The 55,491-nt window shown below is 70.6% G+C and carries 58 protein-coding genes and 1 pseudogene (2 of these 59 running past the window's edge); 27 read left to right on the top strand and 32 right to left on the bottom strand.

Annotation, left to right across the window (positions count from 1 at the left end):
* Together IE246_RS13550 and IE246_RS13545 are read left to right on the top strand one after the other, a co-directional pair.
* Positions 1-23 carry the 3' portion of an asparaginase domain-containing protein gene (locus IE246_RS13550; protein ID WP_189990417.1) on the top strand. 1,039 nt of this gene lie to the left of the window's left edge, so only the last 23 of its 1,062 coding nucleotides appear in the window; the start codon falls outside the window, past its left edge; it ends in the stop codon at positions 21-23.
* Positions 24-74: 51 nt separating this feature from the next.
* Complete coding sequence (locus tag IE246_RS13545) at positions 75-425, top strand: RidA family protein (RefSeq protein WP_189990414.1); 351 nt, start codon at positions 75-77, stop codon at positions 423-425.
* A gap of 16 nt (positions 426-441) precedes the next feature.
* Here the strand turns inward: IE246_RS13545 and IE246_RS13540 are convergent, their stop codons facing one another.
* Positions 442-1,419, bottom strand: coding sequence for a glutathione S-transferase family protein (locus IE246_RS13540; protein ID WP_189990412.1), 978 nt, complete (start codon positions 1,417-1,419; stop codon positions 442-444).
* Between the two features lie 181 nt (positions 1,420-1,600).
* Here IE246_RS13540 and IE246_RS13535 point away from each other — a divergent pair, with 181 nt between their 5' ends.
* Positions 1,601-2,803 carry an MFS transporter gene (locus IE246_RS13535; protein ID WP_189990411.1) on the top strand — a complete coding sequence of 401 codons (1,203 nt, stop codon included), beginning with the start codon at positions 1,601-1,603 and terminating at the stop codon, positions 2,801-2,803.
* A 46-nt stretch (positions 2,804-2,849) separates the two neighbouring features.
* Positions 2,850-3,281, top strand: coding sequence for a CBS domain-containing protein (locus IE246_RS13530; protein WP_189990408.1), 432 nt, complete (start codon positions 2,850-2,852; stop codon positions 3,279-3,281).
* Positions 3,282-3,533: 252 nt separating this feature from the next.
* Here IE246_RS13530 and kynA read toward each other — a convergent pair whose 3' ends face one another.
* Positions 3,534-4,370, bottom strand: a complete 837-nt coding sequence (kynA, locus tag IE246_RS13525; RefSeq protein WP_229837083.1) for a tryptophan 2,3-dioxygenase — start codon at positions 4,368-4,370, stop codon at positions 3,534-3,536.
* On the bottom strand, positions 4,367-5,560 hold the full coding sequence (kynU, locus tag IE246_RS13520) for a kynureninase (RefSeq protein WP_189990406.1): 1,194 nt from the start codon (positions 5,558-5,560) through the stop codon (positions 4,367-4,369). The genes kynA and kynU overlap by 4 nt, the downstream gene beginning before the upstream one ends.
* A 114-nt stretch (positions 5,561-5,674) precedes the next feature.
* Between kynU and IE246_RS13515 the strand changes: the two genes are divergently transcribed.
* Positions 5,675-6,499 carry a hormone-sensitive lipase gene (locus IE246_RS13515; RefSeq protein WP_189990404.1) on the top strand — a complete coding sequence of 275 codons (825 nt, stop codon included), beginning with the start codon at positions 5,675-5,677 and terminating at the stop codon, positions 6,497-6,499.
* A gap of 78 nt (positions 6,500-6,577) precedes the next feature.
* On the opposite strand, the gene ureG is transcribed toward IE246_RS13515, so the two are convergent.
* From ureG to IE246_RS13475, 8 genes are all read right to left on the bottom strand, one after another.
* A complete protein-coding gene (ureG, locus tag IE246_RS13510; protein ID WP_229837069.1) occupies positions 6,578-7,207 on the bottom strand; it encodes an urease accessory protein UreG in 630 nt (209 codons plus the stop codon).
* A 14-nt stretch (positions 7,208-7,221) separates the two neighbouring features.
* Positions 7,222-7,923, bottom strand: a complete 702-nt coding sequence (locus IE246_RS13505) for an urease accessory protein UreF (RefSeq protein WP_229837067.1) — start codon at positions 7,921-7,923, stop codon at positions 7,222-7,224.
* On the bottom strand, positions 7,907-8,440 hold the full coding sequence (gene ureE / locus IE246_RS13500; RefSeq protein WP_189990401.1) for an urease accessory protein UreE: 534 nt from the start codon (positions 8,438-8,440) through the stop codon (positions 7,907-7,909). The genes IE246_RS13505 and ureE overlap by 17 nt, the downstream gene beginning before the upstream one ends.
* A gap of 192 nt (positions 8,441-8,632) precedes the next feature.
* A complete protein-coding gene (gene ureC / locus IE246_RS13495) occupies positions 8,633-10,678 on the bottom strand; it encodes an urease subunit alpha (RefSeq protein ID WP_189990399.1) in 2,046 nt (681 codons plus the stop codon).
* Positions 10,679-10,691: 13 nt separating this feature from the next.
* Positions 10,692-10,994 carry an urease subunit gamma gene (locus IE246_RS13490; RefSeq protein WP_189990397.1) on the bottom strand — a complete coding sequence of 101 codons (303 nt, stop codon included), beginning with the start codon at positions 10,992-10,994 and terminating at the stop codon, positions 10,692-10,694.
* An 87-nt stretch (positions 10,995-11,081) separates the two neighbouring features.
* On the bottom strand, positions 11,082-11,948 hold the full coding sequence (locus IE246_RS13485; RefSeq protein WP_189990395.1) for an urease accessory protein UreD: 867 nt from the start codon (positions 11,946-11,948) through the stop codon (positions 11,082-11,084).
* 2 nt (positions 11,949-11,950) lie between these two features.
* Positions 11,951-12,337 carry a type II toxin-antitoxin system VapC family toxin gene (locus IE246_RS13480; RefSeq protein ID WP_189990393.1) on the bottom strand — a complete coding sequence of 129 codons (387 nt, stop codon included), beginning with the start codon at positions 12,335-12,337 and terminating at the stop codon, positions 11,951-11,953.
* Positions 12,334-12,579, bottom strand: a complete 246-nt coding sequence (locus tag IE246_RS13475; RefSeq protein ID WP_189990390.1) for a type II toxin-antitoxin system Phd/YefM family antitoxin — start codon at positions 12,577-12,579, stop codon at positions 12,334-12,336. Before IE246_RS13475 ends, IE246_RS13480 begins: the two co-directional genes overlap by 4 nt.
* Positions 12,580-12,726: 147 nt before the next feature.
* Between IE246_RS13475 and IE246_RS13470 the strand changes: the two genes are divergently transcribed.
* The 3 genes from IE246_RS13470 (at position 12,727) to IE246_RS13460 (ending at position 15,465) form a co-directional block, all read left to right on the top strand.
* On the top strand, positions 12,727-13,203 hold the full coding sequence (locus tag IE246_RS13470; protein ID WP_189990388.1) for a DUF302 domain-containing protein: 477 nt from the start codon (positions 12,727-12,729) through the stop codon (positions 13,201-13,203).
* Positions 13,200-14,387 (top strand): YeeE/YedE family protein, encoded by a 1,188-nt coding sequence (locus IE246_RS13465; RefSeq protein ID WP_189990386.1) that lies wholly within the window; start codon positions 13,200-13,202, stop codon positions 14,385-14,387. The genes IE246_RS13470 and IE246_RS13465 overlap by 4 nt, the downstream gene beginning before the upstream one ends.
* Before the next feature lie 88 nt (positions 14,388-14,475).
* Positions 14,476-15,465: an MBL fold metallo-hydrolase gene (locus IE246_RS13460; protein ID WP_189990384.1), complete on the top strand. Its 990-nt coding sequence runs from the start codon at positions 14,476-14,478 to the stop codon at positions 15,463-15,465.
* A gap of 52 nt (positions 15,466-15,517) precedes the next feature.
* On the opposite strand, the gene IE246_RS13455 is transcribed toward IE246_RS13460, so the two are convergent.
* The 7 genes and pseudogenes from IE246_RS13455 to IE246_RS13425 all read right to left on the bottom strand — a co-directional run bounded on the left by IE246_RS13455 (position 15,518) and on the right by IE246_RS13425 (position 21,274).
* Positions 15,518-15,808 carry a DUF1330 domain-containing protein gene (locus IE246_RS13455; protein WP_189990382.1) on the bottom strand — a complete coding sequence of 97 codons (291 nt, stop codon included), beginning with the start codon at positions 15,806-15,808 and terminating at the stop codon, positions 15,518-15,520.
* Between the two features lie 254 nt (positions 15,809-16,062).
* Positions 16,063-16,321: pseudogene (locus tag IE246_RS13450) on the bottom strand (methyl-accepting chemotaxis protein); the annotation flags it as partial.
* Positions 16,322-16,415: 94 nt separating this feature from the next.
* Positions 16,416-17,120, bottom strand: a complete 705-nt coding sequence (locus IE246_RS13445; RefSeq protein WP_189990378.1) for a DUF1028 domain-containing protein — start codon at positions 17,118-17,120, stop codon at positions 16,416-16,418.
* 25 nt (positions 17,121-17,145) lie between these two features.
* Positions 17,146-18,021 carry an ABC transporter permease gene (locus IE246_RS13440; protein ID WP_189990376.1) on the bottom strand — a complete coding sequence of 292 codons (876 nt, stop codon included), beginning with the start codon at positions 18,019-18,021 and terminating at the stop codon, positions 17,146-17,148.
* A 4-nt stretch (positions 18,022-18,025) separates the two neighbouring features.
* On the bottom strand, positions 18,026-18,967 hold the full coding sequence (locus tag IE246_RS13435; protein ID WP_189990374.1) for an ABC transporter permease: 942 nt from the start codon (positions 18,965-18,967) through the stop codon (positions 18,026-18,028).
* Between the two features lie 69 nt (positions 18,968-19,036).
* The gene (locus IE246_RS13430; protein ID WP_189990372.1) at positions 19,037-20,545 is read right to left on the bottom strand and encodes an ABC transporter substrate-binding protein; all 1,509 of its coding nucleotides are present in this window, start codon (positions 20,543-20,545) and stop codon (positions 19,037-19,039) included.
* Between the two features lie 42 nt (positions 20,546-20,587).
* Positions 20,588-21,274, bottom strand: coding sequence for a GntR family transcriptional regulator (locus tag IE246_RS13425; RefSeq protein WP_189990370.1), 687 nt, complete (start codon positions 21,272-21,274; stop codon positions 20,588-20,590).
* A 194-nt stretch (positions 21,275-21,468) separates the two neighbouring features.
* On the opposite strand from IE246_RS13425, the gene IE246_RS13420 reads away from it, so the two are divergent.
* The 6 genes from IE246_RS13420 (at position 21,469) to IE246_RS13395 (ending at position 29,263) form a co-directional block, all read left to right on the top strand.
* Positions 21,469-23,139 carry a long-chain-fatty-acid--CoA ligase gene (locus IE246_RS13420; protein ID WP_189990369.1) on the top strand — a complete coding sequence of 557 codons (1,671 nt, stop codon included), beginning with the start codon at positions 21,469-21,471 and terminating at the stop codon, positions 23,137-23,139.
* A 9-nt stretch (positions 23,140-23,148) separates the two neighbouring features.
* Positions 23,149-24,015 (top strand): IclR family transcriptional regulator, encoded by an 867-nt coding sequence (locus IE246_RS13415; protein ID WP_189990366.1) that lies wholly within the window; start codon positions 23,149-23,151, stop codon positions 24,013-24,015.
* Between the two features lie 269 nt (positions 24,016-24,284).
* Positions 24,285-26,393, top strand: coding sequence for a 3-hydroxyacyl-CoA dehydrogenase NAD-binding domain-containing protein (locus tag IE246_RS13410; protein ID WP_189990364.1), 2,109 nt, complete (start codon positions 24,285-24,287; stop codon positions 26,391-26,393).
* A 16-nt stretch (positions 26,394-26,409) separates the two neighbouring features.
* Complete coding sequence (locus IE246_RS13405; RefSeq protein ID WP_189990362.1) at positions 26,410-27,609, top strand: acyl-CoA dehydrogenase family protein; 1,200 nt, start codon at positions 26,410-26,412, stop codon at positions 27,607-27,609.
* A gap of 215 nt (positions 27,610-27,824) precedes the next feature.
* Positions 27,825-28,961: an acyl-CoA dehydrogenase family protein gene (locus IE246_RS13400; protein ID WP_189990359.1), complete on the top strand. Its 1,137-nt coding sequence runs from the start codon at positions 27,825-27,827 to the stop codon at positions 28,959-28,961.
* A complete protein-coding gene (locus IE246_RS13395; RefSeq protein WP_189990357.1) occupies positions 28,958-29,263 on the top strand; it encodes a TehB family protein in 306 nt (101 codons plus the stop codon). The genes IE246_RS13400 and IE246_RS13395 overlap by 4 nt, the downstream gene beginning before the upstream one ends.
* A 113-nt stretch (positions 29,264-29,376) precedes the next feature.
* Here IE246_RS13395 and IE246_RS13390 read toward each other — a convergent pair whose 3' ends face one another.
* Positions 29,377-30,225 carry a LysR substrate-binding domain-containing protein gene (locus tag IE246_RS13390; protein ID WP_189990355.1) on the bottom strand — a complete coding sequence of 283 codons (849 nt, stop codon included), beginning with the start codon at positions 30,223-30,225 and terminating at the stop codon, positions 29,377-29,379.
* 134 nt (positions 30,226-30,359) lie between these two features.
* Between IE246_RS13390 and IE246_RS13385 the strand changes: the two genes are divergently transcribed.
* On the top strand, positions 30,360-30,944 hold the full coding sequence (locus IE246_RS13385) for a DUF4865 family protein (RefSeq protein WP_189990352.1): 585 nt from the start codon (positions 30,360-30,362) through the stop codon (positions 30,942-30,944).
* A gap of 20 nt (positions 30,945-30,964) precedes the next feature.
* On the opposite strand, the gene IE246_RS13380 is transcribed toward IE246_RS13385, so the two are convergent.
* The 5 genes from IE246_RS13380 to IE246_RS13360 form a co-directional block, all read right to left on the bottom strand.
* On the bottom strand, positions 30,965-32,440 hold the full coding sequence (locus IE246_RS13380) for a mannitol dehydrogenase family protein (protein WP_189990350.1): 1,476 nt from the start codon (positions 32,438-32,440) through the stop codon (positions 30,965-30,967).
* A complete protein-coding gene (gene uxaC / locus IE246_RS13375) occupies positions 32,437-33,849 on the bottom strand; it encodes a glucuronate isomerase (protein WP_189990348.1) in 1,413 nt (470 codons plus the stop codon). The genes IE246_RS13380 and uxaC overlap by 4 nt, the downstream gene beginning before the upstream one ends.
* Before the next feature lie 12 nt (positions 33,850-33,861).
* Positions 33,862-35,136 carry a TRAP transporter large permease gene (locus IE246_RS13370; protein ID WP_189990346.1) on the bottom strand — a complete coding sequence of 425 codons (1,275 nt, stop codon included), beginning with the start codon at positions 35,134-35,136 and terminating at the stop codon, positions 33,862-33,864.
* Complete coding sequence (locus IE246_RS13365; protein WP_189990344.1) at positions 35,133-35,648, bottom strand: TRAP transporter small permease; 516 nt, start codon at positions 35,646-35,648, stop codon at positions 35,133-35,135. Before IE246_RS13365 ends, IE246_RS13370 begins: the two co-directional genes overlap by 4 nt.
* 224 nt (positions 35,649-35,872) lie before the next feature.
* Positions 35,873-36,895: a C4-dicarboxylate TRAP transporter substrate-binding protein gene (locus IE246_RS13360; protein ID WP_189990341.1), complete on the bottom strand. Its 1,023-nt coding sequence runs from the start codon at positions 36,893-36,895 to the stop codon at positions 35,873-35,875.
* Positions 36,896-37,078: 183 nt separating this feature from the next.
* On the opposite strand from IE246_RS13360, the gene IE246_RS13355 reads away from it, so the two are divergent.
* Positions 37,079-37,792 carry a GntR family transcriptional regulator gene (locus IE246_RS13355; protein WP_189990339.1) on the top strand — a complete coding sequence of 238 codons (714 nt, stop codon included), beginning with the start codon at positions 37,079-37,081 and terminating at the stop codon, positions 37,790-37,792.
* 211 nt (positions 37,793-38,003) lie between these two features.
* Positions 38,004-39,212 (top strand): D-mannonate dehydratase ManD, encoded by a 1,209-nt coding sequence (gene manD / locus IE246_RS13350; RefSeq protein ID WP_189990338.1) that lies wholly within the window; start codon positions 38,004-38,006, stop codon positions 39,210-39,212.
* A 138-nt stretch (positions 39,213-39,350) separates the two neighbouring features.
* Here manD and IE246_RS13345 read toward each other — a convergent pair whose 3' ends face one another.
* The 4 genes from IE246_RS13345 to IE246_RS13330 form a co-directional block, all read right to left on the bottom strand.
* Entirely contained in the window at positions 39,351-40,523 is a 1,173-nt protein-coding gene (locus IE246_RS13345; protein WP_189990335.1) for a M20 aminoacylase family protein, read from the bottom strand.
* A 150-nt stretch (positions 40,524-40,673) separates the two neighbouring features.
* The gene (locus IE246_RS13340) at positions 40,674-41,888 is read right to left on the bottom strand and encodes an NnrS family protein (RefSeq protein ID WP_189990333.1); all 1,215 of its coding nucleotides are present in this window, start codon (positions 41,886-41,888) and stop codon (positions 40,674-40,676) included.
* A complete protein-coding gene (locus tag IE246_RS13335) occupies positions 41,885-42,157 on the bottom strand; it encodes a DUF1858 domain-containing protein (protein ID WP_229837065.1) in 273 nt (90 codons plus the stop codon). The genes IE246_RS13340 and IE246_RS13335 overlap by 4 nt, the downstream gene beginning before the upstream one ends.
* Positions 42,158-42,215: 58 nt before the next feature.
* On the bottom strand, positions 42,216-42,914 hold the full coding sequence (locus tag IE246_RS13330; RefSeq protein ID WP_229837058.1) for a Crp/Fnr family transcriptional regulator: 699 nt from the start codon (positions 42,912-42,914) through the stop codon (positions 42,216-42,218).
* A gap of 168 nt (positions 42,915-43,082) precedes the next feature.
* On the opposite strand from IE246_RS13330, the gene IE246_RS13325 reads away from it, so the two are divergent.
* Entirely contained in the window at positions 43,083-44,054 is a 972-nt protein-coding gene (locus IE246_RS13325; RefSeq protein WP_189990329.1) for a phosphoribosylaminoimidazolesuccinocarboxamide synthase, read from the top strand.
* 180 nt (positions 44,055-44,234) lie between these two features.
* Here IE246_RS13325 and IE246_RS13320 read toward each other — a convergent pair whose 3' ends face one another.
* The 4 genes from IE246_RS13320 to IE246_RS13305 all read right to left on the bottom strand — a co-directional run bounded on the left by IE246_RS13320 (position 44,235) and on the right by IE246_RS13305 (position 48,092).
* Entirely contained in the window at positions 44,235-45,728 is a 1,494-nt protein-coding gene (locus IE246_RS13320) for a tripartite tricarboxylate transporter permease (RefSeq protein WP_189990327.1), read from the bottom strand.
* 21 nt (positions 45,729-45,749) lie between these two features.
* A complete protein-coding gene (locus IE246_RS13315; RefSeq protein WP_189990325.1) occupies positions 45,750-46,211 on the bottom strand; it encodes a tripartite tricarboxylate transporter TctB family protein in 462 nt (153 codons plus the stop codon).
* A gap of 43 nt (positions 46,212-46,254) precedes the next feature.
* On the bottom strand, positions 46,255-47,253 hold the full coding sequence (locus IE246_RS13310) for a Bug family tripartite tricarboxylate transporter substrate binding protein (protein ID WP_189990323.1): 999 nt from the start codon (positions 47,251-47,253) through the stop codon (positions 46,255-46,257).
* Positions 47,254-47,378: 125 nt separating this feature from the next.
* Positions 47,379-48,092 (bottom strand): GntR family transcriptional regulator, encoded by a 714-nt coding sequence (locus IE246_RS13305; protein ID WP_189990321.1) that lies wholly within the window; start codon positions 48,090-48,092, stop codon positions 47,379-47,381.
* A gap of 142 nt (positions 48,093-48,234) precedes the next feature.
* On the opposite strand from IE246_RS13305, the gene IE246_RS13300 reads away from it, so the two are divergent.
* From IE246_RS13300 to IE246_RS13260, 9 genes are all read left to right on the top strand, one after another.
* On the top strand, positions 48,235-49,425 hold the full coding sequence (locus IE246_RS13300; RefSeq protein ID WP_189990319.1) for a CaiB/BaiF CoA transferase family protein: 1,191 nt from the start codon (positions 48,235-48,237) through the stop codon (positions 49,423-49,425).
* 253 nt (positions 49,426-49,678) lie between these two features.
* Complete coding sequence (locus IE246_RS13295; RefSeq protein ID WP_189990317.1) at positions 49,679-50,464, top strand: enoyl-CoA hydratase; 786 nt, start codon at positions 49,679-49,681, stop codon at positions 50,462-50,464.
* Positions 50,465-50,469: 5 nt separating this feature from the next.
* Complete coding sequence (locus IE246_RS13290; RefSeq protein ID WP_189990315.1) at positions 50,470-50,991, top strand: gamma carbonic anhydrase family protein; 522 nt, start codon at positions 50,470-50,472, stop codon at positions 50,989-50,991.
* A 130-nt stretch (positions 50,992-51,121) separates the two neighbouring features.
* Positions 51,122-52,099, top strand: a complete 978-nt coding sequence (locus IE246_RS13285; protein WP_189990313.1) for a TRAP transporter substrate-binding protein — start codon at positions 51,122-51,124, stop codon at positions 52,097-52,099.
* A 93-nt stretch (positions 52,100-52,192) separates the two neighbouring features.
* Positions 52,193-52,708, top strand: coding sequence for a TRAP transporter small permease (locus IE246_RS13280; protein ID WP_189990311.1), 516 nt, complete (start codon positions 52,193-52,195; stop codon positions 52,706-52,708).
* 3 nt (positions 52,709-52,711) lie between these two features.
* Entirely contained in the window at positions 52,712-53,995 is a 1,284-nt protein-coding gene (locus IE246_RS13275) for a TRAP transporter large permease (protein WP_189990309.1), read from the top strand.
* 163 nt (positions 53,996-54,158) lie between these two features.
* Positions 54,159-54,821: a LysE family translocator gene (locus IE246_RS13270; protein WP_189990307.1), complete on the top strand. Its 663-nt coding sequence runs from the start codon at positions 54,159-54,161 to the stop codon at positions 54,819-54,821.
* 163 nt (positions 54,822-54,984) lie between these two features.
* Complete coding sequence (locus IE246_RS13265) at positions 54,985-55,377, top strand: DUF427 domain-containing protein (RefSeq protein ID WP_189990305.1); 393 nt, start codon at positions 54,985-54,987, stop codon at positions 55,375-55,377.
* 43 nt (positions 55,378-55,420) lie between these two features.
* On the top strand, positions 55,421-55,491 hold the 5' portion of the coding sequence (locus tag IE246_RS13260) for a ligase-associated DNA damage response DEXH box helicase (RefSeq protein WP_189990303.1). Its footprint extends 2,386 nt past the window's final position; only the first 71 of its 2,457 coding nucleotides appear in the window; the start codon lies at positions 55,421-55,423; the stop codon falls past the right edge of the window.

Here is a 55,491-nt window from a genome sequence, read left to right as displayed (position 1 = left end):
CGGTGTGGGACGCGCTGAACTGACCCACCCCGGGGCCGTCCGCCCCGACTCATCCCCCCGATCGGAGACCGACCATGATCAAGCGCAGCGCCCCCTATGCCGACATCCTCCACGAGGTGGTCGAGAAGGACGGCATCCTCTACCTCGCCGGCGTCACCGGCGAGGACACGACCGCCGACATGGCCGGCCAGACCCGGTCGATCACCGAGCAGATCGACGCCCTTCTGGCGGCCAACGGCTCCGACAAGAGCCACCTGCTGTCGGTCACGATCTACATCACCGACATGAAGCTGAAGCCGGCGATGAACGCGGTCTGGAAGGAATGGCTCAGCCCCGCCCAGGTGCCGGCGCGCGCGACCATCGGCGTCTCCGATCTGGACGGCTGCCTGATCGAGGTGGTCGCGATCGCCGCCAAGGCAGGCTGAGTCCGGCCATTCTTGCCTAAAGCCCGTCCCGCCCGTGCGGGGCGGCGTAGTCGATGTCCGGCCCGGCCGGGACGATCCCGGTCGGGTTGATGCTGCGGTGGCTGCCGTAGTAGTGCCGCTTGATGTGGTCGAGGTCGACGGTCCCGGCGACGCCCGGGGTCTGGTAGACGTCGCGGGTGTAGGCCGACAGCGCCGGATAGTCGGCCAGCCGGCGGATGTTGCACTTGAAGTGCCCGACATAGACCGGGTCGAACCGGACCAGGGTGGTGAACAGCCGGATGTCGGCCTCGGTCATGGTGCCGCCGACCAGCCAGCGCCGGCCGGACAGCCGCTCCTCAAGCCAGTCCAGGCTGTCGAACAGCGGGCCGACCGCCTCCTCGTAGGCCGTCTGCGAGGTCGCGAACCCGGCCTTGTAGACCCCGTTGTTGACGGTGTCGTAGACCCTTGTGTTGACCCGGTCGATCTCGTCGCGGTGCGCCGCCGGGTAGAAGTCGCCGGGGGCGGCGCCGACGCCGTCGAACGCCGTATTCAGCATCCGGATGATCTCGGACGACTCGTTCGAGACGATGGTTGCGGTCTCGCGGTCCCACAGCACCGGAACGGTGACCCGGCCGGTGTAGCGCGGGTCGGCCGCCAGGTAGACCTCGCGCAGCAGGTCGGCCCGGTGGATCGGGTCGGGCACCACGCCCGGCCCCTCGGCGAAGTTCCAGCCGTCCTCGCCCATGTGCCAGTGCACGACCGACACCGAGACCGCGTCCTCCAGCCGCTTCAGCGCCCGCACGATCAGCGTGCGGTGCGCCCACGGGCAGGCCAGCGAGACGTAAAGGTGATAGCGCCCGGGCTCGGCCTTGAACCCGCCCTCGCCGGTCGGGCCCGGCGCCCCGTCGGCGGTGACCCAGTTGCGGAACGCCGACTCCCGGCGCTCGAACCGGCCGCCCTTCGACTTGGTATCGTATCCGCGGGCGTGCCAGACGCCGTCGATCAGCAGTCCCATTCGTCATCTCCGGTTCAGTCTTGCGGTCCTGCCCCGAACAGGTGGCCGCGGCCGCCGGGATTGCCAGGGGCCCCCGGGGCAACGGGCCGTTTCCGTCCGGTGGACGATCTTCCGCGCGATTCCCTCGGAGCCCCGCAGACGGTACCATGGCAGTCGGTCGGGAACCGGGGAGGTTCCGTGCATGCGACTGTCGCGCGACGCCACGCCGCCCGTGCTGATCGCGACCGCCGTGCAGATGGCGGTGGCGCTGACCATGGCGTCGATCCAGGTGGCCGCGCCGAGCATCGCCCGCAGCCTGGGCGTCGAAGTCGGCTGGCTCGGCCCGTTCGTGGCGTTGTGCTACGCGGTCGCGATGCTGGTGTCGCTGCGCGCCGGGACGCTGGTGCTGCGTCACGGTGCGATTCGCGGCGCCCAGGCCTGCCTGCTGGCCGCCGGGTCGGCGGCACTGCTGTTCGCGACCGGCTGGCCGCCGGCGATGCTGCTGTCGGCCCTCGGCTACGGCGTCGCCCTCGGCCTGTCGGTGCCGGCCGGCAGCCAGCTGATCGCCCGCCACGCCCACAGCCGCGAGTTGTCGCTCGCCATGTCGCTGGGCCAGTCCGGCATGACCATCGGCCGGCTCGCGACCGGGCTTGTGGTGCCCGGCCTGGTGCTGCTCGGCGACTGGACCGGTACGCTGATCGCCTGGGCGGTTCTGGCCGCCGGGCTCGCCCTGGCCCTGGAGCGCTGGCGTCCCGTGCTGGATCCCGGCTCGACGAAGTTCCACAAGCCGGGCCGGCGCGGGCTGGTCGAGCCGCTGGCGATGATCCGCGACAACCCGGAACTGCGACGCCTGAGCTTCGCGGCCATCGTGTTCGCCAGCGCTCAGCTCTCGCTGGTCGTCTACCTGGTGGCCTACATGCACGAGGTCGCGGGGCTGACCCTGGTGGTCGCCGGCCTGGCGTTCGCGGCGGCGCAGACCGCCGGTCTCGCCAACCGCTTCCTGCTCGGCGGCCTCGCGATGGCGAGCGGACGGCCGCGGCTGGTGCTGAGCCTGCTGGGGTTCGCCATGGCGGCCGCGCTGGCCGGCGCCGCCACCCTGTCGCCCGGCTGGCCGACCGCCATGGTGCTGCTGGGCGCGGCGATCCTCGGCAGCGTCGCGATGAGCTGGAACGGCCTGCTGTTCGCCGAGGTCGTGCGGGCCGCCGGCATCCGCAACGCCGCGACCGCCACCGGGGCGGTGTCGTTCGTCACCTTCATCGGCCTGGCCACGGGCCCCGGCAGCTTCGGCCTGCTGCTGGCGCTCGGTCACGGCTACGCCACCGGCTTCCTGGTGTTCGCCGCCCTGGTGGCGGTCGCCGGCGCGGTCGTGCTGCCCGCCCCCCGGGTCGCCCGCGAGGCGGCCTGACCAAGCGTTTCATCGACCGGGCGACGACCCGGAAAGAGAGGGAGACATGCCCCAGACCATCATCCCCGACGCCGTCAGCCGGCAATCGCTGGTGACGGTCCACCCGGGCGACAGCGTGCGTGCGGTCGTCCACCTGATGACCAAGCGCCACATCGGCGCGGTGCCGGTGGTCGACGCCGACGGCACGCTGGCCGGCATCTTCACCGAACGCGACGTGATGTGCCGGGTGGTCGACCGCGACCTGGACCCGCATGACACCACCATCGGGCAGGTGATGACCGCCGCCCCGACCACCGCCACCCCGGACTGGCCGATCCTGAAGGCCCTGGAGCACATGGCCGACGGCGGCTATCGCCACCTGCCGGTGGTCGAGGACGGCAGGCTGGTGGCGATCGTGTCGATCCGCGACCTGTACGCCGCGGTGACCGGCAAGCTGGAGGACGACATCCTGGCGCTGTCGAGCAGCGGCGTGGTGTGAGGCCGGCCCGTCGCTGCGTGGGTCCCGGGTCGCGCTGCGCTTGCCCGGGATGACGGCAGAAGAGTGGGCCGACGCCGTAGCCGCGGGTGGGTTCCGGCTCGACCGCGCCGCGGGCGGCGCGTTCGTCCGGAATGACGGCAGAAAGTGTGACATCGCCCGCCGCGCCGGGGCGGGCCGCTTGCCATTCCTGACGTCATTCCGGCCGGAGCGGCGGCGCCGCGGAGAGCCGGAAACCACGAACCGCCGAATTGCTCACAGCGCCGTGCGGACCTGCCACAGTTCGGGGAACAGCACGACCTCCAGCATGCGGCGCAGGTAGCTGACGCCGCCGGTGCCGCCGGTGCCGCGCTTGAAGCCGATCACCCGCTCGACGGTGGTCACGTGGTTGAACCGCCAGCGCCGGAAATAGTCCTCGAGATCGACCAGCTTCTCGGCCAGTTCGTAGAGCTCCCAGTGCCCGGCCGGGTCGGCGTAGACGGCGCGCCAGGCCTCGATCACGCCGTCGTCCGCCCGATGGGTCGCGCCGACGTCGCGGCTCAGTACCGCCTCCGGAACCGCGATGCCGGCGCGCGCGACGCAGCGCAGCGCCTCGTCGTACAGGCTCGGCCGCGCCAGCTCCGCGGTCAGCCGGGCGTGCACCTCCGGGCGGTGGGCGTGCGGCCGCAGCATGGCACGGTTGCGGTTGCCGAGCATGTACTCGATCTCGCGGTACTGGAACGACTGGAAGCCGGAGGACTGCCCCAGCGCTTCGCGGAACCGGGTGTACTCGCTCGGCGTCATGGTGCGCAGCACATCCCAGGCGCCGTTGAGCTGCTCGAAGATCCGCGCCACCCGGGTCAGCATCTTGAAGGCCGGCTGCAACTCGTCGGCGGCGATCGCCGCGCGGGCCGCCGCGATCTCGTGGATCGCCAGCCGCATCCACAGCTCCGAGGTCTGATGCTGGATGATGAACAGCATCTCGTCGTGGGCGGTCGACAGCCGGGTCTGGGCGCCGAGGATCCGGTCGAGCTGCAGGTAGTCGCCGTAGGACATGCGCCCGTCGAACGACATCTCCGCCCCTTCGACGGATGGATCGTAGGGCTCGCTCACGTCACCGCGCTCCGGGTCCTGTACTCCGGCCGGTCCCACAGCCGGCCGGCGATCACCCGCTCCAGGATCTCCGCCGCCGCCAGCACCTCGGATTCGCCGATGTACAGCGGGGTGAAGCCGAAGCGCATGGTCTTCGGCGCCCGGAAGTCGCCGATCACGCCGCGGGCGATCAGCGCCTGCATGACGGCGTAGCCCTCGTCGAACAGGAACGACACCTGGCTGCCGCGGGCGTTGCCGTCGCGCGGGCTGCCGAGTTCGAGGCCCGGGCAGCGGCGCTCGACCTCGGCGATGAACAGGTCGCCGAGCGCGATCGAGGCCCGGCGCACGTCCGCCATGTCGACCTCGTCCCAGGCGTCGAGCGCGGCCTCCAGGGCGGCGAGCGCGATCACCGGCGGGGTGCCGACCCGCATGCGCTCGATCTTCGCCCCGGCGCGGTAGTCCAGGTCGAACGCGAACGGGGCCTCGTGGCCGAGCCAGCCGGACAGCGCCGGCCGGGCGGCATCGGCATGCTCCGGCGCCACATAGATGAAGGCCGGCGCCCCGGGCCCTCCGTTCAGGTACTTGTAGGTGCAGCCGGCCGCGAAGTCGGCGCCGGCGCCGGCCAGGTCGACCGGCAGGGCGCCGGCCGAGTGCGCCAGGTCCCATACCGTCAGCGCCCCGGCGGCGTGAGCCTTCGCCGTCAGCCCGGCCATGTCGTGCAGTCGGCCGGTGCGGTAGTCGACCTCGGTCAGCAGCAGCACCGCGACACTGTCGTCGATCGCGTCCTCGACCGCCTCCGGCTCGACCAGCTTCAGCTCGTACCCGCGGCCGATTGTGTCGAGCAGGCCGGACGCCATGTACAGGTCGGTCGGGAAGTTGCCGGTGTCGGACAGCACCACCTTGCGGTCCGGCCGCATTTCGAGAGCCCCCGCCAGCGCCTGGTAGACCTTGATCGACAGGGTGTCGCCGGTGGTCACCGTCCCGGCCGGCGCGCCGATCAGCCGGCCGATCCGGTCGCCGACCCGGGTCGGCTGCGCCATCCAGCCGCAGTCGTTCCAGCCCCGGATCAGCCGCTCGCCCCATTCCTCGGTCATCATCCGGGCCACCCGGGCCTGCGCCGCCTTGGGCAGCGGGCCGAGCGAGTTGCCGTCGAGGTAGATCAGCCCGTCGGGCATGTGGAACAGTTCGCGGGTCTTCGTGAAATCGGTCATGGTCCGGTCGACCTCCCTGCAACCGCCGAGGGTGTGACGAACATCCGGGTGCGCCGAAAAAACTTCAAGCTTAAAATATCTCGGACGGGGACCGTTCCGGCCGGAGGGTAGAGCATGATACAGGATTGGGACGACGCCTACGCCAACGGCGCGCACATCCCCGGGGCGGGCGACTACCCGCCGCGCTGGACGGCGTCGGCGGCGGCGTTCCGGCAGGCCATGACCGACGCCGGCCGGGCCGAAATCGACCTGCCCTACGGCCCCGCCCCGCGCGAGCGCTTCGACCTGTTCCGCCCGGAGGGCGAGCCCAGGGGCCTCGCGGTGTTCGTGCACGGCGGCTACTGGATGGCGTTCGACAAGTCGAGCTGGTCGCATCTGGCGGCCGGCGCGGTGGCCCGCGGCTGGGCGGTGGCGCTGCCGAGCTACACCCTGTGCCCGGAGGCGCGGATCGCCGGGATCACCCTGCAGGTCGGCCGGGCGGTCGCCGCGGCCGCCGAGCGGGTCGCCGGGCCGCTGGTGCTGTCGGGGCACTCGGCCGGCGGCCACCTGGTCACCCGCATGGCCTGCCAGGATGGGCCCCTGACGGCGCCGTTGCGCGGCCGGTTGGCCCGGGTGGTGTCGATCAGCGGCCTGCACGATTTGCGGCCGCTGCTGCGTACCAGGATGAACGAGACCCTGCGGATGGACGCGGCCGAGGCGGCAGCCGAGAGCGCCGCGCTGGGCACTCCGCTCGACCGCCTGTCGCTGTGCTGCTGGGTCGGAGGGGCCGAGCGCCCGGAGTTCCGGCGCCAGAACGCCCTGCTGGCCAATATCTGGACCGGCCTGGGGGCGCGGACGCAGGCGTTCGAGGCCCCCGGCCGCCACCACTTCGACGTCATCGCGGATCTCGCCGATCCGGCCTCGGCCCTGGTCGGGGCGTGGGTCGACGACGAAGCGTGATGTCGGCCGGCACTTCGTGGCCCGCCGATGGCTGGCACACCGAGGGGCCCCGAACGACCGGTCACAGGGCGACGATCGCTACTGGATCCCGCCGGCCTTGCAGATGAAGCCGGCAATCTCGGCGACGCCCTTGCCCGCCTTCAGGTTGGTGAAGATGAACGGCCGGTCGCCGCGCATCCGCCTGGCGTCGGCGTCCATGACCGAGAGGTCGGCGCCGACCAACGGGGCCAGGTCGATCTTGTTGATCACCAGCAGGTCCGAGCGGGTGATGCCGGGACCGCCCTTGCGCGGGATCTTCTCGCCGGCCGCCACGTCGATCACGTAGATGGTGATGTCGGCCAGCTCCGGGCTGAAGGTGGCGGCCAGGTTGTCGCCGCCGCTCTCGATGAAGCAGATCTCCGCCTCGGGGAACATCGCCTGCATGCGCGCGACCGCCGCCAGGTTGATCGAGGCGTCCTCGCGGATCGCGGTGTGCGGGCAACCGCCGGTCTCCACCCCCATGATCCGCTCCTCCGGCAGCGCGCCGGCGCGCACCAGGATGCGGCGGTCCTCGTCGGTGTAGATGTCGTTGGTGACCACCACCAGTTCGTGATCGGCGCGCATGTGCTTGCACAGCGCCTCGACCAGCGCGGTCTTGCCGGAGCCGACCGGCCCGCCGATACCCACCCGCAGTGGACCGGTGGCCTCCATCTGCACTGCTTCGCTCATGGTCGTGTTGCCTCTCAGGACCGGAACAGTCTGGTGTGCTGGGTCTCATGGCGCATGGAGCACCAGTCGAGCATCGGGGCGGCGGCGCCGAGGTCGTCCGGGTCGGCCGCCTCGGCCATCGCGGCCACCGCCAGGATGACCGGCTCCAGCGCCGCCGTCACCCGCTGGCCGTCGGTCTGGCCGATCACCGACAGCCGGATCGCGGCCGACACCTGGTTGGCGGCGACCGCATGCAGGAACAGCGAAAGCGTCGGCCCGAGCGCCACGCCGTGCGCCGCCGAGGCCGCCCCGACCGCCACCGGCAGCGCCGGCTCGATGCCGACCCCGGCGAGCGTCCGCGCCACCGCGTCCAGCCGCGGGCTCGGCCAGGCGGCGGAGACGGTACGAAGGTAGGCGCCGCCCTGCACGATCGTCTCCTGCGCCAGCTCGGCGGTGCCCTTCAGTGCCGACGCCAGCTCAGCGGTCTCGACCAGCGCGCCGTCGTCGCCGGTCGTCACCGCGCGCCAGGAGCGGGCCACCAGCACCGCGTCCTGACGCGGCGGGCCGGTCGCGATCACCGTGCGCAGCCACGCCTCCAGCCCGGCCCGGCGCTCGACCAGCCCGGCCTCGACCGCCCATTCCAGCCCGGTCGAATAGGCGAACGCCCCGACCGGGAAGGACGGCGACAGCCAGGCCGCCAGCTTCAGCAGGGCGGCCGGGTCAGTGGTGGTGGTCATGGTGATGGTGGATCCGGCCGCCGTGGCCGCCATGCGTATGACCCCCGTGGGCGTCCCCATCGTCGTGATGGTGGTGGCCGGCGTGGTCGCCGTAGGCCCCGCCCTCGGGCTGGAACGCCCGCTCGACCCGGGTCAGCCGTGCACCCAGACCTTCCAGCATCGCCTCGATCACGTGGTCCGGCCGAATCCGCAGCATGCCGTCGGCGATCTCGGTCGCCAGGTGCCGGTTGCCGAGATGCCAGGCCAGCCGGGCGAGCGCGTGGGCGTCGGCGGCGCGGATCTCGACCAGCGGCTCCGGCTTCGCCCTGACCGCCAGCCAGCCGCCATCCTCCAGCCGCAGGCCGTCGCCGTCGGCCATCGCCACCGCCTTCGGCAGGTCCAGCAGCACCTCGCGGCCGCTGTCGCAGTGCAGAACCATGCGGCGCCGGAACCGGGCGTCATAGTCCAGGGTGACGGCGTCCGAACTCTCGCCGGCCGGCCAGCGCCCGGCGGCGACGTGCTCGATGGCGCGCTTCATCTGGCGACTCCGATGCTGACGCACGTCGCTCCGTGGGTCCCGGAGCCGGCCGCTCGCGCGGCCCCTCCGGGATGACGAGAGGTTGGGAGTTTCAGAGCAGATCCTTTTTGGCCGTCATCCCGGAGGGGCTGCGACAGCAGCCGGCTCCGGGATTCACCCGCCGCCTCGACTTTCGCCACCATCGCCGCCCCCTCAGAACAGGAAGTAGCGCTGCGCCATCGCCACCACCTTGGCCGGCTCGCAGGTCAGCACCCTGCCGTCGGCGGTGACCGTGTAGGTCTCCGGGTCGACGGTGATCGTCGGCAGGTGGTCGTTCAGCCGCATCGCGCTCTTGCCGATGCCGCCGCGGGTGTTGCGCACCGCCACGGTCTCCTTGGCGAGGCCGTACTGGCCGCGCACGTCGCGCTCGATCGCCGCCTGGCTGACGAAGCTGACCGAGCCCGCCCCCAGCGCCTTGCCGTAGCCGCCGAACATCGGGCGGGAGTGCACCGGCTGCGGGGTCGGGATCGAGGCGTTCGGGTCGCCCATCATGGCCGAGGCTATCAGCCCGCCGACCAGCACCAGGTCCGGCTTGACCCCGAAGAACGCCGGCGACCACAGCACCAGGTCGGCGCGCTTGCCGACCTCGATCGAGCCGACCTCGTGGGCCACACCCTGGGCGATCGCCGGGTTGATGGTGTACTTGGCGACGTAGCGCCGGGCCCGCAGGTTGTCGTTGTCGCCGGTCTCGCCGGCCAGCGCGCCGAACTGCTTCTTCATCTTGTCGGCGGTCTGCCAGGTGCGGATCACCACCTCGCCGACCCGGCCCATGGCCTGGCTGTCGGAGGCCATGATCGAGAACGCGCCCAGGTCGTGCAGGATGTCCTCGGCGGCGATGGTCTCCTTGCGGATCCGGCTCTCGGCGAACGCCACGTCCTCGGGGATGCGCGGGTCGAGGTGGTGGCAGACCATCAGCATGTCGAGGTGCTCGTCCACGGTGTTCACCGTGAACGGCCGGGTCGGGTTAGTCGACGACGGCAGAACGTTGGCCTCGCCGCACACCTTGATGATGTCGGGCGCGTGACCGCCGCCGGCGCCCTCGGTGTGGAAGGCGTGGATGGTGCGGCCCTTGAACGCCGCGATCGAGTTCTCGACGAAGCCCGACTCGTTCAGCGTGTCGGTGTGGATCATCACCTGGATGTCCATCGCGTCGGCGACCGACAGGCAGCAGTCGATGGCGGCCGGCGTGGTGCCCCAGTCCTCGTGCAGCTTGAGGCCGCAGGCGCCGGCGGCGATCTGCTCCTCCAGCCCGCGCGGCAGGGCGGCATTGCCCTTGCCGAAGAAGCCGAGGTTGATCGGGATGCCGTCGGCGGCCTGCAGCATCCGCATCAGGTTCCACGGACCCGGCGTGCAGGTGGTGGCGTTGGTTCCCGTAGCGGGACCGGTACCGCCGCCCATCATGGTGGTCACGCCCGACGCGAGCGCATCGTCGACCTGCTGCGGGCAGATGAAGTGGATGTGCACGTCGAGCCCGCCGGCGGTCAGGATCTTGCCCTCGCCGGCCAGCGCCTCGGTGCCGGGGCCGATGACGATGTCGACGCCCGGCTGGACGTCCGGGTTGCCGGCCTTGCCAATGCCGACGATGCGGCCGTCGCGGACCCCGATGTCGGCCTTGAACACGCCGGTGTGGTCCAGGACCGTGGCGTTGGTGATCACCAGGTCGACGGCGCCGTCGGCCCGGCTCGCCTGGCTCTGGCCCATGCCGTCGCGGATCACCTTGCCGCCGCCGAACTTCACCTCCTCGCCGTAGGTGGTGAAGTCCTTCTCGACCTCGATCACCAGGTCGGTGTCGGCGAGCCGGACCTTGTCGCCGACGGTCGGGCCGAACATGCCGGCATAGGCGGCGCGCGCCATCATCCGCGGCGGCACGTTGCCCTGGCCCTTGGCGACCGCCGGCAGCGCGCCCATGACCTTCTGGTTGAAGCCGTAGACCGTCCGCCCGCCGGCATAGGGAACCAGCGTCACCTCGCGGGTCTGGCCGGGCTCGAAGCGCACGGCGGTGCCGGCCGGGATGTCCAGCCGGCGGCCGGTCGCGGTCTCGCGGTCGAAGTCGAGCGCCGGGTTGGTCTCGGCGAAATGGTAGTGGCTGCCCACCTGCGCCGGCCGGTCGCCGGTGTTGGCGACCGTGATGGTGACGCGGTCGGCGCCGGCGTTGAGCTCGATCTCGCCCTGCGCGGGGATCAGTTCGCCCGGGATCATCGCACTCTCCCCCTCAGCGGATCGGTTCGTGGACGGTGACGAGCTTGGTGCCGTCCGGGAACGTCGCCTCGACCTGCACCTCGTGCAGCATCTCGGCGATCCCTTCCATGACCTGCGAGCGCGCCAGCACCGCCGCGCCCGCCTCCATCAGGTCGGCGACCGACCGCCCGTCGCGCGCGCCCTCGACCACCGTGTCGGTGATCAGCGCGACCGCCTCCGGGTAGTTCAGCTTGACGCCGCGCTCCAGGCGCCGGCGCGCCACCATCGCCGCCATGGCGATCAGCAGCTTGTCCTTCTCCCGCGGGGTGAGCTGCATGGGCCCCTCCTCAACATGCTCCCGGGACGCAAGCGTGGCGCCCCGCGGCCGCGGCGTCGAGCATTTCCTGCACTGCACAAAAGGGCGTCAGATTGCCCAGATCGTGGGCATTTGCGCCGGCCGGCCGAGGCACCCCGACCGCAGGCCCATCCAGGTCGCCGCGACCAGCTTGCGGGCCTGCGCCGGGTCTCCGGCCAGGATCCGGACCAGCAGCAGGTCGGGCGCGAGCGCGGTCACGCCGGCCCGTACCGCCGGCTCCGCCTCCAGCAGCGGGCGCACCGCCTCCAGCGCGGTCGCCGCCCGCGGGGCCGCGAACAGGATCGTGCTGTACGAGCGCCCGCCGGCAAACCCGGCGGCGGCGTCCAGGGCGGCGAACCCGTCGCCGACGAGGCCGAGGTCGTCGGCCCAGACCAGCCGTCCGCCGCGCCGCAGCCGGATCCGATCGCGCAGGGTCCCGGAGGCGAACACCTCGCCGCGCGCCAGCCGGCCGAGCACCAGGGTCTCGCAGTACAGCAGCCGCCCGGCAGCGGCGACGTCGAGGGTGGTGGTGCGGTCGAGCCGGGCGCCGTCGAACAGGATGGTGCCGGCCGACAGCCATTCCAGGGTGCCGCCGTCGGCCACCGAGAGATCGACACCCATGGTCGCGGTCGCGCCGTCGGAACGATAGATCTTCTCGGCCGCCTGGGTGGTGGCGAGCAGGCTTTCGTTCTCCGCGACCTCGATCCGGACGCCCAGCCGGTCGCCTCCGACCACGCCGCCGGCGACGTTGCCGACCACCACGCTGCGCGGCTCGCCCGGCTCCGGGTGCGGACGGAACAGCCGCATCGGCGGGGTCTGCCGGAACCCGTCGATGCGGCCTTCGGCGACCCGCAGCCGCAGGGCGCCGTCGTAGCGCTCGAGTGACGCCGTCACGGTCGTGCCGGCCTCATCGAGCTGTCCGGAAGTCTCTGTCATGCCTACAGAAGCCTGATGGGTCCGGGATATTCCGCGACCCGGGCGTCGACGGTCAGCAATGTCACACCTTCCACCTGTGCCTGCACCACCAGCATCCGGTCGAACGGGTCCCGATGGATCCGGGGCAGTGCCGCGATCTGCAGCGCATGCTCGCCGAGGACCGGCACTTCCGCATAGTCATTGTCGATCAGGCCCCGTCGAAGCACCCTCGGATCGACCTTGAAGTCGTCCCTTCCCAGGTCGTTCTTGATCGCGACCTCCCACAGGCTGACGGCGCTGAACAGAAGCTGGTTCGCCGGGTTCTCCAGCAAGGACCGTGCCTCCACCGACAAGCGCTCGGGCTCGCCGGCCGCCCACAGCAGGACGTGGGTGTCGAGCAACAGCTTCACGCGTCACCGTCGAACAGGTCCGCGACCTCGGCCTCGCCCATGCGGTCGAAGTCCTCGGGCACTGCGATCTCGCCGGCCATGAAGCCGAGCCGCCTGGCGCCACGCGCCGCAGGGCTGTCCAGCGCCACCACCTTCACCATCGGGCGCCCGGCCTTCGCGATGATGAACGATTCCCCCTTCGCCGCCAGCTCGACGAGACGGGAGAGATGGGTCTTCGCGTCATGGATGTTGACCGTTCGCATATGCGCCTCGATAAACTAAGTTAGTTTAGTCTGGTTCAGTCGAAGCTCCCGTTCAAGCGGCATCCGATCACCTGACTCTCACGTCCTGTTGTCTTTCCGGGAGCGGCCGCCGTCGCTAGGACTGCGGCGAGCGCAAGGAGGTCCGTCATGCGTATCCTCGCCGCCGGCCTGATCGTTGCCTGCCTGACCATCGCGGCGCCGGCACGAGCCGAGAACCCGACGCCGTATCCGGACACCGTGACGATCGAGACCGGCAAGCCGTTCGGGCCGTTCGTCGAGGCCTTCGCCAAGGCGATCACCTCCAACGGCTTCAACATCGTCGGCATCGCCTGCGCCAACTGCGCCATCCAGGGGGTGTTCGGCGAGACCGTGCCGGGCAACCGGGTGTTCCTGTTCTTCAAGCCGGCCTACGCGCGCCGCATGCTGGCGGCATCGGTAGCGGCCGGCATCGAGGCGCCGATCCGGGTGTACGCGACCGAGGCCGCCGACGGCAGCGCGCACGTGACGTACCGCAAGCCGAGCGCGGTGTTCGGCGCCTATGAGGTGCCGGACCTGACCGCCATGGGCCGCGAACTCGACGACCACGTGGCCCGCATCGTCGCCGATGCCGGGGCCGGTTCGTGAGCACCACCGCGACCGTTCCGCCGGTCGCCCTGCCGGCGGTCCAGCGGCCGGCCCTGGCCGCCGCGGGCGTCGTCGCGCTGACGCTCGGCGCGGCACTCTGGACCGACTCGCCGCTGCTGGCCGCCGTGCTCGCCGTCGGCATCGGGCTCGGGATCGCGCTCTACCACGCCGCCTTCGGCTTCACCGCCGCCTACCGCCGGGCGATCCTCGACAAGGAGCTGTCCGGCGTGGTCGCGCAGGCGGTGATGCTGGTGGTGGCGTCGATCCTGTTCGCGCCGATGCTGGCCGCCGGCGAAGCCTTCGGACACGGCGTCGGCGGGGCGGTGGCCCCGGTCGGGATCGCCATGCTGACCGGGGCGTTCGTGTTCGGCATCGGCATGCAGCTCGGTGGCGCCTGCGCCTCCGGCACGCTGTTCACCAGCGGCGGGGGCAGCCCGCGCATGCTGGTGGTGCTGGTGTTCTTCTGCGCCGGCTCGTGGTGGGGCACCCTCGACCTGCCGTGGTGGCGGTCGCTGCCGACGCTGCCGCCGGTCTCGCTCGGCCATTCCATCGGCTGGGTACCGGCGGTGCTGGCGCAGGCGGCGGTGCTCGCCCTGATCGTCCGGGTCCTCTACCTGTTCGGCGGCCGGGTACGGCGGCCGCTGTGGTGGGACGGCCGGTTCTCTGCCTCGGCCCTGCTGCGCGGCCCGTGGCCGCTGCTGCTCGGTGCGCTGGCGCTCGCCGTTCTGAACGCCGTCACCCTGGCCCTCACCGGCAGCCCGTGGGGCATCACCTGGGGCTTCACCCTGTGGGGCGCGAAGACCGCCGCTGCGCTCGGCTGGGACCCGGCCTCCAGCGCGTTCTGGTCGGCGGACTGGACGCGGGCCGCGCTCGGCCAGTCGATCCTGGCCTCGACCACCTCGGTCTCGAATCTCGGCATCCTGCTTGGCGCGGCGATCGCCGCGGCGCTCGCCGGCAGCTTCCGCCCGGTCTGGCGGGTCGGCCTGCGGCCGCTCGCGGCGGCGGTGCTGGGCGGACTGCTGATGGGTTACGGCGCCCGGCTCGCCTATGGCTGCAACATCGGCGCGTTCTTCTCCGGTGTCGCCTCGACCAGCCTGCACGGCTGGGCCTGGATCGTGATGGCGCTGCTCGGGACGGTGGTCGGGGTCCGCCTGCGCCCGTGGTTCCACCTCGCGAATCCGTGATCGCGGTCCACGCACGCGCCCGATTGATCTGCGATCGGCTCCCTCTAATTGTATACAGTCGCGTTCGCGACCTCTGAGGGAGGCAACCATGTCATCGACGTCATCCACCCTGTCCCGTCGGACAGCTCTGCTCGGCGCCCTCGGCGCCGGGGCCGCACTCGCTTCGACCGGCCTGCCTGTCCGCCCGGCCCAGGCCGCCGCGCCCATGCTCGGCCCGACCAAGCCGTCGGTCTACCGCTTCAAGCTCGGCGCGTACGAGGTGACCACCATCCTCGACGGCGCCATCCAGCTCGACGGCCCGCATCCGATCTTCGGCGCCGACCAGAAGCCCGAGGATGTCCAGAAGCTGGCGGCCGAGAACTTCCTGCCGACCTCGCGGATGGCCATCAGCTTCGCCCCGGTGCTGGTCAACACCGGCAACGAACTGATCCTGTTCGACACCGGCAACGGCGCCGGCCGGCGGCCGAACGCCGGCGCGCTGCGGGCGACGCTGGGGGCGGCGGGCTATACGCCCGAGCAGATCGACGTGGTCGTGCTGACCCACTTCCATCCCGACCACATCGGCGGCCTGATGGAGGACGGCGCTCCGGCGTTCGCGAATGCCCGCTACGTGACCGGTGCCGAGGAGTACAATTTCTGGTCGCCGCCCGAGAAGGCGACCGGCAAGACCGAGCGGGTCGGCAAGCTGGTGCAGTCCAACGTCGTGCCGCTGGCGGAGAAGACGACGTTCCTGGAGGACAACCAGGCGGTGGTGTCCGGCATCACCGCGGTCGACGCCGGTGGTCACACCCCCGGCCACCTGGCTTTCCACGTGGAGAGCGAAGGCAAGCGGCTGATGATCACGGCGGACACCGCGAACCACTACGTCGTGTCGCTGCAGCGCCCGGACTGGGAAGTCTCGTTCGACATGAACAAGAAGAAGGCGGCCGAAGCCCGCAAGGAGATCTTCGGCATGATCGCCGCCGACAAGATCCCGTTCACCGGCTATCACATGCCGTTCCCGAACGTCGGCTACATCGAGCCGATGGGCGACGGTTTCCGCTACGTGGCGGCCGGCTATCAGATGGACCTCGGCTGACCCGCGCAGCCTGCGACCGGGCGGCGGGCGACCGCCGCCCGGTTCGTGGTCTTCAGGCGCCTTCGACGATCCGCATGTCACGCTCGACGCCGTCGCCGAGCGCGTCGAGGGCCGCCTTGTAGCCCGCGCTGTCGTGGGTCGCGATCGCCTGCTCGACGCTGTCGAACTCGATGACGACCGTGCGCTGGTCGAGGCCCGCCTCGTAGGTCTTCGAGGGCATGCCCCGCACCAGGAACCTGCCGCCGCCGGCCTGGATGGCCGGACCGGCGAGCTTGGCGTAGGCCGCCAGCTTGTCGGCATCGTGAACGGCGCGGTACAGCGAGATCCAGTAGGCCTTGGCCATGGGTGTTCCTCCTGACGGGAATGCCGGCGGCCCGGACGGGCGCCGAATCGTGCCGGGGATCAAACCCGCTGCGCCCGCGCCGCACAACCACGGCGTCGCCGGCCGGCCGTCACGATGCCGTGCCGGCTCCCGCATTCGGCCCGTGCCCGGGTCCTGGCCCGGGCGGATCGGCTACTCGGCGGCGGTAAACGCGTGATCGGCGCGGTCGGCGTCCATCAGGGTGCGCTTCAGCGTCTCGACCCGCTTCTCGACCGTGGCGATCACCTTGGCGATCTGGTCGGTCGCCTCCTTGGTGTTGCCGGAGAGCGTCTTGACCTCGCCCGCGACCACCGCGAAGCCGCGGCCGGCGTCGCCGGCCCGCGCCGCCTCGATGGTGGCGTTCAACGCCAGCAGGTTGGTCTGGCCGGCGATCTGGTCGATGCGCCGCGCCACGTCACGAATGAGATTGAGGTCCGCCTCGAGGTCCGTGATGACCGACTGGGTATTCTGGATCGCCGTGCTGGTTGCGCTCATGGCCGTACCGCTGCTGATGGGTTCGCGCAGTCTGCGCCGACGTTGGTAAACGGTCCATGAAGACCGCAGGCCACCGCAGCGAAATTCCGGACGGTCAGCCGCCCAGCCGCTCGGCGATCATCGCCTCGACCTCGCTGCGCTCCCAGATGCCCCAGGGCCGCTCGGCGGTCGGGAAGGCGTGGCGGAACGCCAGGAACCGTTGGCCGGCCACGGTGTGCAGGCGCTCCAGCTCGCTCAGCGGATCCTGGTGGTCGTCGACCCGCAGGTCCAGCCAGCGATACGGCCGGGCGTCCTGGATCACCAGGCCGGCCGACTGCTTGCCGCGCTTGTCGCCGCCGGCGGCCTCGCCGGCCCGCATCGCCGCGATCAGCCGGTCGACCAGCGGCAGGTCGGCGCGGGCCCGGAAGGTCTCGAAGGTCTCCTCGACCACCGCCGGCCCGGCCAGCATGTTGCCGGCGACCGACAGGTCCTGCTCGGAGCGCGACCCGGCCCAGTCGACACAGGCGCCGCCGGTGAACGCCGCAGTCCGCCCGTCGAGGCTCATCGCGTGAACCTGGCGGGCCGCCCTGCCCTCGTCCGGCCCGATCAGCGCGGCCACGGTCTCCTCCGGCGACCGGCCGGCCCGCAGCATCTCCAGACCGAGCGGGCCGTAGGTCGGGTTGACCAGCGCCTGGGTCGCCACCAGCCCGGCATCCGGCGCGCTGTGCGGCACCAGGGCGCCGGCCGCGAAGAACCGGGTGGCGACGATCAGCCCCATCACCCCAGTCTCCGGCTCGCGCGCGATGATCGACCACGTCATGCCTGCATCCTCTCGATCGCCGCCATCAGTCGCCCCTGGGGTCGAGCGCGTCGCGCAACCCGTCGCCCAGCAGGTTGAACCCGAACACCACCAGGAAGATCGCCACGCCCGGCCAGACCGACATCCACGGGGCCTGCACCAGGAAGTTCTTGGCGATGCTGAGCATGCTGCCCCAGCTCGGGTCCGGCGGCTGCTGGCCGAGGCCGAGGAACGACAGGCTGGCCTCGGCGATGATCGCGGTCGCGATCGTGAGGGTCGACTGCACCAGCAGCGGCGGAAAGATGTTCGGCAGGATATAGCGCAGCACGATGCGGGTGTGCGCCAGCCCGACCGCCCGGGCGCCGTCGACGTATTCCTCGGCCTTCACCACCAGGGTCTGGCCGCGCGCCAGCCGCACGAAGATCGGCGCCGCCGACAGGCCGATGGCGATCATCGCGTTGGTCAGGCTCGGCCCGAGGAACGCCGCGAACGCGATCGCCAGGATCAGGAACGGGCAGGACAGCACCGCCTCGTTGCACCGCGAGATCACGGTGTCGACCCAGCCACCGGCATAGCCGGCGAGCACGCCCAGCGGCACGCCGAGCGCCAGTGCGAACGCGACCGACACGACACCGGCCAGCAGCGAGGTCCGGGCCCCCCAGACCAGCCGCGAGAACACGTCGCGCCCGATCTCGTCGGTTCCCATCAGGTGCGCCCACGACGGCGCCTTGCGCACCGCCATCCAGTCGGTGGCCATCGGCTCGTGGGTGGCGAACAGCGGCGCGCCGACGGCCAGCACCACGAAGAACGCGATCAGCGCGCCGCCGATCAGCGCGCCGCGGTGGCGCAGCAGCCTACGGCCGGCCCGCGAGCGGATGCGCAGACCGAAGACGGAGGGAACGGTTGCGGCGGTCTCGGCCATGGCGCTACGCCCGGATCCGCGGGTTGAGGAAGAAGTACGCCATATCGGCGACCAGGTTGAGCAGGATGAAGGCGAGCGAGCTGCACAGCACCACGCCCTGGACGACCGCGTAGTCGCGGTTGAACACCGCGTCGACGATCTGCTTGCCGAAGCCCGGGATGGTGAACACCTGCTCGGTCAGCACCGCGCCGGCCAGCAGCTCGCCGAGCTGCAGGGTGCCGATGGTGACCACCGGGATCAGCGCGTTGCGGAAGGCGTGGCGCAGGATTACGAAGCGCTCGCGCACCCCCTTGGCGCGCGCGGTCCGGACGTAGTCCGAGCGCAGCACCTCGAGCATGGCGCTGCGGGTGTGGCGCATCATGGTGGCCGCGATCGCGGTGCCGAGCACGAACGCCGGCATGATCATGGTCTTGAGGTTCTGCACCGGGTCGTCGAACGGGCTCTCGTAGCCCGAGGCCGGCAGCCAGCCGAGCTTGACCGAGACCAGCAGGATCAGCAGCACGCCGAGCCAGAAGTTCGGGATCGACAGCCCCGACAGCGCCGTCACGTTGGCCAGCCAGTCGAGCGGCGTGCCGCGCTTGAGCGCCGACAGCACGCCCATCGGGATGCCGATCAGCAGGGCGATGGCGATCGCCATCAGCGCCAGCTGGATGGTCACCGGCAGCTTCTGCACGAGCAGCTCCGTGACCGGGATGTTGGTGCGCAGGGAGATCCCGAGATCGCCCTTGAGCACCCCGCCCATCCAGTAGCCGTACTGCACCCAGATCGGCTCGTTCAGATGATACTTCTCGCGGATATAGGCGATCGACTCGGGGTCGCGCTCCTCGCCGGCGAGCGCCAGCGCCGGGTCGCCCGGCAGCATCTGCTGCAGCGCGAACACGAACATCGAGACCAGCACCACGGTCGGCACGATGCCGACGAGACGGCGAAGGAAATAGGCGAGCACCGGCCGCTCCCCAGAGCGTGAAACGGAGAGAAGAGCCGGGCGGCCCAGGGGACCGCCCGGCCCGCGGCCTCAGGAGGCCTTCTTCATGCCCTCGAGCCGGATCATGGCATCCGGATAGGGCTTGTAGCCCTGCAGCTTGCTGCTCAGCGCCCAGATCCACTTCGGGTGGTAGAGGTAGATGATCGGCCGCTCGCGATCGAGGATCTCGATGGCCGAGGCGTAGAGCTTCTTGCGCTCCGCCACGTCGTTGGTCTGGCGCGCCGCGTCCAGCAGCTTGTCGACCTCGGGATTGCAGTACTTGGTGTCGTTGATGCCGCCCTTGCAGGTCGCGAAGGCGTGGATGTTGCCGTCCGGATCGACGCGGCCCGACCAGCCGACCTCGGTCGCCTGGTAGTTGCCGGCCGACTGCTCCTTCAGCATGGTCGCGAACTCGGTCGCGCGCAGCTTGACGTCGAAGCCGGCCTCGGCCGCCATTGCCTGGATGACCTGGGCGGCCCGGGTCATGTCCGGGTTGTTCGGGAACTGCATCTCGAACGAGAAGCCCTCGGCCCCGGCCTCCTTCAGCAGCGCCTTGGCCTTGGCCACGTCACGCGCCGGCACCGGGATCGCCTGGTTGTAGAACTGGCTCTGCGGCGAGACGAACTGGTTGCCCGGCAGGTGGGCGCCGTCGAACACCACCTGGTTCAGCGCCGCGCGGTCGATCGACAGCTCCAGCGCCTTGCGGACCCGCGGGTCCTGGCCGAGCGGGGTCTTCGAGCGCTCGCCGTTGTTGTTGTTGATGGTGATGCCCTGGTAGCCGAGGCCGACCACGTCGACGACCTGCAGCTTGGAGTCGGCCTTGACGGTGGCGATGTCCGGCGGCGACAGCCGCTCGAGCATGTCGAGGTCGCCGGCCTGCAGGTTGGCGAGCCGGACCGTCGAGTCCGGGATCGTCCGGTAGATCACCTGGTCGAAATGGATGTTCGCGGCGTTCCAATGGGCCGGGAACTTCTCCAGCACGATGCGGTCCTGCTGCACCCGCTCGACGAACTTGAACGGGCCCGAGCACACCAGCTTGGCGCCCAGGCCGGCGCCGGCCTCGGCCGCCGCCTTCGGCGACACCATCATGCCGGCGCGGTCGGACAGGGTTGCCAGCAGCGTGGCGTCCGGCGCCTTGAGGTTGAAGCGGACGGTCAGCGGATCGACCACGTCGACGGTGTCGATCGACTTCACCTCGGACTTTCGGCGCGACTCCGGCAGGGTCTTGGAGCGCTCGATGTTCGCCTTCACCGCGGCGGCGTCGAACTTCTCGCCGTCGTGGAAGGTGACGCCGTCACGCAGCTTCATGGTCAGGGTCTTGCCGCCATCCGACCACTCCCACGCGGTGGCGAGCTGCGGCACGAAGTTCAGGTCCGGGTCGATGTCGACCAGCTTGTCGCACAGCGCGGTGTAGACGATCCGCCCCACGAAGGTGCGCGACTGGTCCGGATCGAGCACGTCCGGATCGTCGGCGAGACCGATCCTGAGGGTCTCGGCCGACGCGGCCGAGCCGATGAGCATCATGCCGGCCGCGACGGCCAGCGACAGTTTCCGGGTCATGGTCTCTCTTCCACCTCCGTGTTGCCTAAGCGTTGACCCCCGTCACTCCGGCAGGCCGCCGGCCAACGGCGGCATCCCCTCGATGACGTTGTTGACGTGCTCGGCCAGCGCCGCTGCCGCCCGGTCGGGGCAGCCGCTGTCGAGAGCCTCCACGATCGGCCAATGCCAACGGGCCGACTGCAGCAGGGAACGGGCCCGTGCCGGGTTCGTGAGCGCCGCCCGGTGCACGTGCAGGAAGCAGCGTGTCAGGATCGGCTCCAGCGACGGCAGTTCGGCCCGCTCGAAGATCGCCAGGTGGAAGGCGCGGTCCAGCTCGGTGAGCGCGAACAGGTCCTCGCTCCCGGCCGCGGCTTCCATCTCGGCGATCAGCCCGGCGAGCCGATCACGCATCTCCCGGTCGAACCCGGCGACGGCGCGGCGGGCGCCGCTGGTCTCCAGCCGCAGCCGGACCGCGACCATCTCGCGCGCCTCGTCCATCGAGGTGGTCGCGACCACGGTTCCGCGGTAGCCGTTGCGGACCACCAGCCCGGCCTCCTCCAGCTTCATCAGCGCTTCGCGCACCGGCGCCTGGCTCGAGCCGAACTCGGCGGCCAGTTGGGTCTCGACCAGCGGCGTGCCCGGCTCCAGCCGGCCGGTCACGATCAGCCGCTGCAGCGCCTCTTGAATCGCCTGCCGTTTGTTCGACGACGGAAACGGGTTGATTCCACCCGCTTCCAAGGCTTCCGCCACCGACATCCCGCCCCCTTTGCATTAGCAAGTGCGAAATAGTGATATCGATATTGAAACCCGGTCAAGCGCGCTGATGCCCGCGGTTTGCGGCATTCCGACATACGGAACCACGTTCCGCGGAGTTGATCCCCCGGTCGCCGCGTGGGATAGGTTCAGGAAGCGAGGCGCAAAAGCGTCCAGTCGAGGGAGGTCCGATGTTCGATCGTCATTTCGGTGTCTGGCCGAAGGGGCTGCCGCACAGCCTCACCCCACCGGCGACGACCCTTTCGGAGAACCTGACGGTGGCCGCCCGGCGGTTCCCGGACAAGGTGGCGATCCACTACTACGGCACCCGGATCTCCTGGACCGAGCTCGACCGCGCGACCGACCGGTTGGCCGGCTGGCTGAGCGCCGTCGCCGGCGTCGGCAAGGGCGACCGGGTCATCCTGTTCATGCAGAACAGCCCGCAGTTCGTGATCGGCTACTACGCCATCCTGCGGGCCAACGCGGTGGTGGTGCCGGTCAACACCATGAGCAAGATCGAGGAGCTCCGGCACATCGTCGCCGACACCGATGCCGCCGCCGCGGTCGTCGGCCAGGAGATGCTGGACGTGGTGGCGCCGCTGGTCGGCGAAACTCCGTTGAAGCACGTCGTGGTGGGCTGCTACGGCGACTACGTGCGCGAGGCGACCGACCTGGAGCTGCCAGAGGCGGTCGCCGCCCCGCGCCGCCCGGTCGACGGGCCGGGCATGGTCGCGTGGGAGGCGGTGATGGCCTCCGACCATCCGGTGCCGCCGCTGACGGTCGGGCTCGACGACTGGTGCGTGCTGCCGTTCAGCTCCGGCACCACCGGCCGGCCGAAGGGCTGCCTGCACACCCATCGGACGGTCGGGTTCACCATGTACGGGAACCTGGTTTGGAGCCCGAGCGGCCCGGAGTCGGTGTCGCTGGTCAGCCTGCCGCTGTTCCACGTGACCGGCATGCAGAACTCGATGAACATGCTGGTCTACCAGGGCGCCACCATGGTCATGATGACCCGCTGGAACCGCCGTACCGCGGCCGCGCTGATCGCCCGCCACCAGGTGTCGCACTGGCGTTGCATCACCACCATGTGCGTCGACCTGCTGTCCGACCCGGAGGCCGGCAGCTTCGACCTGTCGTCGCTGGTCGCGGTCAGCGGCGGCGGCGCCCAGATGCCGGCGGCAGTCGCCGACCGGCTGCACGCGCTGACCGGGATCGAGTACCTGGAAGGCTACGGCCTGACCGAGACCATCGCGCCGACCCACATCAACCCGGTCGGCCGCTCGAAGCGGCAGTGCGGGGGCATCCCGTTCTTCGACACCGACGCCCGCGTGGTCGACCCCGAGACCCTGGCCGAGCTGGGGCCGGAGGCGGTCGGCGAGATCGTGGTGTCCGGCCCGCAGGTGTTCCTCGGCTACTGGAATCGGCCGGACGATACCGCGGCGGTGTTCTTCGAGCGCGACGGCAAGCGGTTCTTCCGGACCGGCGACCTCGGCTACTACGACGACGAGGGCTATTTCTTCCTGGTCGACCGCCTGAAGCGGATGATCAACGCCTCCGGATTCAAGGTCTGGCCGGCCGAGGTCGAGGCCATGATGTACGAGCACCCGGGGATCCAGGAGGTCTGCGTCATCGCCACTCCGGATCCGCGCCGCGGCGAGACCGTGAAGGCGGTGGTGGTCCCGCGCAACGGCGCCTCGCCGACGGCCGAGGACATCCAGTCCTGGTGTCGCGAGCGCATGGCCGCCTATAAGGTCCCGGCCGTGATCGAGTTTTCCGGCAGCCTCCCGAAATCCCCGACCGGCAAGGTGCAGTGGCGGGTGCTGCAGGACCAGGAGAACCAGGCCCGCGCCGCAACAAGCTGAGCCGACCGCATGCCGAGACGACCGAGCAACCCGCGACTGGCAAACATCGAGGACTGGCGCCACGGCGCCGAGGCCGACCCGGGGTTCGTCACCGCCCTGGCACGCGGTCTCGAGATCCTGCGGGCCTTCGGCCGCGACGACCGCTACCTCGGCAACGGCGAACTGGCCAAGCGCACCGGCATCCCGAAGTCGACGGTCTCCCGCCTCACCCAGACCCTGACCTCCCTCGGCTATCTCCGGTATGTCGACCAGATCGAGCGCTACCAACTCGGCCCGGGCGTGCTGGCGCTCGGCTACCGCTACCTCGCCGGCAACGGCGTGCGCGACATCGCCCACCCGCACATGCAGGCGCTCGCCGACTCGACCGACTGCTCGGTGGCGCTCGGCTCCGGCGACCGCTCGGAGATGGTCTACATCGACGTCTGCCAGGGCCGCGGCCCGCTGATCCTGCGGCTCGACGTCGGCGCCCGCATCCCGATGCCCGTCACCTCCATGGGCCGGGCCTACATCGCCGGCCTGCCCGAGGCCGACCGCGAGGCCGTGCTGGCCCGCCTGCAGGCCCACCACGGCGACGAATGGCCGTTCCTCCGCAAGGGCCTGGAGGAGGCGCTGAAGTTCTACGCCGACCACGGCTACTGCGTCTCCGAAGGCGACTGGAACCGCGACGTCGCCTCGGCCGGCGTGCCGCTGGTGCTGGAGGGCGGTGCCCACGTGCTGGCGTTCAACTGCGGCGGCTCGTCCCTGCGCCTGACCCGCAGCGTGCTGGAGCGCACGGTCGGCCCGCGGCTGGTGGAAACCGTACGACTGGTCGAGCACGACCTGGCGGGCGCCCCGACCGCCACCGCCGGCTTCCGGCCGCGCGAGCCCGGGACGTGAGCCGACGACGCCCGTCGCTCCGTGGGTCCCGGCTCGGCCGCGCCGGAGCGGCGCACCCGTCCGGAATGACGTCAGTGGAAAGAGCCGGAGCATCCTCCTTCCCGACGTCATCCCGGGCCGGGTCGCCGGAGGCGGGACGGAACCGGAACCTACCCGCGCCGTCGGGTGCGGATCGATCAATTCCGTCATTCGGAACACTGTTCCAATTTTCTTGAAGCCGTGTCTGACCCAGTCTATGTGATCGAAAAAGCCGACCCTCGGGAGGAACCATGACTGATGCCGTCCGCTACAGCCGCGAAGGGGCCATCGGCCTGATCGAGGTCGTCAACCCGCCGGTCAACGCGCTCGGCCAGGCGGTGCGTGCCGGCATCAGCGCGGCCATCAGGCAGGGCATCGCGGATCCGGACGCCAAGGTCCTGGTGATCTACGGCGAGGGCCGCACCTTCATGGCCGGCGCCGACATCCGCGAGTTCGGCAAGCCGCCGATGCCGCCGATCCTGGGCGAGGTCATCAACGAGATCGAGGCCTGCCCGAAGCCGACGGTCGCGGCGATCCACGGCACCGCGCTCGGCGGCGGGCTGGAGACCGCGCTCGGCTGCCGGTTCCGGGTGGCGCTGAAGGGCTCGAAGGTCGGCCTGCCCGAGGTCAAGCTCGGCATCATCCCGGGCGCCGGCGGCACCCAGCGCCTGCCGCGGGTCGCCGGCGTGGCGAACGCGCTGGAGATGATCACCAGCGGCCGTCACGTCCCGGTCGAGGAGGCGCTGACCCTCGGCATCGTCGACGCGGTGGTCGACGGCACCGACGTCAAGGCCGCCGGCATCGCCTTCGCCCGGCGCGTAGTCGACGAGGGCCTCGACGCCCCGGCGGTGCGCGACCGCGACGACAAGCTGGCGGCGGCCCGCGCCGACCGCTCGATCTTCGAGGAAACCCGCCGGAAGCTGGCGAGGTCGATGCGCGGCCGGATGTCGCCGCAGAAGGCCGTGGACGCCGTCGAGGCGGCGGTCGACTTGGCCATCGACCAGGGCCTGAAGCGCGAGCGCGAGCTGATCACCGAGTGCATGGAATCCTCGCAGCGCGCCGGCCTGGTGCACGCGTTCTTCGGCGAGCGCGAGGTCGCCAAGGTGCCGGGCATGTCGAAGGACGTGCCGGTACGCCCGGTGAAGAAGGCGGCGGTGATCGGCGCCGGCACCATGGGCGGCGGCATCGCCATGTGCTTCGCCAACGCCGGCATCCCGGTGACCGTGGTCGAGACCAGCCAGGAGGCGCTCGACCGCGGCCTCGGCCGGGTCCGCAACAACTACGACATCAGCGCCAGGCGCGGCCGCTACACGCCCGAGCAGGTCGACGGGCTGATGGCCCTGTTCACCCCGGCCCTCGACCTGGCGGCGGTCGCCGAGGCCGACATCGTCATCGAGGCGGTGTTCGAGAGCATGGACGTGAAGAAGGAGGTGTTCCGCAAGCTCGACGCGGTCGCCAAGCCCGGTGCCGTGCTGGCCACCAACACCTCCTACCTGGACGTCGACGAGATCGCCGCCGTCACTTCGCGGCCGGCCGACGTTCTGGGCATGCACTTCTTCAGCCCGGCCAACGTGATGAAGCTGCTGGAGGTGGTGCGCGGCGCGAAGACCGCCGACGATGCGCTGAAGACCGCGCTGGAGATCGGCCGCAAGCTTGGCAAGGTCGCGGTCGTCGCCGGGGTCTGCGACGGGTTCATCGGCAACCGCATGCTGAAGACCTACAAGACCCAGATGGACTACGTGATGGAGGACGGCGCCCTGCCGCAGGAGATCGATGCCGCGATCACCGGCTTCGGCTTCCCGATGGGGCTGTACGCCATGGGCGATCTCGCCGGTCTCGACATCGGCTACATGACCCGGCGGCGGGAGGACGCCACGCGCCCGGCCGACGCCCGCTACGTGGCGATCGCCGACCGGCTGTACGAACTCGGCCGGCTCGGCCAGAAAACCGGCGCCGGCTGGTACCGCTACGAGGACGGCCGCACCCCGATCCCGGACCCGGAGGTCGAGGCGATCATCCTCGAGGAGTCGGGCAAGAAGGGCATCAACCGCCGCGCCTTCGGCGCCGACGAGATCCTGACCCGGGCGCTGTGCGCGCTGGTCAACGAGGGTGCCAAGGTGCTGGCCGAGGGCATCGCGCTCAGGCCGGTCGACATCGATATGGTCTGGCTGTTCGGCTACGGCTTCCCGGCCTACGAGGGCGGCCCGATGTTCTGGGCCGACCGGCGCGGCCTCGACAAGGTGCTGGCCGACATCCGCGGCTTCGCCGACCACGACCCGAAGAGCTGGCAGCCGGCGCCGCTGCTGGTCGAGCTCGCCGAGGCCGGCCGGACCTTCAAGGAATGGAGCGACGCCCGATGAGGGAAGGAGGACGCCCATGGACCTGAACTTCACCCCCGAGGAACAGGCGTTCCGCGACGAGGTCCGCGCGTTCATGCGGACCGACCTGCCGGCCGACGTGGCCGCCAAGGTCAAGGGCGGCAAGCGGCTGACCCGCGACGACCACGTGCGCTGGATGACAGCGCTGTCGAAGCGCGGCTGGCTCGGGGTCAACTGGCCGACCGAGTACGGCGGCACCGGCTGGTCGCCGGTGCAGCGCCACATCTTCGAGGAGGAGTGCGCCGCCGCCGGCGGGCCGCGCATCATCGCGTTCGGCGTCAACATGGTGGCGCCGGTGATCATGAAGTTCGGCACCGCCGAGCAGAAGGCGCACTACCTGCCGCGCATCCTCGACCTGACCGACTGGTGGTGCCAGGGCTACTCCGAGCCCGGCGCCGGCTCCGACCTCGCGTCCCTGAAGACCCGGGCGGTGCGCGACGGCGACCACTACGTGGTCAACGGCCAGAAGACCTGGACCACGCTCGGCCAGCACGCCGACTGGATCTTCTGCCTGGTGCGCACCGACCCGCAGGCCGCCAAGCCGCAGGAGGGCATCTCGTTCCTGCTGATCGACATGAAGACCCCCGGCATCACCGTGCGCCCGATCATCCTGCTGGACGGCGAGCACGAGGTGAACGAGGTGTTCTTCGACGACGTCCGGGTGCCGGTCGGCAACCGGATCGGCGAGGAGAACCTGGGGTGGACCTACGCCAAGTACCTGCTGACCCACGAGCGCACCAACATCGCCGGCGTCGGCCTGTCGAAGGAGGCGCTGCGCCACCTCAAGACCATCGCCCGCGACCAGCTCAAGAACGGCCGACCGCTGATCGAGGACCCGATCTTCCGGGCCCGCATGGCGCAGATCGAGATCGACCTGATGGCGCTCGAGATGACCAATTTGCGGGTGCTGGCCGACGTCCAGGCCGGCGGCGCGCCGGGGGCCGAGAGCTCGATCCTGAAGATCAAGGGCACCGAGGTGCGGCAGGCGATCACCGACCTCGCCCGCCGGGCGCTCGGCCCGTACGCCCTGCCGTTCCAGTCGGAGGCGCTGGACGGCGGCTTCAACGGCGAGCCGATCGGCCCCGGCTACGCCGCCCCGGTGGCTGCGCACTACTTCAACATGCGCAAGCTGTCGATCTTCGGCGGCTCGAACGAGATCCAGAAGAACATCATCGCCAAGGCCAGCCTGGGGCTGTGAGGGGCCTGCGACGCCTGTCACGTCATGGGTTCCGGCTCTGCGCGACGATGTCGCTTCGGCCGGAATGACGAAGAGGAGGCAGGGACCGGGAGCATTGTCACCCCTCCCCTTCGTCATTCCGGGGCGGATCGCCGCAGGCGAGACGGATCCGGAACCCACGGCGCGACGGGCGCGGCCGAGAGACAAGGCCGAGAGACACTGAGGAAGGAACGCCCATGGACTTCTCGCTGTCGGAGGAGCAGCGGCTCCTGAAGGAGACCGTCGACCGGCTGGTCCGCGACCGGTACGGCTTCGAGGCGCGGCAGGCGGCGGCGGCCTCCGAGCAGGGCTTCAGCCGCGCCATGTGGGCGACCTTCGCCGAACTCGGCCTGCTGGCGGTGCCGTTCCCGGAGGCGGTCGGCGGGCTCGGCGGCGGCGGCGTCGACCTGATGGTGGTCGCCGAGGCGTTCGGCCGCGGCCTGGTGGTCGAGCCCTACCTGGCGACCGTCGTGCTCGGCGGCAGTCTGGTCGAACTGGCCGGCTCGGACGAGCAGAAGGCCCACATCCTCGGCCACGTCGTCGCCGGCGAGAAGCTGCTGGCGTTTGCCCATGGCGAGCCGGACGGGCGCTACGACCTCGCCCATGTCGGAACCCGGGCCGAAGAGAGCGGCGACGGCTGGCGCCTGACCGGCCGCAAGTCGGTGGTGATCAACGGCGACGCCGCCGACACGCTGATCGTGTCGGCCCGCACCGCCGGCGGCACCGGCGACGAAGCCGGCATCGGCCTGTTCCTGGTGGCCAGCGACGCCGCCGGCCTGACCGTGCACGGCAACCCGACGATCGACGGCGGCCGCTCGGCCGAGGTGGTGCTGGACGGCGTCGCCGCCGAGCCGTTGGGCGAGCCGGGTGCCGCCTTCCCCGCCATCGAGGCGGCGGTGGCGCGCGGCATCGCGGCGCTGTGCGCCGAGGCGGTCGGGGCGATGGAGGTGGCCTGCGAGACCACGCTGGACTACCTGAAGACCCGCAAGCAGTTCGGCCGACCGATCGGCTCGTTCCAGGCGCTGCAGCACCGCATGGTCGACATGCGCACCGAGCTGGAGCAGGCCCGCTCGATGGCGATCCTGGCGGCCGCCAAGCTGGGAGCGGACCGGGTCGAGCGCGAGCGCACGGTCAGCGCCGCCAAGGTCACGATCGGCCGCGCCGCCCACCACGTCGCCGAGGAGGCGATCCAGCTGCACGGCGGCATCGCCATGACCTGGGAATACGCGCTGTCGCACTACGCCAAGCGACTGGTGATGATCGACCACCTTCTCGGCGACGTCGACTTCCATACCGAGCGGTTCATCGCCCTGACCGACGGCACCGCGGCATGAGCCGGGGGCCGGCCGGTTCGGTGCTCCTCCCGGACGGCTCGCGGCCGTACAAGCGAACGCCGGTCTTCACGGAATCGACCGTCCCTGCGGCGCTGCGTGCGGACCACAGCACCAAGGCGGGCGTGTGGGGACTGCTCCAGGTGAACGCCGGAAGCCTGACCTACGTGGTCGCCGAAACCGGTGAGGAAACGGTCCTTGACGCCGGGGCCAGCGCGGTGATCAGGCCGCAGGAGCGGCACCGGGTGGTGATCGACGGGCCGGTCGAGTTCTTCGTCGAGTTCCACCGGGTCGGCGGCGGGTAACGGTCCGTCCTCTTCCGGGCGACGCAGTACCGCCGCCTTGCTGCCCGGCATGCGCACCGGGCGGCTCATCGCCCTGACCGACGCCAGCGAAGCCGCGTAATCCAGCTCAGGAACTACGCCGTCGACCGGATGCAGGCCAGCAGGGTCCGCAGCGACTCGCGGGCCCGCCGGTCGGCGAGGCGCGAGCACTGGATCACCTCGCCAGTCGGCAGCGGCGGCAGCCCGAGCCGCAATCCGGCGTCGACGGTGCCTGGCGGCGCCACCCGGCGGCAGAGTGCCGCGACCGCCAGCCCGGCCGAGACGGCGGCGCCGACGGTGGCGACGCCGCCGCCGACGAACACCTCGCGCCACGGGATGCCGGCGGCGTCGAGGGCGGCGACCGCCATGCTGCGGACGCTGCACGGCTCGGCCTGGGTCGCCAGCCGCAGCGGCTCGCCGCCCGGCTGCCGGAAGTCCGGGGCCGCCATCCAGCCGAATCCCTCCTCCATCACGATCTCGGCGTCGCGCCGCGGGTTGCCGTGGCGCAGCACGATCGCCGCGTCCAGGTCGCCGCGGTCGAACGCCTCCAGCACGTCGCGCGAGGCGGCGATCCGCATGTCGACGACCAGGCTGGGCTCGGACTCGCTCATGCGCTTCAGCAGGCGCGGCAGTTCGGCACCGACGATGTGATGGCTGATGCCGACCGTCAGGCGCCGCGTGGTCTCGGCGAACGACGCCTGCGCCGCGTCATGGGCGGCCAGCAGCGCCCGGGCCGGCTCCAGGAACACGTCGCCTTCGCGCGACAGCCTGACCAGCCGCGGCGTGCGCTCGAGCAACCGCCGGCCCAGCCCGTCCTCCAGCCGCTTGACCTTCAGGCTGACCGCCGACTGCGTCATGCCCATGGCCTCGCCGGTGCGGGTGAAGCTCTTCAGGTCGGCGACCAGCACGAAGGCTCGGACCGCCTCGATATCCAGCGTGTCCACGGCATTCCGTCCATTTCCAACTCAAATCATTGAAACCCAATTCCCGCGGATTTCGCAATGAGAGGGCGAACCCTAGGCTTCCCGGACGAGCGCGCCGATGCGGGGCGCAGTTCCTCTCGACGGGAGACACGACCGTGCTGATCGCCCACTACGCCCACCGCCTGCCGGCGGCCTACGACCTCGGCCTGATCCGGACGCGCGTCCAGGCGCGCGGCGCCCTCTGGTCGGCGGTGCCGGAGCTGCATTTCAAGGCGTTCCTGGTTCGCGAGGCCGGCCGCTACGGCGCCGCCGCCAACGAGTACTCGTCGCTGTACCTGTGGCGCCGGGCCGACGCCTTCCGGGACTTCCTGACCGACGGACGCTTCAAGGTGGTCACCGACGCGTTCGGCCGCCCGCCGATCCGGACCTGGGTCGGCCTGGACGCCCGCCGCGGCCTCGGCAGCGAGGCCCGGTTCGCGGTGCTCCGGGAGGCCGACCTGCCGGTCGACGCCGACCTTACCGACGCCCTGGCGGCGGAGGCGGCATGGTGCCGGAAGGTTTCGGCAGAGCCGGACGTCGTGGTCGCGACCGCCGGGCTGGATGCCGGCAACTGGCGGACGCTGCGGGTCGTCGTCACGGAGAGCGAGCCTGACGGCACGAGGCCCGGCACATGGTACGAGGTCGGCCACCTCGCCCAGCCGCTGCTCGCGTCCCTGGCGCATGGAGAGGACGCCGGCTGACCCGCCTGCCGTTGCGTCCCCTACCCCAGTCGCTCCACGCAGTACCACGCACCGCGGTCGAACAGCCCTTCCAGGGCGCCGGTGACCGCGGTCACGAATGCCGGGTTCGCCGGCAGGTCGTCGCCGAACACCTCGCGCACCGACAGCAGCGCCGGCGCCAGGCGGCCGGCGACCGGGCCGGCCTCCTCGGCCAGCCGCCGCAGCCGCTCGGCCAGGGGGTCGCGCACGTCGATCGGGGCGCCGGTCTCGTCGACGCCGCGTACGTAGCGCATCCACGCCGCCACGCCGAGCGCCAGCCGGTCGAACGGCGCGCCGGCGGCCAGCCGGTCGCGGATCGTCACCAGGATGCGCTGCGGCAGCTTCTGGCTGCCGTCCATGGCGATCTGCCAGGTCCGGTGCCTGAGCGCCGGATTGGCGAACCGGGCCAGCAGCGCCGCCTTGTAGCCGGCCAGGTCGGCGCCGGCCGGCATGCGCAGGGTCGGGGTCACCTCGTCGTCCATCAGCGCCCCGACGAACCGCTCGAAGGCCGGGTCGGCGATCGTCTCGGCCACCGTCTGGTAGCCGGCGAGGTAGCCGAGATAGGCGATGCAGGAATGGCTGGCGTTCAGCAGCCGCAGCTTCATCGCCTCGTAGGGCCGCACGTCGGCCACCGGCTCGGCGCCGAAATCCTCCCAGGCCGGGCGGCCGGTCGGGAACCGGTCCTCGAACACCCACTGGGTGAACGGCTCGGTCACCACCGGGGCGGCGTCCTCGACGCCGAGCGCCGCGGAGATCCGGATGCGGTCGTCGGCCGTGGTCGCCGGCACGATGCGGTCGACCATCGAGCTCGGGCACGACACGTTGTCGGCGATCCAGTGGTCCAGGTCCGGCTCCAGCATGGCCGCGTAGGCCCGCAGGATGCTGCCCGTCACCTCGCCGTTGCCCGGCAGGTTGTCGCAGGACAGCACGCTGAACGGCGGCCGGCCGGCGGCACGGCGGCGGCGCAGCGCCTCGACCAGGAAGCCGGCGAGGGTACGCGGCTGGGTCGGGTTCAGCAGGTCGTGGCGGATGTCGGGATGGCTCGCGTCCAGCTCGCCGGTCGCCGGGTTGTGGCAATAGCCCTTCTCGGTGACCGTGGCCGTCACCACCCGGACCCGCGGGTCGACGAGCCGCGCCAGCACCACGGCCGGATCCTCGGGCGCGACCAGGGTCTCGACCACCGAGCCGACGACGCGCAACCGCTCGCCTTCCTCGTCGCGCACGCCGACGGTGTAGAGGCCGGCCTGCGGCGCCAGCGCGTCGCGGGTGTCGGGGCTGCGCAGCGACACCCCGCAGATGCCCCAGGCCCCCGGCACCGCGTTCAGGGCGTCGTCGGTGTAGACTGCCTGATGCGCCCGGTGGAACGCCCCGAGGCCGATATGGACGATGCCGACGTCGAGCCCGGCGCGGTCGTAGCGCGGGCGGGAGATGGCGGCGGGCAGTCCCGCGAGGGTGCCTGGGGAAAGACGGCCGGTCACAGTCGGTAAGCCTGCTTGGCGAGACGGTAGGCGAGGTCGGTGGCGACCTCGAGAGCCTCATCCTCGTCGATCCGGTGCTCGGCGACCAGCCGTGCCAGGAACGCGCAGTCGACGCGCCGGGCGACGTCGTGGCGGGCCGGGATCGAGGGGAAGGCCCGGGTGTCGTCGTTGAAGCCGACGGTGTTGTAGAAGCCGGCGGTCTCGGTGATGCGCTGGCGGTAGCGCCACATGCCCTCGGGGCTGTCGTGGAACCACCAGGGCGGGCCGAGCCGCAGCGCCGGATAGTGGCCGGCCAGCGGCGCCAGCTCGCGCGAGTAGGTGGTCTCGTCCAGGGTGAACAGGATCAGGGTCAGGCCCGGCTCGTTGCCGAACCGGTCGAGCAGCGGCCTGAGGTTGTCGACGAACTCCGAGCGCGTCGGGATGTCGTCGCCGCGGTTGGCGCCGAAGACCCGCTGCATCCAGGCGTTGTGGCCGCGCCGCACGCCGGAGTGCAGCTGCATGACCAGCCCGTCCTCCAGGCTCATGCGGGCCATCTCGGTCAGCATCTGGCCTCGGAACAGCTCGGCATCCTGGGGACCCGGCCGCCCCGCGGCGACCCGGTTGAACAGCACCTCGGCCTCGGCCGGCGGCAGGTCGGCGGTGAACGCGGTGGGGTGGCCGTGGTCGGTGGCGGTGGCGCCGGCCGCCATGAAGTCGCGGCGCCGGGCCGCCAGCGCCGCCAGGTACCCGCGCCAGGTGAATGTGTCCTCGCCGGTGATCCGGCCGAGCTCCTCCAGGTTGGCCACGAAGCCGGGGGTGTCCGGGTCGACCACGGTGTCGGGCCGGAACGTGGTCACCACCCGGCCCTGCCAGCCGGACTCGCGGATCGCCTTGTGGTGTTCCAGCGGGTCGAGCGCGCCCTCGGTGGTCGCCAGCGCCTCGATGCCGAAGCGCTCGAACAGCGCGCGCGGCCGGAACTCGGGCTTGGAGAGGCAGTCGGCGATGCGGTCGTAGATCGCGTCGGCGCTCTGCGGAGTCAGGCGCTCGGTGACGCCGAACACCTCGGCCAGCGCATGCTCCCACCACAGCCGGCTGGGAGTCGCCCGGAAGGCGTGCCAGTGCTCGGCCACCGTGCGCCAGATCCGTCGCGGATCCCCCTCGACGGGCCCTCCTTCGACCGTCGTGCCGTCGAGCCGCGGCACGCCGAGCTCCTCCAGCCGGACGCCCTGGCTGTACAGCATCCGCAGCACGTAGTGGTCCGGCACCACCAGCAGCTCGGCCGGGTTCGGGAACGGCTCGTCGTAGGCGAACCAGGCCGGGTCGGTGTGGCCGTGCGGACTGACGATCGGCAGGCCGGCGACCTCGGCGTACAGGCGCCGGGCGATCGAACGCTCGCCCGGGTCGGCCGGGAACAGGCGGTCCTCATGCATGACTGGGGCCTATCACATCAGGGCATTCGGGATAAACAGCACCAGCCCCGGCCAAAGGGTCAAGACGACGATCAGCGCGACTACGGCCCCGACGAACGGCAGCGATTCCACGACGTACTCCTCGACCGGACAGTCGAGCAGGCTGCACACCGTGTACATCGCCACGCCGACCGGCGGCGTCATCGAGCCGAGGGTGACCACCGTCATCATCAGGATGCCGAAATGCACGCCGTCGACGCCGAGCGGCTGCACGATCGGCAGGAAGATCGGGGTCAGCAGCAGCACCAGCACCGTGCTCTCGACGAACAGGCCGGCGACGAACAGGAACACCAGGATCAGCGCCACCACCAGCACCGGCTCCTCGGTCAGCGCGGTCAGCGCCGCGGCGACCGACTGCGGCGCCTGCTCGAAGATGATCGCGTAGCCGACCATGCCGGAGAACAGGATGATCAGCATGATCATGCCGGTGTCGACCACCGCCTCGGTCAGCGCCTCGGTCAGCCTCTTCCAGGTCAGCTCCCGGTGCAGCAGGAAGCCGACCACGGCGGCGTAGACCACGGCGAACGCCCCGACCTCGGACGGGGTGAACAGGCCGCCGCGGATCGCGAACAGCAGGGCCAGCGGAAACAGCAGCGCCCACTTGGCGTCGGCCACCGCGCGGCGGACATCGGCCAGGGACGGCGGCGCCTTGGCCTCGGCGCCGTAGCCGCGGCGGCGAGCGATCAGCCAGGCGGTGACCATCAGGAACGCCATCATCAGCAGGCCCGGCACGATCCCGGCCAGGAACAGCCGGCCGATCGAGACGTTGCCGACGAAGCCGTACAGGATCAGCCCGAGGCTCGGCGGGATGGTGGCGGTGATCAGCGAGCTGACGGCGATCACCGCGGCGGTGAAGCCCCGGGAGTACCCACGGGCGATCAGGCCGGGGCCGAGGATCCGCGCCTCCATCGCGGCGTCGGCGACGGCCGAGCCGGAGACCCCGCCCATCAGGGTCGACAGCACGATGCAGACCTGGGCCAGCCCGCCGGCCATCCACGAGACCAGCACGCTCGAGCAGGCGATCAGCCGGGAGGTGATGCCGGTCCGGTTCATCATGTGTCCGGCCAGCACGAAGAACGGCACCGCCAGCAGCGGGAAGCTCTGGGACGCCGAGGCGACCTGCTGGACGCCGATCGACGGCGGCATCGGCCCGGTCGCGAAGAACGTGAACCCGGCGATGCCGATGGCGAAAGCGATCGGCAGGCCGAGGATCATCAGCACGAAGAACGTGACGGCCAGCAAGGTCACGGCACCAGCTCCTCGATCTCGCCGCTGCTGCCGCCGGTGAAGATCGGGCGGGCCTCGGTGCGCAGCCTGCTCAGCGACTCCCAGGCCTGGCCGAGCAGGGTCAGGGCCAGCAGCACGCAGCCGGCAGGCACCGCGATCGTCACGAAGGCGTAGGGTATCCCGCTGTCGCCGAACAGCCGCTCCATGTTGAGCATGGTCAACCGGTAGCCGAGCACCGCCATGACCCCGAGAAACGCGATGCACACCGCCGCCAGCAGGGCGTCCAGGATCACCCGCGGCCGCCCGGGCAGGCGGCGGACCAGATAGTCGATGCCGATGTGGGCGCGCTTGCGCAGCGCCATGTCGGCCCCGAGGAAGCTGACCCACACGAACAGCAGCTGCGCCAGGTCGACCGACCAGACCAGCGGCTGGCCGAACCACCGCATGATGCCGGCGATGAACACCAGGAACACGATGACCGCGAGCAGGCCACCGGCGAGCCATGCCTCGACCCTGAGGAGCATGCCACTCATTCGTCGCCTCTATCGGAGTTGCGCGCCGCCGGGACACACGATAGCGCACTCGGATCGGGGTGCCCGTCGCGCCGTGGATCCCGGAGTCGTCCGCTTCGCGGCCGCACCGGGATGACGATGTCGGAGAGAGGAAGCCCGGGACAGCCGGCCGCCTCTCTCTTTCCCGTCATTCCGGAGCCGCGCAGCGGACTCCGGAAGCCACGCGATGCGTCGGGCGCTGCGCCTCAGTTCCCGAGGAACTTGTTCAGCTCGACCCGCAGCTCGCCGTAGCCGAGCTTTTCGTACACCGGCTTGGTCGCCTCCACGAACGGCGTCACGTCGATCTCGGTGACCGTCATGCCCTTGGCCTGCATCTGCTTCTCGTAGTCGGCGAGCGATGCCTCGGTGCCGCGCGAGGCGATGTCGCCGGCCTTGAGGGCCTCGTCGCGGACCAGCGCCTGCAGGTCGGCCGGCAGTCCGTCGAACCAGGCGGCGCTGGTCACCACGCCGGTGATCAGGTTGATGTGGCCGCTCTTGGTCAGGTACTTGGCCACCTCGTAGTGCTTGGAGTTGTACACCGCCGGGCTCTGCGCCTCGAGAGCGTCGATCACCTTCTGCTGCATGGCGGTATAGACCTCGGCCCAGCCCATCGGGGTCGGAGTGGCCCCCATCGCCCGGATGGTCTCCATCCACACCGGCGCGCCCGGCGTGCGCATGCGGATGCCGGCGAGGTCGGCCGGCACCCTGACCGGCACGTTGGTCACCAGGTGGCGCTCGCCCTGCCACCAGTTGAACGACAGCACCTGCAGGCCGGCCGCCTTGCGCAGCTTCTCGACCCAGGTCTCGAACATCGGCGAGGTCACGACCTTGCGCACCCCGTCATAGCCGGACGCGAGGTACGGCGCCCCGAGGACGCCGAACTCCTTGGTGTAGACGGCGAGCCGGCCGCCGTCGACGACCACCGCCACGCCGGCGCCGGCGCGGGCCTGCTCCAGCACGTCCTCGTCCTTGCCGAGCTGCGAGCCCGGGAACAGCCGGACCGCGATCTTGCCGCCCGAGCCCTTCTCGACATTCTCCTTGAACGCGTTCAGGCCCTTGAACAGCGGGTCCTGCGGCTGCAGCGCGGTGTTGACGTTCAGCGTGTAGTCCGCCGCCAGGGCGACCCCGGTCGCCCCGATTCCCGCCGCCCCGATTCCCGCCGCACCGATCCCCGCCGCCACGATCGCGCCGATCGCCGCGGCGCGCAGAGTCCTCGTCACCATGGTCATCGTTTCCTCCTGCGCCCCTGCTGTGTGGCCCTGTCCGGGCCCGATTGCCCGCCCGTGTCGGGCGTTGATGCTTGGTTAGAATGCTAGTATGGTAGTATGGTTGAAATCGAATGACAATGCCGTCCCGGCTTTGGTGCAGAATCGCCGGCAACAGGGACGCAACGAGCCGCAAAGGGGACGGCGATGCTCAATCCGATCAGCCAGGACGGGCCGGAATCCGTCGCCAGCCGGGTGTTCAAGGAGCTGCGCAGCGCCATCGTCGAGATGGCCTTCCGGCCCGGCCAGGCGCTGTCGGAGAAGGACGTCGCCGACCGGTTCGGCGTCAGCCGCCAGCCGGTGCGCGAGGCGTTCATCAAGCTGAGCGAGGCCGGCCTGCTCAGCATCCGCCCGCAGCGCGGCACCTACGTCGTCAAGATCTCGGCCCGCCAGGTCTACGACGTGCGGTTCGTGCGCGAGGCAGTCGAGGTCGCCGTGGTGCGCAAGGCCGCCCTCGAGCTGCCCGGCAGCGCGGTCCGCGCCCTGCGCGAGACCGTGAACGCGCAACGCAAGGTCGCCTCGGACGAGCGCCCGGACCGGTTCTTCCCGCTCGACGAGGCGTTCCATCGCGGCCTCGCGCTCGGCGTCGGCTGCGAGTACGCCTGGCACGTGGTCGAGGACATGAAGGCGCAGATGGACCGGGTGCGCTATCTCAGCCTGCCCGAAGCCACGCCGCTGTCCCGGCTGATCGACCAGCACGAGGCGATCGTGGACGCCATCGCGGCGCATGATCCGGCGGGGGCGGAAGCGGCGATGCGCACCCACCTGAGCGAAATCCTGACTTCGCTGCCCACGCTCGCCGAACGGTTCCCCGACCTGTTCGAGCCCGAGCCGTCCGACCTGGCCGAGTCTGCCGCATGACCGGGGCCGGCTTGATGCGCCCGTCGCGCCGTGGGTCCCGGATCGGTCGCGCCGGAGCGGCGCGTCCGTCCGGGATGAGGACAGGGGTTGAGAGCCTTCCTTCTCACCTCATCCCGGCCGTAGCGGCAAAGCCGCGGAGAGCCGGGCCCCATGCGACAGCGTTCGTCCGCCGCTCCCCCATCGTCCCCGCCACCGAGAAACCGGCACGCCCATGAAGATCGAGAGCGCCCGCGTCATCGTCACCTGCCCCGGCCGCAACTTCGTCACCCTGAAGATCGAGACCGACCAGGGGCTGCACGGGATCGGCGACGCCACCCTGAACGGGCGCGAGCTGGCGGTCGCCTCGTACCTGACCGACCATGTGATCCCCTGCCTGATCGGCCGCGACGCCCACCGCATCGAGGACCTCTGGCAGTTCCTCTACAAGGGCGCCTACTGGCGCCGCGGGCCGGTGACCATGGCGGCGATCGCCGCGGTCGACACCGCGCTGTGGGACCTCAAGGCCAAGGCCCTGGGCGTTCCGCTCTACCAGCTGCTCGGCGGCCGCAGCCGCGACGGCGCCATGGTCTACGCCCATGCCAACGGCCGCGACCTGGCCGAGACCGTCGACCGGGTCGGCGAGTACCTGGAAAAGGGCTACAAGGCGGTCCGCGCCCAGTCCGGCATCCCCGGGGTCGCGGGCGTCTACGGTATCGGCAAGAAGGACGGTCACTACGAGCCGGCGACCAAGGGCCTGCCGCAGGAGTCGATCTGGGCGACCGAGCCCTACCTGGACTTCACCCCGAAGCTGTTCGAGGCGCTGCGCGACAAGTACGGCATGGGCCCGCACCTGCTGCACGACGTCCACCACCGGCTGACCCCGATCGAGGCGGCGCGCCTGGGCAAGAGCCTGGAGCCGTACCGGCTGTTCTGGATGGAGGACCCGACCCCAGCCGAGAACCAGGAGAGCTTCCGGCTGATCCGGCAGCATACGGTGACGCCGGTCGCGGTCGGCGAGGTGTTCAACACCATCTGGGACTGCAAGGACCTGATCGAGGGGCAGCTGATCGACTACATCCGCGCCTCGGTGGTGCATGCCGGCGGCATCACCCACCTGCGGCGGATCGCCGACCTGGCCGCTCTGTACGGCGTGCGCACCGGCTGCCACGGCGCCACCGACATGTCGCCGGTGTGCATGGGGGCGGCCCTGCACTTCGCGCTCTGGGTCCCGAACTTCGGGGTGCAGGAGCACATGGCGCACGAGCCGCTGACCGACGAGGTGTTCCCGCACGCCTACCGGTTCGAGGACGGCTACATGCACCCGGGCGAGACGCCCGGCCACGGCGTCGAGATCGACGAGACGCTGGCCGCGAAATACCCCTACGAGCCGGCCCAGCTGCCGGTCGCCCGGCTGCCCGACGGCACGCTCTGGAGCTGGTGAGGGTCAGCGCTCTCTTCTTCCCCTCATCCCGGGCGAGCGAAGCGTGACCCGGGACCTATCGGCCAGTGTCCCTCGGGGTCCCGGATCGACCGCGCCGGGGGCGGCGCAGTCGTCCGGGATGAGGGCGAGAGGAAACGGCTACTGCCGCGGCAGCTTGCTCTCGACCACCTTGGCGAAGAACGACGCGCCGACCGGCAGCACCTCGTCGTTGAAGTCGTACTTCGGGTGGTGCAGGCCGTAGTCCTTGCCGGGCGCGCCGCCGCCGAGCCACACGAACGCGCCGGGGCGCTTGGCGAGCATGATCGAGAAGTCCTCGCTGCCCATGGCCAGCTCCGGCTCGCGGTCGACCTTGTCGCCGCCGACGATCTGGTCGCCGATCCCGGCGGCGAAGTCGGCCTCGTCGACCGCATTGACGGTCGGCGGGACGCCGCGCAGGTACTCCAGCTCGACCCGCGCGCCGTACATCCGGCCGACGCCGTCGCAGATCTCCTGCAGGCGCTTCTCGACCAGATCCTGGACCTCGGCGTCGAAGGTGCGGATCGAGGCGATCAGCTGGGCGCTCGCCGGGATGACGTTGTTGGCGGTGCCGGCGTGGAACTGGGTAATGCTCATCACCACCGACTTCAGCGGGTCGACGTTGCGGCTCACCACGGTCTGCACCGCCTGGTAGAGCTGGACGCCGACGGCGATCGGGTCGACCCCGTCATGCGGCCGGGCGGCGTGGGCGCCCTTGCCGTGCACGGTCATGGTCGCGCGGTCGGCCGACGCCAGGATCGGGCCGCCGCGGAACGCCATGGTGCCGGCCGGCAGGTGCGGTGCGTTGTGGATGCCGAACACGCTGTCGCACGGGAACCGCTCGAACAGCCCGTCCTCGACCATCTTCTTGGCGCCGCCGCGGCCCTCCTCGGCCGGCTGGAAGATGAAGTGCACGGTGCCGTCGAAGTTCCGGGTCTCGGCCAGGTACTTGGCAGCCCCCAGCAGCATGGTGGTGTGGCCGTCGTGGCCGCAGGCGTGCATGCGGTTCTCGATGGTCGAGCGGTAGGGAACGTCGCTCTCCTCCTGCATCGGCAGGGCGTCCATGTCGGCGCGCAGGCCGACGGTGCCGGTGCCGCTGCCGGTACCGCGCAGCACCCCGACGACGCCGGTCTCGCCGATCCCCCGGTGCACCTCGATGCCCCAGGATTCCAGCTTCTCGGCGACGATCGCCGAGGTCCGGAACTCCTCGAGCCCGATCTCCGGATGGGCGTGGAAGTCGCGCCGCCACTCGGTCATCTCGTCGTGGAAGTCGGCAATGCGGTTGTTGATGGGCATCGGGGTCTCCGGCAGGGGTTCGTTCGGAAAGGACGGGCGGCGGGGGCCGGCAGGATGCCCGCTCCCCGCAGCGCCCGACGATCGGCGTGGTTGCCGCGATGGTAGAGCGCCCCGACCACCGAAGACCAGAGGGATCGGAGGAGTCCTCGATCAGCCCCCGGCGGCGACCCGGCGCCGGCACAGCTTCGGCGCGTACGCCAGCAGGTAGACCCCGAACGCCATGATCCACCCGGCCCCTGAAAGGGCGATCGCCGTCCCGTACAGGTCGGGTACCAGAGCGGCGGTCACCCGCAGCGCCGCGGTGACGGTGATCAGCAGGTAGACGGCGGCGGTCGCCCGGTCGGCGGTCAGCGCCCGGCCGGTGTGGCCGAGGGTCGCCCTGGTCATCATCGCCAGCATCATCGTGCCCATCGCGCCGGCGGCGAAGGCGTGCAGCACCGCCGCCTCCGGCACCGCCTCGGGCGCGAGCGCCGCCCCGGCCATCAGGGCGAAGCCGACCGGAACCCACAGGTAGCCGAGGTGCAGCACCCAGACCAGCGGCTCGGCCCCGGTCCGCCAGCCGCGCCAGCGCAGCAGCCGGACCGCGTGCCCGGCCGCGACGACGGCCGCCAGGACCCCGGTCTCGAATGACGTCGACCAGCCGAGCCACGCCGCGAACGCCACCGACGTCGCCAGCAGCACGGCGACGTCGAAGCGGGCCGGCTCGACCGGCAGCGGGCCGCCGCGGCCGGTGTTCATCAGCCAGTTGCGGGTGAAGGCGGGGATGATCCGCCCGCCGATCACCGCGACCAGCAGCACGATCGCCGCCAGTCCGAGTTCGGCCCCGAAGTCGCCGCCGGCAGTCAGCAGGCCGGCCGCCTCGGCATGGAACAGCAGGTTGCCGGTCAGCAGCAGCATCGGACCGGCCACCACCGGCAGGTTCCGCCAGTTGCGGCTGGCCCGCACCTGCCAGCCGGTGCGCACCGCCAGGATCGCGAGGAACGCCAGGTCGACGGCAATGACCGCCGGCAGCCCGACGGAATCCGGGACCAGCATGACGGCCCGTCCGAGCGCCCAGGCTACGACCAGCAGCGCCAGCCCGCCGCCGACCAGCTTAGGCTGCCCGGTCCAGCTCGGGACCGCGGTAAGCAGGAAGCCGCCGACGACGGCGGCCCCCACCCCGAACACCATCTCGTGGGCATGCCAGAGGAGCGGCCCGTACACGGTTCCGCCGGGCGACAGCCGGCCATCGAGGGCGGCCAGCCAGATCGCCAGGGCCGCCACGGCCCAGGCGGCACCGGCCAGGAAGAACGGGCGGAACCCGACCTCCAGCACCGCCAGGCTGGGCGGCGCCGGCCGGGGACGGGTGGCGAAGGCGTCGGTCATGACACTCTCCGTGCAGAATCGGTGGTTTCCGGCGGAATGGCACGGGCCAGGTCCGCCGCGAGTTCGTCCTCCGGCTGTGCGTAGGAGCGGGCCGCCTCGGCGACCGTCATGAACGGCGCCATGACGCAGCCGGGACACGCCATGCGGCGACGGTGGAACACCGGGACGGTTTCCGGCCATCGCGCCATCACGTCGTCGACGGTCATCGACAGCAGTTCGGTTCGGGTCATCGCGAGCCTCATCCGGCGGGACGAATGCAGCACGATCACCCTACCGACCTCGCGGTCGACAGCGTTGCGCTGGCGCAACTTCCCCGGACTCGAAGCCTCAGGCCTGCTCGGCGATCTCCACCAGCCGATGCGGCTGCGCGATCGTCAGGTACGAGCCGCGCTTGCCGGAGACGATCCCCTCCTGCTCCCAGGCGGCGAGCGTCCGGCTGACGGTGTGCAGCGTCGTCGCCGTCATCTCCGCCAGGTCGTTGCGGGAGATCGCGAACGGGATCTCGACGCCGCCCTCGATCCGCCGACCGGACTGCCGGGCCATGCGCAGCAGGGTCGAGGCGATCCGCCGCTCGACCCGCTGGGTGGCGATCTCGCTCAACCGCGCCTGCAGCTCCTCGACCCGGCCGCCGACCACCGCGACCGCGTTCAGGGCGATCGCCGGGAACCGGGTCATCAGCTCGGCCGTGCGCCCGGCGCTCCAGGCCAGGATCACGCAATCCTCGATGGCGAGCGGAGTGGCCGGGAACGGGATGCGTCGCAGCACCGCGACGGTGCCGACCATGTCGCCCGGCCCCATGAACCGCAACACCACGTTCTGGCCGTCCGGCGTGGCCTGGTCGAGTCGCAGGCGGCCCCAGCCGAGCACATAGCTGTGCGCCGCGTCCTCGCCCTGCCGGAACAGCACCTCGCCCTTCTCGAGCTTGCGCTCGTGCGCCTCACGCGCCACCGCCTCGAGTTCGTCGGGGCGCAGGCCCTTGAAGAGCGGAACCCGCTCCAGCACCGTAACCCGGGCCGGGATGTCCATGGCATCGCTCCTCGCGGCCGGCATTCGCCGTGAGTAATGCGGCGGCGGCACCTTCCGGTCAACTCATGGCCGGATTCGACAGCTCGCGACGGGAGACAGGCGCGCCGATACCGGTCATAACAGGGCCTGCCGGCGGCGCCGCCGGCGTGCCACATCCGGACCGAAGTCATGGACCGCAACGCCCTGAAGACCCACGCCGACCGCGTCCTCGACGAGGTCGCGATTCCCGAGCTGCCGAACCACTACCGCGGCAAGGTACGGGAGAACTACGACCTGCCCGACGGCCGGCGCATCATCATCGCCACCGACCGGCTGAGCGCCTTCGACGTCTCCCTTGCGGCGATCCCGTTCAAGGGCGAGGTGCTGACCCGGACGGCGCGGTACTGGTTCGACGCCACCGCCGACATCTGCCCGAACCACGTGCTGGAGTATCCCGACCCCAACGTGGTGGTCGGCCGCCGGCTCGACATTCTGCCGGTCGAGATCGTGGTGCGCGACTACCTGGCCGGTACCACCTCGACCTCGATCCTGTCGATGTACAAGGCCGGCAAGCGCGAGATGTACGGCGTGCGCCTGCCCGACGGGCTGGCCGACAACGCCAGGCTGCCCCGGACCATCATCACCCCGACCAGCAAGGCCGCCTACGGCGCCCACGACGAGCCGCTGACCCCGGAAGAGATCCTCGGCCGCGACCTGCTTACCGCCGGGCAGTGGGAGACGGTATGCCGCTATGCGCTGGCGCTGTTCGCCCGCGGCCGGGCGATCGCCGCCGAACGCGGGCTGATCCTGGTCGACACCAAGTACGAGTTCGGGACCGACCGCGACGGCAACATCGTGCTGGCCGACGAGATCCACACGCCCGACAGCAGCCGCTATTGGTTCCAGGCCAGCTATGCCGACCGGCTCGCGCGCGGCGAGCGGCCGGAGAGCTTCGACAAGGACTTCATGCGCAACTGGGTGGTGGCGCGCTGCGACCCGTACAAGGATCCGATCCCGGAGATCCCGCAGGAGGTCGTGCTGCAGACCGCCGAGGTCTACATCCAGGCCTACGAGACCATCACCGGCCGGGAGTTCGAGATCCCGGCGATGGAAGGCACCGTGCTCGACCGGATCCGGCGCAACCTGGCGAAGTACTTCTGAGGCCGACGCGCCCGTCGCTCCGTGGGTTCCGGCTCGGCCGCGCTTGCGCGTGTCCGTCCGGAATGACGACAGGAGGATGAGAGCGCCGACGCCGTTCTTTTCCCGTCGTCATTCCGGACCGGACCGCCAGCAGCGGGACGGAGCCGGAACCCACGAAGCGACGGGCGTTCTTCGCTCGGCCTACTCCGCCGCAGCCGCGGCCGCCCGACGCGCTCGCAGGACCGAGACCAGCGGCCAGACCGCCGACACCAGGGTCAGCGCCAGGAACGCCACCACGATCGGCCGTTCCAGGAACCGCAGCCAGTCGTGGTCGAAGATGATCAGCGACTGCTTGAGGCTGTTCTCGACCAGCTCGCCCAGGATCAGCCCCATGATGATCGGCGCCGCCGCGAAGCCGTAGCGCTTCAGCACGAAGCCGAGCAGGCCGGCCCCGACCATGATCCACACGTCGAGCACCGACTGCTCGAGCGCGTAGGCCCCGATGCAGGCCAGCACGAACACCGACGGCCACAGGAAGGTGATCGGGATCAGCGTCACCCGCGCGAACAGCTTGGCGCCGATCAGGCCGAACACCCCGAACACCAGGTTGGCCAGCAGCATCGCCAGGAAGATCGCGTACAGCAGCGTCGGGGTCTCGGTGAACAGGTGCGGCCCCGGCCGCAGGCCGTGCACCAGCAGGGCACCGAGGATGATCGCGGTGGTGGCGCTGCCGGGAATGCCGAGCGCCAGGGTCGGCACCATGGCGGCGCCGGTGGCGGCGTTGTTGGCGGTCTCGGGCCCGGCGATGCCCCGAATGTCGCCCTTGCCGAACCGCGACTTGTCCTTGGCCCAGCGCTTGGCCTCGTTGTAGCCGATCATGGCGGCCACCGTGCCGCCCTCGGCCGGCAGCAGGCCGATGAAGGTGCCGATGCCGCACGAGCGCAGGATGGTCGAGGCGCACTTGCGGAAGTCGTCCAGCGACGGCAGCCGCACCGCGTCCAGGACCGCCCGGACCTTAACCCGGTCGAGCTGGCCGGCCTGCGTGAGGAACTCGCAGCCGGCGAACAGGCCGATCATCACCGGGATGAAGTGGATGCCCTCGGACAGTTCCCAGAATCCGAAGGTGAAGCGGTCGACGCCGGTGGTGAAGTCCATGCCGACGGTCGCCAGCAGCACGCCGAAGGCGCCGCCGATCAGGTTCTTGACCGCCGACTCGCCGCTGATCGTCGCCAGCATCGACAGCCCGAACAGCGCCAGCGCGAAGTACTCCGGCGGCCCGAAGTCGTAGGCCACCCGGGCCAGCAGCGGGGCCGCCACGATCAGTACGATCACGCTGAAGATGCCGCCGATCACGCTCGACATGGCCGCCATGCCGAGCGCCAGCCCGGCCCGGCCCTGCTGCGCCAGCGGATAGCCGTCGAACGCCGTGGCGGCGGCCGGCGGCGCGCCCGGCGCGTTCACCAGGATCGCGGTGATCGAGCCGCCGTAGGTGCCGGCACAATACAGCGCGCTCAGCAGCGCGATCGCCGGGATCGGGTCCATGGTCAGGGTGAACGGCAGCAGCAGCGCGGTCGCCATGGTCGAGCTCAGGCCCGGCATGGCGCCCACCATCACCCCGCCGAGGGTGCCGACCAGCACCAGGCCGATCAGATAGGGGTCGAGAAACGCCGCACCGGCGGCCAGGAACGCGTCCATCGTCGAGACCCGGAATGAGGTTCAGTTGATGCCGAGCAGGCCGGCGTCGAAGTGCACGCCGAGGCCGAGCACGAAGACCACGTAGATCGCCGCCGGGAACAGCACCGCGAACGGGACCAGCCGGCGCCAGCGCCGCTCGCCCCACAGCACCGGCATGCCGGCCGCGAACAGCACCATCGCGGCGATGAAGCCGAGGGTGTCGAACGCGATCACGAACGCCACCATCATGGCGGCGGTCACCCAGACCATCGGCCTGATCGGGCCCTTGCGCGCCGAGTCGATGCGGAACGACATCGCCGCCAGCCCCGCCGACAGCACCGCGATCACCCCGATCACCAGGCGCGGGAAGGTCGCCGGCTGGACGTTCTGGGCGACCGCCGCCGGCGCCTTCGCGAACCCGAGCGTGACGGCGTAGGCGACGACGCAGAACGCCAGGATGGCGAGTGCGACGATCAGGTCGCGGGGGAGCCGGGCCGCCGGCATGGCGGCCCTCCCCTCGCCCCGGGGCATGCCCATGGCCCCGCCCTCACAGCATGCCGAGCTCGGTCAGCGCGGTCCTGCTCTCGTCGTGGATGCGGCGGATCTGCTTGTTCCAGACCTCGCGCCCGGCCACGCTCGACAGCGGCATGCCGCTGGTCGTCAGGTAGTTCTGATAGACCGAGTGCTTCATGGCCTTGAGCATGCCGGCCTCGAGCCGCGCCATCCGGTCCTCCGGCACGCCCGACAGCACCGCAAAGCCGCGCACCGTCGAAGCGAGCGCGTCGATGCCCTTGTCGCGCGCCGTCGGCACCCCCTCGAGCGCGGCGATCGGCTCCTCCGACAGGCTGGCGACGCCGCGGATCTCGCCGGCGGTGAACTGCGATTCGCCCTCGGCGTAGTTCAGCAGCGCCACGTCGACGTTGCCGCCGACCAGGTTGGTGACGATGTCGCCGCCGCCCTTGAACGGCACGATGGTGTAGGGGATGCCGCCGGCCGCCTTGGCGAAGTTGTGGATGCCGACATGGTCGGCGCCGCCGGCGAAGGTGGTCCCCCACTTCAGGCCGCCCTTGGCGTCCTTGGAGGCGGCGATCAGGTCCTCCAGGGTCTTGATCTTGCTGTTGGCGTTGACCGAGATCACCGTCGGGTCGTCGGTGGCCCGCGCGATCCCGACCAGGTCGTCGATGCCGAGCGGCACCTTCTTCTGGATGATCTGGAAGATGTGCGACTGGGTGATCGTCATCACCGTGTAGCCGTCGCGCGGCTGGCTGTTGGTGTACATCAGCGCCGCCGAGCCGCTGCCGCCGCGCTTGTTCACCACCACCAGGTCCTGGCCGAACTCCCGGCGGCCGCGCAGCATCATCATGCGCGTCGTGATGTCGGTACCGCCGCCGGGACCGGCATGGGTGACGACGTTGATGGTCTGCGACGGGAACTCCTCGGCCGCGAAGGCCGGGCGCGCAAGGCTCGGCAGCAGCAGCGAGCCGGCGCCGGCGGCCGCTCCCCGCAGCACGGTGCGTCGGGACGTTCGAACGGGTGTCGTCGTCATGGCTTCCTCCTCCGATGGCTCCGGGGACGTGCCGGAACGGCCGCCCCCTCGTTGATGTCGGGCCCTCTTGAGCGGGCCCTTGGGATCAGGCTCCCGTCCGACCGGAACCGGCGGACGGCCAAAGGCTATTCCGTGGTCCGGGTGGGCCGGCGGCCCGAGGCGTCGGCCTCGTCGAGCGTGTCCAGGAACCGCCGGCAGCCGTGCACCACGTGGATGCGCCCGGCCTCGCGCGCCGCGTCGGCGTCGCCGCGCTCGATCGCATCGAGGATGTCGCGATGCTCGGCCAGCGAGGCGTCGACATTCGGCACCTTCGACAGGCTGCGCCGGCGGAACAGGTGCATCTCCTTGACCACGCCCTCGTAGGCCGACCGGGCCCGGGCGTTGCCGGACATCTCCAGCAGACTGGCGTGGAACTCGACGTTCAGCCGGTAGTAGGTCGCGAGGTCGTCGCGGGCGACCGCCTCCTCCATGCCGACCACCTGGTCGTGCAGGGTCGCCAGCATGGCCTCGGTCCGCCGCCGCGCCACCCGCTCGCAGGCATAGGCGAAGATCGCGCCGCGCAGCTCGTACAGGCAGACCACCTCGTCCAGCCCGATGCTGCGCACGATCGCCCCGCGGTTGGCGATCACGCTGACCAGCCCGGCCAGTTCCAGGGCCCGGATCGCCTCGCGGACCGGGCCGCGGCTGACCCCCAGGCTGTCGGCCAGGGCCGCCTCGCCGATTTTCTCGCCGGCCTTGATCTCGCCGGTCAGGATCCGCCGCTCGATCTCGCGGTGGACCTGGGTGGTGAGCGTTTCGAACGCGCGGGCGTGGAACGGTTTGTCGGCGTCCGAGGTCATCGGCCCTCCCAATCTTGCTCGCGACGGTAGATTCCAGACAGTTTATTGTCAACAATCTGCCGGAGCGTTACGGTGCTTGCGCAAAGGCCGTCACCCGCGCTCACCTTGGGTGTCTGAACAAGCCTTCCCGGAGGAGACCCGCATGCCCATCGAGCGAGCCAGCACGGCGCTGTCCCGGTTCAAGGTGCTCGACCTGACCCGTGTCCGGTCGGGCCCGACCTGCGTCCGCCAGCTGGCGGACTGGGGCGCCGACGTCGTCAAGATCGAGATGCCGGTGACCGACGATGCCGGCCAGCTCGGCGGTCCGCGCGCCGGTTCCGACTTCCAGAACCTGCACCGCAACAAGCGGAGCCTGACGCTCGACCTGAAGAAGCCCGAGGGGCTGGAGGTCTTCCGCCGGCTGGCCAAGACCGCCGACGTGATCGTCGAGAACTTCCGGCCCGACGTGAAGCACCGCCTCGGCATCGACTACGAGACGCTCAGCGCCGACAACCCCGGCCTCGTGTACGCCTCGATCTCCGGATTCGGCCAGGACGGGCCGTACCGCGACCGGCCCGGCTTCGACCAGATCGCCCAGGGCATGGGCGGGCTGATGTCGATCACCGGCAAGCCCGGCGAGGGCCCGATGCGGGTCGGCATCCCGATCGCCGACCTGACCGCCGGCATCTTCGCCTCGCAGGGCATCATGCTGGCGCTGCTGGAGCGCGAGGTCTCGGGCAAGGGCCAGTGGATCCAGACCTCGCTGCTGCAGGCCCAGCTGTTCATGCTCGACTTCCAGGCGTCGCGCTGGCTGATGGACGGCGAGGTTCCCAAGCAGGCCGGCAACAACCACCCGACCAGCATCCCGACCGGCGTGTTCACCACCGCCGACGGCTACATGAACCTGGCGGTCGCCGGCCAGGAAATCTGGCTGCGGTTCTGCCGGGCGATCGACCGGATGGACCTGGCCGAGAACCCGGACTACGCGGACGGCAAGCTGCGCTCGCAGAACCGCGACGCCCTGAACGCCGCGATCGACGAGGTCACCCGCACCCGCTCGACCGCGGACTGGGTCGAGCGCTTCAACGCCGCCGGCGTGCCGTGCGGCGAGATCAACAACATCGACCAGGCCTTCGAGAACCCGCAGGTCAAGCATCTGGGGATCGCCCAGCCGGTCGACTCGCACGAGCGCGGCGCCAGCCACCTGGTCGGCCAGCCGATCATCATGAGCCGGACCCCGAGCCGGATCGCCGCCCCGCCGCCGACCGCCGGCGAGCACAGCGACGAGGTGCTGCGCGAGGCCGGCTACAACGACGAAGAGATCGCCGGCCTGCGCGCCGGCGGCGTGATCTGAGGGCTGCCGGGATGTCACAGGACCGACACGCGACGGAGGTGCCGGTGGGTTCCGGCTCCGTCCCGCCGACCGCGGTCCGGTCCGGAATGACGACAGGAAGGGGTGAGGCCACGCCCTTCCTGCGTACGCGACCGACGGAACGACTTCGCCTTCCTCCCGTGCCGTCATTCCGGACGGACGCGCCGCCCTCGGCGCGACCGAGCCGGAACCCACCCGCCGCTCGCCACTCCGTTTTGACAAAGGAACTCCACCCATGACCGACAAAATCCTGACCAGTATCGACGGTGCGATCGGTCGGATCGTCTTCAACCAGCCGGAGAAGCGGAACGCCGTCTCGCTCGAGATGTGGCTGGCGGTCGACGCCGCGCTGGACCGCTACGCCGCCGACGACAACGTCCGCGTCGTCATCCTGTCGGGCGCCGGCGGCAAGGCCTTCGTCTCAGGTGCCGACATCTCGAAGTTCGAGAGCGAGCGGGCCAGCGAAGAGGCGGTGGCGCACTACAACGAGACCACCGCGCGCGTCTACTCCAAGGTCCACGGCTTCCCGAAGCCGGTGATCGCGCAGATCGACGGGTTCTGCGTCGGCGGCGGCGCCGCCCTGGCGGTGTGCTGCGACATCCGGGTGTGCGGCGAGGGCTCGCAGTTCGCGGTGCCGGCCGCCAAGCTCGGCCTCGGCTACGCCTATGCCGGGCTGGAGCGGCTGGTCGCCCTGGTCGGTCCGGCCTTCGCCAAGGAGATCTTCTTCACCGCCGACCGGTTCAGCGCCGAGGACGCCAAGGTTATGGGGCTGGTCAACCGGGTGGTCCCGGACGGCGAGGTCGAGGCGTTCTGCACCGCGATGGCCAACCGGATCGCCGGCAACGCGCCGCTGACCGTCGGTTCGGTCAAGTTCATCGTCGGCGAGACGGTGAAGGCGGAGTCAGATCGCGACCTGCAGAAGTGCGCCGATCTGGTCAAGGCCTGCTTCGACAGCCAGGACTACATCGAGGGCCGGCGCGCCTTCATGGAGAAGCGCAAGCCCAACTTCATCGGAGCCTGACCGCCATGCTGTACGAGCTCGACGGCAAACGCCCGGTCTGCGACCCGACCAAGAGCTGGGTCGCCGACTCCGCCGCGGTCATCGGCGACGTGGTGCTGGAGGAGGACGCCAGCGTCTGGTTCGGCGCCACCGTCCGCGGCGACAACGACCGCATCCACATCGGCCGTGGCAGCAACGTGCAGGACGGCTCCGTGCTGCACGTCGACCCCGGCATCCCCCTCACGATCGGTGCCGAGGTCACGATCGGTCACCTGGTCATGCTGCACGGCTGCACGATCGGCGACGGCACCCTGGTCGGCATCGGCGCGGTGGTCCTGAACGGCGCGAAGATCGGCGAGAACTGCCTGATCGGCGCCAACGCCCTGATCACCGAGGGCAAGGAGATCCCGCCGCGATCGGTGGTCATGGGCGCGCCGGGCAAGATCGTCCGCGAGGTCAGCGACGACGACCTGAAGCGCATCCGCCAGGGCGTCCGAAGCTACATCGAGCGGATGCACCTGTACCGTGACCGCCTGAAGGCCGTCTGAATCACCGGGAGACAGTTGGCCAGGCAACGACAATGAGACGATACTGAGACCCGGGAGCGCTTCCCGGTCTCCCCGGCCGTCCGGCCCAACCATAAGAAAAACCCGGCAATCTCACCCCAGGAGGAAGCCCATGCGATCCATGATGCTCTGCGCGACCGCGCTCGCCGTGTCGATGACACTGACCGCCGCCGCGCATGCCCAGACCGTTCTCCGCCTCGGCCATGTCGGCGAGGTCGGCAGCCACTTCGACGTCGCCGGCCACGAGTTCGCCAAGCGCGTCAAGGAGAAGAGCGGCGGCAAGGTCGAGGTGCAGGTGTTCCCGTCGAGCCAGCTCGGCAACGACAAGGACATGCTGCAGAAGATGAAGCTCGGCCAGGTCGACTTCTTCATCCCGTCGTCGATCATGTCGTCGGTCACGCCCGAGTTCGGCGTGTTCGACATGCCCTACATCATCAAGGACCGCGAGCACGCCGCCCGCGTCATGGCGAAGATGGGCGACAGCGTGTTCCGTCCCGCCGCCGAGGCCAAGGGCGTGAAGATCCTCGGCTTCTGGGAGAACGGCTTCCGGCAGATCACCAACAACGTCCGGCCGATCGTGAAGCCGGAGGACCTGAAGGGCGTCAAGCTGCGCACCCCGCGCGGCGAGTGGCGGGTGAAGATGTTCCAGTCGTACGGCGCCAACCCGTCGCCGATGGCGTTCTCGGAGGTGTTCACGGCGCTGAAGACCGGCGTGATGGACGGCCAGGAGAACCCGCTGATCAACGTCTGGAGCGCCAAGTTCTACGAGGTCCAGAAGTACCTTTCGATGACCGGGCACGTGTACATCCCGGCCTACCTGGTGACCTCGCCCAAGACCTTCGACAAGTGGTCGGCCGACGTCCAGAAGGTCATCGCCGAGACCGCGGTCGAGATGGAGCCGTTCGCTCGCGAGGCCGGCAAGAAGTTCGACGACGACCTGCTCGACAAGCTCAAAGCGAAGGGCATGGCCGTCAACGAGGCCGACAAGGAGGCCTTCGTGGCTGCCTCGAAGGGCATCTACGACGAGTTCGGGACCTCCGTCGAGGGCGGCAAGGCCCTGATCGACCAGATCTCTGCCCTGCGCAACTGACCGGCGGACCACCAAGCGACGACCGGCGGCCGCTCTGCGGGGCGGCCGCCGGATTCTCCCTAGCCAGCCCGCTGCCCGGAGCCCACCAACGCCATGCTCTCCCGCTGCCGAAGAACCCTCGACGTCACCCTGCAATGGATGGTCATCAGCCTGATGATCCTCCTGACCGTGATCGTCCTGCTCGCCGTGTTCTACCGAAAGTTCGGCGCCTCGCTGAGCTGGTACGACGAGGTCGCCTCGGTGATGCTCGCCTGGATCACCTACTACGGCGCCGCGCTGGCCGCGCTGCGGCGACAGCACCTTGGCTTTGACGGGTTGCTGCTGCGCCTGCCGCGCGAGGTCCGGATGGCCGCGCTGGTCGTCGCCGAGATCCTGGTCGTCGGGTTCTTCGTCCTGCTCGCCTGGGCCGGCTGGAAGGTGCTGGAGGTGGTCGGCGACGAGAACCTGATCAGCCTGCCCTGGATCTCGGTCAGCTTCACCCAGTCGGTGATCCCGATCGGTGCCGCGCTGTTCGTCATATGCGAGCTGTTGAGCCTGCCGGAGGCCTGGCGCTCGGCCCGCGCCGGCCGCTCGCTCGAGCACCCCGAAATCGCGCCGATGGAGCGCTGACCCATGATCCTCGCGCTCATGTTCTTCGCCATGCTGGCGATGATCCTCATCAACGTCCCGATCGGCATCGCACTCGCCATCGCCGCCCTGCTCGGCCAGACCGCTTTCCACGGTGTCGACAGCCTGCTGTCGCTCGGCATCGAGATGTACCGCGGCGCCACCGGGTTCGCGCTGATCTCGATCCCGATGTTCGTGCTGGCCGGCGCCATCATGAACGCCGGCGGCATCTCGCGCCGGCTGATCGCCTTCGTCTCGGCGATCATCGGGTTCGTGCGCGGCGGCCTGGCCATGGTGAACATCGGCGTGTCGCTGTTCTTCGCCGAGATCTCCGGCTCGGCGGTCGCCGACGTCGCCGCACTCGGCTCGGTGATGATCCCGGAGATGAAGAAGCGCGGCTACTCCGCGCCGTTCGCCGCCGCCGTCACCTCGTCCTCGGCCTCGCTGGCGATCATCATCCCGCCGTCGATCCCGATGATCCTGTACGCGGTGTCGGCCAACGCCTCGGTCGAGCAGCTGTTCGTCGCCGGCCTGATCCCCGGCCTCCTCGGCGGCCTCGGCCTCATGGGCGTCGCCTACATCTTCGCCCGTCGCTACGACTTCCCGGTCGAGAAGGCGTTCAACCTGCACGACCTGCGCGTCACCTTCGTCGACGCCCTGCCGGCGCTGATGCTGCCGGTGATCATCCTCGGCGGCATCTTCTCCGGGCTGGTCACCGCGACCGAGGCGGCCGGGCTGGCGGTGCTGGCCTCGGTGGTCGTCGGGCTGTGGTACCGCGACTTCGACCTCAAGCACCTGCGCGAGTCGATGCTGGACGGCGGGCTGCAGACCGCGGTGGTGATGATCCTGGTCGCCGCCTCGGTGCTCATGGGCGACCTGCTGACGGTCTCCCAGGTGCCGCAGAACCTGGCCCAGGGGCTGGTCGCGCTGACCGACAACAAGTACCTGATCCTGCTGATCCTGAACGTGTTCTTCCTGGTGATCGGGTTCTTCCTGCACTCGGCGGCGGCGATCATCCTGGTGGTGCCGATCATCGTCCCGCTGATCGAGACGGTCGGGATCAACCCGGTGCATTTCGGGCTGATCGTCACCCTGAACCTGGCGATCGGCCAGCAGACCCCGCCGGTCGCCAGCGTGCTGATCACCTCGTGCTCGATCGCCCGGGCCGACATCTGGGAGACCACCAAGGTCAACATCCACTTCATCGGCGTCCTGCTGGCGGTGCTGCTGATCTGCACCTACGTGCCGGCGGTCCCGATGTTCCTGGTCGACCTGATCTACGGCGGTTGACCCGCGAGGACGACCGTGACCGGCCCGGGCGGCGGCGACGTCGCCCGGGTTCGTCGTTCCGCCCCGGTCTCTTGCCGAGCGCCCTGCCGCGCGCATTTCCGATGATCGGTCTTGCAGCATTCGACGGGTCTTCCGGCCCGGCGCGTTCCGCACAATCGGACCCATGGCCGCGACCGACAGCGAGTTCGCCATGGATCTGCTCCCGACTTTCGCCTCCATCGCCCTGGTCAACCTCGTCGCCTGGATCACCCCCGGCCCGAACATGATCGCGGTGATGAGCGCATCGCTGTCCCGGGGCCGGCGGGCAGGCCTGCTCACCGGGCTCGGCCTGTCTGCCGGTGCGACCGTCTGGGCCGGACTCGCCATGGTCGGGGTGGCGTCGCTGTTCGACCTGTTCCCGCACGCGGTGCTCGCGCTTCGCATGGCGGGCGCCGGCTACCTCGTCTGGCTGGGATTGAAGTCGCTGCGCGCGGCGCTCGGACCCGGGCCGGGGGGACACGCGGCCCCGGCGGCGCCGGCCCGCGCCGGGTCGGCCTTCCGAACCGGCCTGCTGGTGAGCCTGACCAATCCGAAGGCCGCCCTGTTCTTCGGATCGGTGCTGACGGCCTTCGTTCCGGCCGAGGCGACCGACGGCGTGCTGGCCGCCGTCGTCCTGCTGTGCTCGGTCCTCGCGGTCGCGTGCCACAGTATCACCGCAACCGTGTTCTCGACCGACTGCGCCGTCCGGTTTTTCCGGCGGGCACGGCGATCGATCGGCATGCTCTTCGGACTGACCTTCCTCGGGCTCGGGCTGGCGGTCGCCTGCGACTCGGTCCGCCGCCCGTGACCCTCCGACCGTGACCCTCCGACCGTGACCCTCCGACCGTGACCCTCCGACCGTGACCCTCCGACCGTGACCCTCCGACCGGGGCGACCCCACCGGCGCACCTTGCGCTTCCGGCCCCCGCCCCCAAAATCCCCGGTGACATGCCCGCAGCGAGGAGGCCCCGATGTCCCCGACAGCCATCGCCAACCCCGCCCCCGGCTTCGCCCGGAAGCCCGATCACGTGGTCGCGTTCCGGCCGGCCGGCGAGCGCGTGACCGTCAGGCTCGGCGGCGAGGTGATCGCCGAGTCCGACAAGGCGGTGCTGTGCGAGGAGACCGGCCACGGCCCGGTCTACTACGTGCCGATGACCGATACCCGGGCCCACCTGTTCCGCCCGACCGCGACCCGCAGCTACTGCCCGTTCAAGGGCGAGGCCAGCTACTGGTCGGTGACCGCCGGCGGCGTCGAGGGCCGCGACGTGGCGTGGTCCTACGACCTGCCCTACGACGAGGCGATGCCGATCCGCGGCCACGTGGCGTTCTACCCGAACCGGGTCGAGTCGATCGACGTCGACTGATTTCCGGCCGCGCGGCGCGGCGCCGAATCGCTAGACTGCCGGCATGGACGGCAGCCTTCCCGACACGTCCCTGCCCCCGGCGTTCCAGGACTGGTTCGCCGCCAAGGGCTGGGC

It is taken from the genome of Thalassobaculum fulvum (assembly GCF_014652915.1).
GTDB lineage: Bacteria > Pseudomonadota > Alphaproteobacteria > Thalassobaculales > Thalassobaculaceae > Thalassobaculum_A > Thalassobaculum_A fulvum.
The sequence above is the reverse complement of the archived record's forward strand: the minus strand, read 5'-3'. Positions and strand labels throughout refer to the sequence as shown.

Bases quoted from the DNA above. Each gene is read 5' to 3' on its own strand.
- IE246_RS13545 (WP_189990414.1), top strand. From the start codon at position 75: ATGATCAAGCGCAGCGCCCCCTATGCCGACATCCTCCACGAGGTGGTC.
- IE246_RS13540 (WP_189990412.1), bottom strand. From the start codon at position 1,419: ATGGGACTGCTGATCGACGGCGTCTGGCACGCCCGCGGATACGATACC.
- IE246_RS13535 (WP_189990411.1), top strand. From the start codon at position 1,601: ATGCGACTGTCGCGCGACGCCACGCCGCCCGTGCTGATCGCGACCGCC.
- IE246_RS13530 (WP_189990408.1), top strand. From the start codon at position 2,850: ATGCCCCAGACCATCATCCCCGACGCCGTCAGCCGGCAATCGCTGGTG.
- kynU (WP_189990406.1), bottom strand. From the start codon at position 5,560: ATGACCGATTTCACGAAGACCCGCGAACTGTTCCACATGCCCGACGGG.
- IE246_RS13515 (WP_189990404.1), top strand. From the start codon at position 5,675: ATGATACAGGATTGGGACGACGCCTACGCCAACGGCGCGCACATCCCC.
- ureG (WP_229837069.1), bottom strand. From the start codon at position 7,207: ATGAGCGAAGCAGTGCAGATGGAGGCCACCGGTCCACTGCGGGTGGGT.
- IE246_RS13505 (WP_229837067.1), bottom strand. From the start codon at position 7,923: ATGACCACCACCACTGACCCGGCCGCCCTGCTGAAGCTGGCGGCCTGG.
- ureE (WP_189990401.1), bottom strand. From the start codon at position 8,440: ATGAAGCGCGCCATCGAGCACGTCGCCGCCGGGCGCTGGCCGGCCGGC.
- ureC (WP_189990399.1), bottom strand. From the start codon at position 10,678: ATGATCCCGGGCGAACTGATCCCCGCGCAGGGCGAGATCGAGCTCAAC.
- IE246_RS13490 (WP_189990397.1), bottom strand. From the start codon at position 10,994: ATGCAGCTCACCCCGCGGGAGAAGGACAAGCTGCTGATCGCCATGGCG.
- IE246_RS13485 (WP_189990395.1), bottom strand. From the start codon at position 11,948: ATGACAGAGACTTCCGGACAGCTCGATGAGGCCGGCACGACCGTGACG.
- IE246_RS13475 (WP_189990390.1), bottom strand. From the start codon at position 12,579: ATGCGAACGGTCAACATCCATGACGCGAAGACCCATCTCTCCCGTCTC.
- IE246_RS13470 (WP_189990388.1), top strand. From the start codon at position 12,727: ATGCGTATCCTCGCCGCCGGCCTGATCGTTGCCTGCCTGACCATCGCG.
- IE246_RS13460 (WP_189990384.1), top strand. From the start codon at position 14,476: ATGTCATCGACGTCATCCACCCTGTCCCGTCGGACAGCTCTGCTCGGC.
- IE246_RS13455 (WP_189990382.1), bottom strand. From the start codon at position 15,808: ATGGCCAAGGCCTACTGGATCTCGCTGTACCGCGCCGTTCACGATGCC.
- IE246_RS13445 (WP_189990378.1), bottom strand. From the start codon at position 17,120: ATGACGTGGTCGATCATCGCGCGCGAGCCGGAGACTGGGGTGATGGGG.
- IE246_RS13440 (WP_189990376.1), bottom strand. From the start codon at position 18,021: ATGGCCGAGACCGCCGCAACCGTTCCCTCCGTCTTCGGTCTGCGCATC.
- IE246_RS13430 (WP_189990372.1), bottom strand. From the start codon at position 20,545: ATGACCCGGAAACTGTCGCTGGCCGTCGCGGCCGGCATGATGCTCATC.
- IE246_RS13420 (WP_189990369.1), top strand. From the start codon at position 21,469: ATGTTCGATCGTCATTTCGGTGTCTGGCCGAAGGGGCTGCCGCACAGC.
- IE246_RS13415 (WP_189990366.1), top strand. From the start codon at position 23,149: ATGCCGAGACGACCGAGCAACCCGCGACTGGCAAACATCGAGGACTGG.
- IE246_RS13410 (WP_189990364.1), top strand. From the start codon at position 24,285: ATGACTGATGCCGTCCGCTACAGCCGCGAAGGGGCCATCGGCCTGATC.
- IE246_RS13405 (WP_189990362.1), top strand. From the start codon at position 26,410: ATGGACCTGAACTTCACCCCCGAGGAACAGGCGTTCCGCGACGAGGTC.
- IE246_RS13400 (WP_189990359.1), top strand. From the start codon at position 27,825: ATGGACTTCTCGCTGTCGGAGGAGCAGCGGCTCCTGAAGGAGACCGTC.
- IE246_RS13395 (WP_189990357.1), top strand. From the start codon at position 28,958: ATGAGCCGGGGGCCGGCCGGTTCGGTGCTCCTCCCGGACGGCTCGCGG.
- uxaC (WP_189990348.1), bottom strand. From the start codon at position 33,849: ATGCATGAGGACCGCCTGTTCCCGGCCGACCCGGGCGAGCGTTCGATC.
- IE246_RS13365 (WP_189990344.1), bottom strand. From the start codon at position 35,648: ATGAGTGGCATGCTCCTCAGGGTCGAGGCATGGCTCGCCGGTGGCCTG.
- IE246_RS13360 (WP_189990341.1), bottom strand. From the start codon at position 36,895: ATGACCATGGTGACGAGGACTCTGCGCGCCGCGGCGATCGGCGCGATC.
- IE246_RS13355 (WP_189990339.1), top strand. From the start codon at position 37,079: ATGCTCAATCCGATCAGCCAGGACGGGCCGGAATCCGTCGCCAGCCGG.
- manD (WP_189990338.1), top strand. From the start codon at position 38,004: ATGAAGATCGAGAGCGCCCGCGTCATCGTCACCTGCCCCGGCCGCAAC.
- IE246_RS13345 (WP_189990335.1), bottom strand. From the start codon at position 40,523: ATGCCCATCAACAACCGCATTGCCGACTTCCACGACGAGATGACCGAG.
- IE246_RS13340 (WP_189990333.1), bottom strand. From the start codon at position 41,888: ATGACCGACGCCTTCGCCACCCGTCCCCGGCCGGCGCCGCCCAGCCTG.
- IE246_RS13330 (WP_229837058.1), bottom strand. From the start codon at position 42,914: ATGGACATCCCGGCCCGGGTTACGGTGCTGGAGCGGGTTCCGCTCTTC.
- IE246_RS13325 (WP_189990329.1), top strand. From the start codon at position 43,083: ATGGACCGCAACGCCCTGAAGACCCACGCCGACCGCGTCCTCGACGAG.
- IE246_RS13320 (WP_189990327.1), bottom strand. From the start codon at position 45,728: ATGGACGCGTTCCTGGCCGCCGGTGCGGCGTTTCTCGACCCCTATCTG.
- IE246_RS13315 (WP_189990325.1), bottom strand. From the start codon at position 46,211: ATGCCGGCGGCCCGGCTCCCCCGCGACCTGATCGTCGCACTCGCCATC.
- IE246_RS13310 (WP_189990323.1), bottom strand. From the start codon at position 47,253: ATGACGACGACACCCGTTCGAACGTCCCGACGCACCGTGCTGCGGGGA.
- IE246_RS13305 (WP_189990321.1), bottom strand. From the start codon at position 48,092: ATGACCTCGGACGCCGACAAACCGTTCCACGCCCGCGCGTTCGAAACG.
- IE246_RS13300 (WP_189990319.1), top strand. From the start codon at position 48,235: ATGCCCATCGAGCGAGCCAGCACGGCGCTGTCCCGGTTCAAGGTGCTC.
- IE246_RS13295 (WP_189990317.1), top strand. From the start codon at position 49,679: ATGACCGACAAAATCCTGACCAGTATCGACGGTGCGATCGGTCGGATC.
- IE246_RS13290 (WP_189990315.1), top strand. From the start codon at position 50,470: ATGCTGTACGAGCTCGACGGCAAACGCCCGGTCTGCGACCCGACCAAG.
- IE246_RS13285 (WP_189990313.1), top strand. From the start codon at position 51,122: ATGCGATCCATGATGCTCTGCGCGACCGCGCTCGCCGTGTCGATGACA.
- IE246_RS13280 (WP_189990311.1), top strand. From the start codon at position 52,193: ATGCTCTCCCGCTGCCGAAGAACCCTCGACGTCACCCTGCAATGGATG.
- IE246_RS13275 (WP_189990309.1), top strand. From the start codon at position 52,712: ATGATCCTCGCGCTCATGTTCTTCGCCATGCTGGCGATGATCCTCATC.
- IE246_RS13270 (WP_189990307.1), top strand. From the start codon at position 54,159: ATGGCCGCGACCGACAGCGAGTTCGCCATGGATCTGCTCCCGACTTTC.
- IE246_RS13265 (WP_189990305.1), top strand. From the start codon at position 54,985: ATGTCCCCGACAGCCATCGCCAACCCCGCCCCCGGCTTCGCCCGGAAG.